Source organism: Roseofilum sp., from assembly GCF_982964205.1.
This window is the reverse complement of the sequence record NZ_CEZBFX010000001.1, coordinates 78,380-135,738: the sequence shown is the minus strand read 5'-3', so window position 1 is coordinate 135,738 and position 57,359 is coordinate 78,380. Positions and strand designations below refer to the sequence as shown.

Sequence of the window (57,359 nt, the reverse complement as noted above, 5' to 3'; positions counted from 1 at the left end):
AACAACTCATGTATTAGATACGGCGCAAGGTTCTCCCGCTGTGGGAATGGCATTGGAGTTATGGGCAGTCGATCGCAAGTCGCCGATTAAAACCCTGCTCAAACAGACGAAAACCAATGAGCAAGGCAGAACCCATATTCCTTTATTAGAAGAGGGTGAGTTGGAAGTTGGCACTTACGAATTAGTTTTTTTTGTCGGTGATTATTTTCAGCGCGCGATCGGAAATTTACCAGAGCCAGTATTCTTGGATCTGGTTCCCATCCAGTTTGGAGTGTCTAATCCCCATAGTCATTATCATGTACCTTTGTTGGTGTCTCCTTGGTCTTATGCAACTTATCGGGGAAGTTAATTAGGGAATAGGGAATAGGGAATAGGGAATAGGGAATAGGGAATAGGGAATAGGGGAAACCGAGTTCCAACCTTTTCTTAGCATAGATCATAAATAGCGTTCTTAGATTAGTGGCATCCTACACTTTTTAGTTGGTAAAATGTACACAGTCTTAATTTTTCATGATGAGCTAATGACCTAGAGCTAATGACCTATAGGATCGCGCAAGTTAATCAAATGAGTCAAGAGTATTTTGTGGAGGCTTTGGGTAGTGTCTTTGAAGATACGCCAACCCTTGCAGCTCAAACTTGGAAAAAGAGGCCATTTCGAGATACGGAACATCTTTATCAAAGCTTCATCTCCCAGATGCTGGAGTTGAGTGATGCAGAAAAAATGGCGTTAATTCAAGCTCATCCTGATTTGGGGAGTCGAGTAAAAATGGCTCCAGATTCGATCGCCGAACAAGCAGGTGCAGGATTGGATCGCTTGAGTCCCCAACAGTACGATCGGTTTATATCTTTGAATCAAGCTTATCAGGATAAGTTTGGGTTTCCCTTTATTATGGCGGTGAAAGGACAAACTCAAGATAAAATTTTAAAGGCTTTTGAAGAACGATTAAATCACAGTTGGCAAGCGGAGCGAGAACAAGCGCTAGATGAGATTACTAAGATTGTACAATTTCGGTTGGGCGATCGAGTAATTAACTAAACATTAAAATTTGGGTTTTGAACCTATGGATCGAAGTAGGCGGTGGAATAACGGTATAATTCTGCTGATTAGCACGTTGATGTTAATAGCTTTAGGTTGGCTTAGTGGTACATTGATCTCTCCTCCTTTTTCTATGTTTCCTGAATATCTACTCACCGATCCGTTTTTACAATTCCCCACTGAAAGTACGGTGCGGGTGGTTTGGTTTACCCCATTTCCGGGAACTGAGCATCGGGTGGTTTATGGGAACAATTTAGAGCGTCAAGTGAAGGCAATAACGACGAAGTTATCGCGCACCCGTGAAGACAAGGTTTCCCATCTTGACGAAACTTTGCTAGGGGAGCAAGGAGAGTTTCCGGTACTTCGAGATATTTGGCGACATGAAGGGGAAATTACGGGCTTAATTCCTGGAGAAAAATTGCCCTATCAAGCGATTAGTGTCCATGATAATCATCAGGAATTGCGCAGCGATCGCTTCACCTTAGCCCCCACTCCCCAACCCGGAACTCCATTGAAAATTTTACTGACATCCGACCATCAGCATAAACCCATGACTGCCGCAAATATCCAGAAGGTGGGGGAAACCATGGGATCGGTTGATGCTATTTTCTTTGCTGGGGATTTGGTTGATATTGCCGATCGAGCTTCCGAGTGGTTTGATGATAAACGAGGAAATGCCTTTTTCCCAGTCCTGCAAGGACGGGCAAATCATGACCTAGAAAAAGAGGGAATAACAACGACCTATACAGGAGCTGCTTTAATCCAAAATGCGCCCCTATTTCCAGCCTTGGGCAATCATGAAATTATGGGACAATGGTCTGAAGAGCGCGGATTAAACGATCAATTTAATGGTTCTTATCCTCACCAAGCAGCACAAGCGGATTATGAACGGCAAGCCGATCGGATTAATCCCAGTGGCGATGCAAATATCAAAGAAGATTGGATTAAAAACCATAGCTTTAATAGCGATACTTACGAACAGATTTTTAGTTTACCCAAAAGTCCAGGTAATGGCCGATATTATGCGGTCAGCTTTGGGGATATTCGGTTGGTGGTTCCCCAAATTACGAATATGTGGCGATCGCCGAATTTATCAGCCAATACTCAAGGACGCTTTCGAGAGCGCGATCGAGACTTAAATCAACCCCAAAATTGGGGCTACGGGCAACATATTTTTGAACCCATAGCTCCGGGCAGTCCCCAATATGAATGGTTAAAAGCAGAATTAAATTCACCGGAATTTCAAAAGGCAAAATATAAAATTGTCATGTTCCATCATCCCCCCCATTCTCTGGGAGAAAATGTTGTGCCGGCTTATACCGATCCGGTGCAAATTATCGATCGAGATGGGGCTGGCAATCCCTTAGTCATTCGCTACGAGTATCCAAAAGAAAAGGATTATATTATCCGAGATGTAATCCCCTTATTAGAAGAAGCGAACGTTGACCTCGTATTATATGGTCATTCCCATCTATGGAACCGGTTTGTTAGCCCGAGAGGCATGAACTTTTTAGAAACGTCTAATGTCGGTAATACTTATGGTGCGTATAGGGGAGGATCTCGCCGTTATGTGCCCCCTGCTTATCAACCCGAATATTCTCCTGTGGGCGATCCGAATGGCTTAGAGCCGATGATTCCTAGCCTAGCGCCACTCCGAGAAAATAACCAACTCTTACCCTATATTGCTAGTAACAATATAACGGTATTTAGTATTTTAGACACGGAAACAGCAACCGTCAGTAGCTATTTCTTTGATACCCGCGAGCTAGATTCTAATGTGGTTAAGTTCGATGAATTCTCGATTCGTCGTCAAGGATAAAATAGACTGCTCTCACAAATCAGAAAATATTATTAATATTAGTAAATAAATGTTAATTTCCCTCTCAATCTTTCATGTGGTTTGAAGTAATCGCTACATAAAACAAAAGATTGTGAAAAAAAGGAGGGTTATTTTCACACTGATTAAGAGTTGATTAAAAGTCCTAATGAAGGGCTGACCATTGTGTTAAATTTGTCTCTAGTAGTTCTCAGGAGAGAGAATCATGAGTTTCTTAGATTCATCTGGTATTAATCTGTTTGGTGAAGAAGATTTAGTGGAAAAAGTCTCTAGAATTTATAGCACAGGTTTCATTAGTTCGGATGAGTATCATCGCTTAGAGTCCTCGGCTACCTCCTCTAGGCTGGCAGCAGAAGAGTTAGATATGATCGCTCGTTTGCGTCATGCGATTAAGCGAGGATGGGTGAAAACAACAACCTAAGCTTGATTGGCTTCCCTAGTTTTATGTGCATTACACTAGGAGTGGTAATTGACCTAGACTGTAATTCATGCGTTTAGTTGATGACGATCCCGATCTGCCGCCTCAAATCAACATCTTGCCGATGATTGATGCGATCTTCTCAATTTTGACGTTTTTCATGATTGGGACGCTGTTTTTAACCCGTAATGAGGGGTTACCGGTTAATTTGCCGGAAGCAGGAACGGGAGAAGTTCAACAGCAAGAGCGCATTACTGTTTCGATTAATGCTCAAGGCAAGATAGGCTTAGATGAAATAATAATTCCTTTAGAGCAACTGGATGCAAGGGTGGTTCAGTTAATGCAGGGGAAATCAACCCAGTTAGTGGCGATCAAAGCTGATGAAGCGATCGCCCATAAACGAGTAATCGAAGTAATGGATCGCCTCAGAACCATTCAAGGGATTCGTTTGGCGATCGCCACTGAAGCAATGAGAAATTAAAAATTACGTCCCATTACCCATTACCGATTACCCATTACCAGGGCAGTGCCCTATATAGTATGATGGGGCTTGGCTCATCGAGTGGTAATGGTGAGGAAATCATGAATCTAGCCCCGATCGCCCAATGGGGTAAAACAATATTAAAAGTATCTACGCTGGTCGCCTGTGGATTGGTATTGTGGTTAAGTGGATGTGCCCGATCGCCGGTTCCGGGAGATTTGGCAGCAGTGAAAGCGTTGGAAGCAGCTCGGTTTATCTCTAAACAAGCGCCAGTAGTCGTGTCATTATCCCAAAAACCAGAGCAGATGTTATCGCAGATAAAAGGATTAGATCGGCCAGACAAACTACTACAAAATACTCTCCTTGATAATACTCGATTGGACTATAAACAGGATATTCAGCCTTGGCTCGATGGGGGTGGAATTTGGGCGATGACGAGTACGGATGTCGATCGCCAGGGGGAGAATGGACAACAACCGGGTTATTTAGTGGTGTTACCAACGAAAAATGCCCAGCTTTCCCAAGAATTATTAGAAGTATATTGGCAACGGGAGGCGATCGCCGGCCAAGATTTAGTATTTGAACCCTACAAAGGCACACAATTAATTTATAGCCGAGAAGAAAACAAGATTTCTACAACCGTTGTCGGATCGCGGTTTGTATTATTTGCCAATCATCCTAAAGTTCTCAAAGAAGCCATCAATAATGTGCAAGTTGCCGAGCTGAGTTTAGGCGCAACCCCAGACTATCAAGAGTTACAAGAACTCAATAGCGAGAAGAGGGAGGCGATCGCCTGGCTAAATATTCCCAGGTTAGCCCAAAAGTTGGGCATGGAAGTCGATCATCCCATGTATCAAGCCTTGGGAATGGCGGTACAGTTGCAACCGGAAGGAGTTTTAGCCCAAACCCATTGGTTACCCACCGATCCAGCGTTGCTTGAAGGAGCAGAAGCGCCCTTAAATTCCTCTTCCTTATTAGCCTATCTCCCTTCCAGCAGTTATTTAGCGATCGATGGGGTGAATTTGCGTCAGTTTTGGCAACAGATGCAAACAGAAACTGCTGGTTATGGCAACATTGCCGAGATTATTCGCCAACCCTTGCTTGACTGGGGGAAGCAATGGCAATTAGATGTGGAAGCCGATATTCTCGATGCGATTGAAGGAGAATACGCGATCGCCTTTTTACCCGATGAAGTAGAAGGGGATTTAGATTGGATTGTGATTCGCGAAAACACGGGAGAAAGTTTAAGCGATCGTTTGGATCAAATTCTTAACCAGCAAGGCTTTAGTATTGGCTCATTTCAGTTAGACGATCAAACCCTCGTCGCTTGGACACAATTAATCGCCGATCCGATAACCGATGGAGAAGAAACCGCTAAAAGTCGGGTATTAAAAGCCAAAGTGCAAGGAGTGCATACCACACTGAACCAGTATGAGATTATTACCTCGTCTATTGCTGCCATGGATCGGGTACTGAAAGCCAAAAGTACAGGCAATTCCCTGGCAACCGATGCCCTCTTTCAAGCCAGTATTGCCCCTTTACCAGAAGTTAACCAGGGCTATTTCTTTATCAATTGGCGATCGGCTCAAAAACCCCTCGAACGTCAAATTCCCCTGTTAAGGCTCGTAGAATTGGCAGCCAAACCTCTCTTTGACCCCTTAGAATCGGTCGCTATAGCCAGTTATGGCGATGCCCAAGAGCGGCAAGCCGATATCTTTTTGAATACTGGCAGTGAACGTCGGTAAGGGATAGCGATCGATGATTATCATTAGCAAATGAAGACACAACATTACCTTGTCCTTACATTTTGTTAACTGAAGCTGATTCTACCAGAGCATTATCAGATTCTAGCCAATACAGCGCTTCGCGCTGCTATGAGGTACATTGTTGATCGTAGATGTGAGTTGTCATTGCGACCGAAGGGAAGCAATCGCCAAGATTGGGGGATTTTGCGATTGCTTCATTCCACTTCGTTCCATTCGCAATGACTGATCTCAATGAGACTGTACTCCGTTACAGCGCTTTGCGCTGTATCGTTTATCTGATGGTTTAGGTTGACTCGATGCTTTGATTGCTCATTGTGCTTTAGGGTAACAAGCAACGCTACAGCGCTTTGCGCTGTTATGAGGGACAGTGTTGAATCCTCAAAGCGATGTACCAAAAGCCTATTCCCTATTCCCTATTCCCTATTCCCTAGCGCAAAGCGCTATATGTACTTTCAATATTAAACACTATCGAGTGATTCCTAACTTGAAAATTGCTCAACCCTATAGTCACTAGAGGTATACCAAAAGAAGATATTGTACTGGCGTTTCATTCTCCAAAAACTGGGAAGTTTTCGGAATTAGCGATCGCCTAAACCCCTTTCTCTATGCATTTGCCCTTAACAAGGGGCTGAGAGCAATTGGTCAGCCCCTTGCCTCTCAAGGCTTTATCCAGAGTGAATTAGGAGCGCACAACGATCGCCGAATTCAATGCTTCTACCAGAGAACGTACCACAGCTACCATAGCTACTTCATTATCTAACCGGTTGATTGCCGAACCCACTCCAATGCCTTGAGCGCCAGAGGCGATCGCCATCGGTGCGGTAACATTAGATAAGCCAGAAGCACATAAGACCGGAACCTCAACCCCACGGGAAATTTCATAAGCAGCCGCCAAAGTAGGAGCTGCTTTTTCAATTAATCCCAATGTGCCGGAATGGGTGGGTTGACTGCTGGTTCCGCCTTCCGTTTGAATTACATCTGCCCCTTCAGTAACCAGCGCTCCAGCTAACTGTACCTGTTCATCCAACGGTAAAATATGGGGAACCGTCACCGAAAGCATAATATCCGGAAGCAGCGATCGCACCTCCTGAGTCAGTGCCAACACCTCATCCGCCTCAAATCGCCGTCCTTGGGCGTAGAACGCATCAAAATTCCCAATCTCAATCAAATCGGCTCCCGCGTCCACTGCCGCCACAAATTTCTGCGGCTCCACGGAAGAAACACACAGGGGTAGACCCGTCAAAGTACGGCAAAGACGCACCAAATCCGGATCGGCTGCAATATCCACAAATGTCGCCCCTCCGCGATCGGCAGCCTTAACCACCATAGCTGTGCGATCGGCATCAAAATTCATTAACCCACTAATCACTTTCAGTGCCCGTCCTTGGGCTAAAGCAGGTTGCAGTTGAGGAAGAATCGTCATAAGACCTCAGTTTGTATAGCAATCATTGTTTATCCTCCATTGTGCCACTATCGATGTCCTTGAGAGAGTCAAGATTAAAATCGGGAGAGATTTTATAGCGCGATCGCAGATCCAACGAACAGTTATGGTTGCTTAAGAGGAGAAGTCAATACCACAGTCCCTTGCCGAACCAACTAAATTCGCAAGGACTTATGGTAGTAGATTCCCCGGACATCAGATCATTTATACTTTCGGTAAAACCACTTGATGGGTTTGATCTTGATACTTACCCAATCGGTCTTCATAAGTGACATTACAGGGTTCTCCTTCAAAAAACAACAATTGGGCAATCCCTTCATTGGCATAAACCCGACAGTCGGCACTAGAAGAATTAGACAATTCTAAGGTCAGATGACCTCGCCAGCAGGCTTCTGCGGGGGTGGTATTCAGGATAATTGAACATCTAGCATAAGTGGATTTACCCACACAAATAACGGTGATATTGGGTGGAATCTCTAGACGCTCTAGGGCAACACCTAAGCCATAGCTATGGGCAGGAATAATGAAAAAGTCGCCCTGTTCATCCTGGTGCAGGGGAACCGATTCAAGGTTGTCGGGATTAAAGTTTTTCGGATCGACAACTGTACCGGGAATGTGCTTAAAGATGAGGAATTCTTTGGGACTTAGTTAAACTAAGCCAGAAGGTCACCCCTCTGACTCGTCTTCAAAACCGGACGTGAGACTTTCACCTCATCCGGCTCCTCGAAAACTTGGCTATTGTCATTAGCACTAAAATCTAGTGATGTTTTAACGTCGTGACAGTGACCATGTATTAATTGGAGGTTTTTATAATCATCCCTTCCTCCTTTGGATTTAGGGATGATATGGTCAACTTCCATTACGTCACCATCTTTGAATGTTAGTCCACAGATATTACATTTTCCTCTTTGCTTTTTAAGGAGTTTAGAGGTTCTTTTTAGCATTTGGGGATGTCTACCTAATCTGGTTGCCCAGTAAGTGTTTTCTCCATTGAAAGGGGATGCATTTCCCCTAACCTTTGTATGCCGTTTTATTTCTGTAGATCTAGGGTCGATTAGTTCACAGACGTTTTCGACTCCGAATATCCATTTATTATCCCCTCTTTGGAACCAATATTTATTATTGACCCATTGTGAGGTTTTATTCGGATGTCTATGGAGTCCCCATCTTTTTAGCTTCCAGAACAGTAAGTATTGTATTAAGGAGAAAGCGTCGTTAGCACAGGTTGTCGAGTAGTAATTGCACCATTCTTTGATTATTGGGTTGATTCTTTTAATTAGAATCTCTTGCTTGACGGTTATACACTTTTCGATTTCATTTGCTAAGGTTCTGTATGCTTTTTTGATGCTTTCCTTAGAGGGTTTTACAATAGTCTTAAATCCCTTTCGTATACCCTGGGTGTTTTTACCACTTGTATGTATGCCATGTTTGTATTGTCTGACGTTAAATCCTAAGAAGTCAAATCCTACTTTCCTTTCGTACTCTTCATAGGTATGAGTAATACTCGTTTTTTCAGGCTTGATTTCTAGTCCAATATCTTTTAACAATTCGCAGATGATTGTCATACATTTCTTGATTATTTCTAGATCCTTATGTATAACGACAAAATTATCTGCGTATCTGATCAATTGGAGTTCCTTTAGATTCAAGGATTTAGTCCCCTTTAAGGTTGTTGCAAATTCCTTAATCCTGTTTTCCATCCCATGTAAGGCAATATTGGCTAGGAGAGGGGAAATTGCCCCACCTTGGGGAGTCCTTTCATTCGTAGGGAACCATTCTTTGTTAGACATGAATCCTGCTTTAAGCCAAGACTTTATCTGCCTTCTTAAAGAAGGAAAGGTATTTATCTTGTCTAGCAGTTTGTTATGGTCTATTTTGTCAAAACATTTTGCTATATCGGCATCCAGCACATATTTAGGTTTGGACCTAATTGAGTTGAATATTGCCTCAATAGCATCATGGCATCCTCTACCTGGTCTGAATCCAAAGCTATTCGGTTCAAAGACGGCTTCCCATTCCGGTTCTAGGGCGAGCTTGACTAGGGTTTGTTTTATCCTATCTTCAATAGTAGGTATACCCAGTTGCCTTTTCTCTGTTTTACCTGGTTTGGGAATTTCTATTCTTCTTACCGGTTTAGCCTTTCCATCTAGCTTAATATTGCTGGCAAGTTCGAGTCTTTGGCGGGAGTCAACCGATTTAATTCCATCAATTCCTGCTGTTCTCTTACCTCTGTTATCTTGGGTAATCTTCCTCGTTGCCAACATTTTTGCTGACCAGGACTTACTTAGTAGTTTCTGGAGCCTGCGAACTAATCTGACATTTCCACTACTTTTAGCTTGATAAATTCTCTTTTGCAGCTTGAACACATTCCTCTCGATTTTACTCCAGGGCATGTCGTTCCATTTATACCTCAGTTTGACTGGGTTCATAACATATACACTGTTACTTGACACTTTATCTTCCAAGTTTTCGTGAGTCTGTCAGCCTATCCATCTCCATTACAGAGAGGCATTCGCTTTTGACTCAATCCTGTCACTTATGTCCTTGCGCTGGTTACTACTCATCAATTGACCTTTGGATGAGAGAAGCATAAGTGATTACCTCGTTCCTAATATCCATTTTTCGTTAGCTTTAGAGTCTTCCTTTCCACCGAGAGTTGTTGTTGGGTACAAAATGAAAAGATCCAATACCTTTCCATCTTTATTGGCACCATACGACACGATGCCACCTTAACTCTGTTGACTTTTGTCTTGCAGCCTATCAACCCGTTTGGCTACTTCATACGTGACGATGGGTTAAACAGAAGTTCGTTTCCTACTCATGGCTAACCTACTAGCTGGGGTTCCTCATCGGGTTTGAGGTTACCAACATTCCTTCCCGCTTCAACTAAGTTGATGACCAGTCGCCTTAGCTGGGGAAGTGTTTTCAACCCTGTACCTTGGCGAGAGGAGTTGTCTTTGTATAGATTCACCTCTATGGATATTAAGTTGTCACTGTGTGATTGAGATGCAAAGATTGGTTAAACCGTTAACATTTATTCACACAGTGCCCTGATTCCTTGAGCATTGTTGCTCATTTGGCAGGAACGAGTCGCACATCGGATATCATAGCCATAGGAAGAGGCTCCATAACTTAATACTTTTCTGATCAATCCCGGATCGCCTTCAATGGTCCGAATTAATGAAGGCTCAAACGGGTCAATCATTCCCTTCTGGGCTTGTTCTGCTATCCACTTATCATTCTTGAGCATATCTACATTCTAGTTCATCAAGACTTTAGATCATACCTGAAATTCCCATTGCTGTTGGTGTCGGGACTTACTCTGAGGCGATCGCCAAAATGCCCACTCCAATCTCCACTGTGTGAAGAAATATTACAGTTTTCGGGATTTTGCATAAAAACCGCTTCCAAAAACTGAGAACCCTATAGGAGAGAGTAAAGAACTCAATCCTGCCGCTATCCTCTCGAAGGAGAACTCAGTTCTCCTTCTTTTATCTATCCATCGCGTCTACCCAAGAATATGTGTCATTCACAATCTTTCAGGGAGCAAAATACCACCAAATCCATAACACGAGTTTGATTGACTTTTACAAAAGCTACGGAAGAAGCGCGATCGCTCCGACAATTTGCCGAAGTGAAAATGCAGGAATTGAGTCAGTCACTCTCTCGTTTGCTTAACTGGTTACCCCATATCTATTCCCTGTTCCTTATTGCTCAAAAGCCCAACGACATAATATCGTAGTGTTAAGACAAGTTAAGATAAAACTTTTGCAGCAGAATTCAGAGGTCAAGGAGAGTTACGGCACTTGGACAAAGAAAAAATTCTGGTTGTTGATGACGAAGCCAGTATCCGACGCATCTTAGAAACCCGACTATCGATGATCGGGTACGATGTCGTCACGGCTGGTGATGGCGAAGAAGCCTTAGAAACCTTCCGCCATATCCTACCGGATTTGGTGGTTTTAGATGTGATGATGCCCAAACTCGATGGTTATGGAGTCTGCCAAGAACTCCGTAAAGAATCGGATGTGCCGATCATCATGTTAACCGCCCTCGGAGATGTGGCCGATCGCATTACGGGGCTAGAATTGGGAGCCGATGATTATGTGGTTAAACCCTTTTCCCCCAAAGAACTCGAAGCTCGCATTCGTTCAGTTCTCCGTCGGGTAGATAAAACCAGCACCTCTGGCATTCCTAGCTCCGGCGTGATTCAGGTGAGCAATATCCGCATCGATACCAATAAACGACAAGTTTATAAAGGAGATGAACGCATTCGCCTCACCGGAATGGAATTTAGCCTTCTAGAACTCTTGGTGAGTCGTTCGGGAGAACCCTTCTCCCGCTCCGAGATTCTACAGGAAGTATGGGGATATACCCCAGAACGCCATGTGGACACTCGCGTAGTCGATGTTCATATCTCGCGACTGCGAGCCAAGTTAGAAGAAGACCCCAGTAACCCCGAATTAATCCTCACGGCTAGGGGGACAGGGTATTTATTCCAACGTATTCTGGAGGCAGGAGCAGAGGAATAGCCCCAGAAAATTAAGCGATCGCTTTCAGAAGGCGATCTCTGGGGTGAAACGATTTGGTAGAATTTGTAAGGCTTTTATCACTGGCGAGCAATGGGATCAACTCCGGCAAGAATCGCAATAGACGCAATGGGTGGGGATTACGCCCCCGATGAAATTGTCACAGGAGCGCTAAGGGCAAAAGAGGAACTCGATGTCCATATCCTGTTGGTGGGCGATCCCGATCGGATTGAAGAATCAATCGGCAAGCACACCCAATCACACCAACTGGAAATTGTACCTTCCGAAGGCGTGATTTCCATGAATGAGGAACCGTTGGTTGCTCTCAGACGCAAGAAAAATGCCTCCATCAGCGTGGCGATGAATTTAGTAAAAGAAAATAGAGCGGATGCCGTGGTATCGGCTGGTCATTCTGGAGCAGCCATGGCAGCAGCCCTGCTGCGGTTAGGTCGCTTACCCGGAATTGATCGTCCGGCGATCGGGGCAATGTTTCCAACCCTGATGGCTGATAAATCCGTTCTGATTTTAGATGTTGGGGCAAATGTCGATTGTCGCCCCCAATTTTTAGAACAATTTGCCCTCATGGGTACGGTTTATAGTCAGTACGTTCTGGGAATTGACCAGCCCAAAGTAGGACTATTAAACATTGGTGAAGAATCCTGCAAAGGAAATGACTTGGCCATTCGTACTCACCAGTTATTAGATGAAAATCCTCTGATTCCGTTCATTGGCAATGCAGAAGGTCGCGATGTCCTATCGGGTCAGTATGATGTGATTGTTTGTGATGGCTTTGCTGGTAATGTGTTGCTCAAATTTGCGGAAGCAGTCGGGAGCGTCATGTTACAGATTGTGCGAGAAGAGTTGCCCCAAGGTCTTCACGGCCAAATCGGTACAGCGATCCTCAAACCCAATCTCAGACGGATCAAGCAACGCTTAGATCATGCCGAACATGGAGGGGCATTACTGTTGGGAGTCGCAGGAGTTTGTATCATTAGCCATGGCTCTGCCCAAGCCCCAACCATTTTTAATGCAGTGCGTTTAGGTAAAGAAGCGGTAGATAATCGTGTCTTAGACCAACTCCGAGGACAATACCAAAAAACGGTAGCCAACTTAGGCACAGTTTCAGCAAACCAGGAGAGTGAGGGATAACTTCGATATATAGCGCCTTACCCTCGAGCAATAGGCAATAAACCTACTTTGGGTGACCGTAAGTCGGTTCTAACTGCTTGGGTGGTTGCTATACAAGCCAGGATTGTTTCCTTGAGAAAATAAACAACAGATATGAAACCTATGGGCATTGCAATAACCGGTAGTGGTTCGGCTACCCCTGGAGCGAAACTGACGAATCAGGGCCTATCACAGAGAGTCGAAACTTCAGATGAGTGGATTACTACTCGGACGGGAATTAAAAATCGTCGTGTGGCTGGAGAGGGGGAGTCGTTAACGGTGATCGCCACCCAAGCAGGACTTCAAGCCTTAGAGCAAGCAGGAGTTTCCCCTGCCGATCTCGATTTGATTGTTCTAGCTACTTCAACCCCCGATGATTTATTTGGCAATGCCAGTCAAATCCAAGCCGCATTAGGGGCCCATCAAGCAGTCGCTTTTGACTTAACCGCTGCTTGCTCTGGGTTCCTCTTTGCATTGGTGACAGCGGGGCAATATATCCGCACGGGAGCTTACCAGAAAGTGTTGGTCATTGGGGCAGATCTGCTCTCTCGATGGGTCAATTGGAGCGATCGCACCACTTGCGTTTTATTTGGCGATGGTGCAGGAGCTGTTGTCATGGAAGCCAATCCAGAAGATCGGCTTCTCGGATTTGAACTCAAAAGTGATGGCAGCCAAAATAACTGTCTGCAACTGGCCTACCAACCCAAATATGAGGAAATCCTGCCTAATCTCACCGTCGGTCAAGGAACCTATCAATTTATCAGCATGAACGGCAAAGAAGTCTATCGCTTTGCCGTTCAACGAGTCCCTGAAGTCATTGAAAAAGCACTCTTTCATGCCCAAATCAGCAGTGATGAAGTCGATTGGTTGATCCTCCATCAAGCCAATCAACGTATTCTTGACGCTGTGGCTAAACGGCTCAATATTTCCGATCGCAAAGTCCTGAGTAATTTAGCCAACTACGGCAATACCTCCGCTGCCTCCATTCCCCTGGTACTTGATGAAGCCGTTCGCGCTGGGAGAATTAAACCCGGTGATTTGATTGCCGCTTCTGGATTTGGTGCAGGACTAACCTGGGGATCGGCAATCTTTCGCTGGGGACATTAATCAATAGGGAATAAGGCAATGGAGACCCGTGAACGCAGAGTGTCAAGGAGATGACTCATGACCTATTCCCTATTACTCTTTATCCATTACTAACTACTAATCTATGACAAAAACAGCTTGGTTATTTCCCGGACAAGGATCGCAAAAAACAGGTATGGGGACCGACCTTAAAGATACCAAAATTGCACAAGATCGTTTTGTTCAAGCAGAACAAATTTTAGGATGGTCAGTTTTAGACCTCTGTCAAAGTCAAGCAGAAACCTTATCTCGCACCCTTTATACTCAACCTTGTCTGTATGTAATTGAGTCCATTCTGATTGACCTCCTACAAGAAAAAGGACACTCCCCCCATCTGGTTGCTGGCCATAGTTTGGGTGAATATGTTGCCCTTTATGCCGCTGGAGTCTTTGATTTCGTCACGGGACTGCAATTGGTTAAGCACCGAGCGGAACTGATGGAGAATGCTTCAGGGGGTAAAATGGCTGCCTTGATTGGATTCGACTTCAATCAACTCCAGGAGGTGCTAGAAAAAACGCCAGATGTGGTCTTAGCCAATGACAATAGTGCTAAACAAGTGGTGATTTCTGGGAAACCGGAAGCAGTCGATCGGGTTATTGCTCAAATTAAGCTCAGAAAAGCCATTCCCTTACCCGTTTCTGGTGCATTCCATTCCCCCTTTATGGATGCGGCTGCGCCAAAATTCAGAGCATTTCTGGAAACCATATCCTTTGCGACAGCGAAAGTTCCCGTTCTGTCCAATGTCGATCCTTCCCCCACTACTGATGCCAATACTCTCAAAACTCGTTTACTTGAGCAAATGACCGGTTCAGTGCGGTGGCGAGAAACGTGCTTAAAGCTCGTGGAAGAAGGGATTGAAAAAGTGATTGAACTTGGCCCGGGTAATGTGTTGACTGGCCTAGTCAAACGGACTTGTCCAGGGTTAGCTTTAGAGAATATTGGCACATTAGCTCAAGTCCCTGGCTAACTGAGATTATGGCTCAAAATCGCGACCCATCTCCATTTCTGTTCATTCTCCTGTTTTTGATCTTGGGAGCTGGAGGAGGCTATTGGTTTTTCTTGCGCCAACCCCCTTCCTCTCCTGGGGAAAATTTGGAAACAGGGAATCGAGCATCAACTCCTGCTCAACCCACTGTCGAGAGTAACCGAGTCCCTCAGTTTGTCAAACCGACATCTGTTCCAGGGGGTACGGTGATTCGTATTGATGGGAGTACCAGTATGGTGACGCTGAATCAAACCCTAAAAAAGGGCTTTGAAGGGCAATTTTCCGATACCACGGTAGTCACTCAGGCGAATGGTTCAGATAAGGGGATTCAAGGGGTATTGATAGGACAGTTGGATGTGGCGGCTGTGTCTCGTCCTCTGTCGTCCCAAGAGATGGAGGAGGGGTTAATGGCGTTTGCAGTGGCGAGGGATCAAATTGCGATCGCCGTTAGCAATAGTAATCCTTTATCTGCTGGCTTAACGGCTCAACAGGTGAAGGACATCTTCCAAGGAAAAATTACCAATTGGTCAGAGGTTGGGGGGGCAAATCGTCAAATTCGAGTGATTAACCGACCTACAGTTAGTGGAACCCGTCAGACGTTTCAAGAGTTAGCACTACAAGGGGAGAATTTCGGTACAACTCCGAATATTACGACCTTAGACCGAGATGCTACCACCCCTATGTTGCAGGCTTTAGGTGAGGATGGCATCGGTTACGCTACAGCCGATCAAATTGTTAGTCAAAGTACGGTGAGAGCGTTGGCTATTGATGGGGTGTTACCTGGATTTTCCAGTTATCCCTATACACGCGACTTATACTATGTCTATAAAAGTCCACCGAATGAGTCAGTGAAGGCGTTTTTGGGCTATGTAGAGAGTATGAATTGATGGGGGAAACCATTGGAAAATAATCTGAATGTCGGTCTGATTGGCACGGGATTTGCGGCTTGTTTGAGGGCAGAAACTTTACATGCTGACTCCCGTAGTCGTCTGGTGGCGGTGGTGGGGTATAATCCTCAGAAAACGGCTGAGTTTGCCCAAAAATATGGAGCAAGGGTGCTAGAGTCTTGGCAAGAATTAGTCGATCTTGATGAATTGGATCTAGTGATTATTAGTACAATTAATCGAGACCATGGGGCGATCGCCAAAGCCGCCTTAACCGCTCAAAAGCATGTCGTCGTTGAATATCCCCTAGCACTTAACTTTGAAGAAGCCCAAAGCCTCTGGATACTCTCAAAAACCCAACACAAACTTCTCCATATTGAGCATATCGAAATCTTAGGCGGACTCCATCAAGCCTTTAAACAAACCCTACCCCAACTTGGAGAAATTAGCTATCTCCGCTATAGCAAAATTGCTCCCAAACATCCCGCACCCCAGCGCTGGAATTATCAAAAAGATCTCTTTGGCTTTCCTCTAGTTGCTTCTCTCTCTTGTATCCATCGTTTCACCGATGCATTAGGAACCGTCGCCACCGTTTACGCTCAAAACCGCTATTGGCCAGAAGATTCAGAATACTATCACGGCTGTTTCTGTACTGCACAACTGCAATTTACAAGCGGTACAATTGCGGATATTATTTATGGCAAAGGCGATATTTTTTGGCAGCCGGAACGCAAATTAGAAGCCCACGGACACCAAGGAACCCTGATATTTGAAGGGGATAAAGGTTCCTTAATTCAACTGGACAAAACCACAGAAATTCCCGTAGGCACTCGCAGAGGACTCTTTGCCCAAGATACTCGCCAAGTCTTAGATTATTTAACAGAAGGGACAGAACTCTATGTCAATCCCCAGTCTAGTTTATACGCACTAAAAGTGGCTTGCGCTGCCGAGAGATCTGCCGCAACTGGACAAAAAGTTACGGTAAATGTCTCATAAAAGTAGGGATGAAAAATTGAGGAAATAGCCTATTCCCTAAACTCATGAAAGAACATTTCTTAAAAGCGACTTGCGAGACAGTACATTTGGGGGGATTTTCGGATAAAATTCCGCCAGTGCTTACGGTGGAGGGGGGCGATCGCATTCACATCGAGACCTATACTGGATTTTATCTGAGTAAGGAACGAGATCGCGCTCCCCAAGCCTTCTTCCCTCCAGAACTGCTCAACATCTGTCACCATCTCCCTCCTGAGCGCAAAATTGGCCCCGGCCCCCACCTGCTCACCGGCCCCATCTACATCCAAAACGCTCAACCTGGCAACATCCTAGAAATCCGTCTAGAACGCATTACCCCCAGTCTACCCGTCGGTTTTAATGCCATTCGTGCCGGTTGGGGTGCCTTACCCCAACAGTTCCCCGATCCAGCGCTGCGCTTTATTCCCCTAGACCTCGACCAACAAACCGCCCACTTTCCCGGTCATCCAGACCTAAAAATTCCTCTTCAGCCCTTTTTTGGTATTTTAGCCGTTGCTCCCCCCTCAGAACCCCATTCTTCCATTCCTCCAGGCACATTTGGTGGTAATATGGACAATCGAGAATTGCAAGCTGGAGCGAGGCTATTTCTGCCCGTCCAAGTCCCTGGGGCCTTACTCTCGGTTGGCGATGGTCACGCAGCTCAAGGGGATGGCGAAGTTAACGTCACCGCCATTGAAACCTCCATGAATGGAACCCTTCAAGTGATTCTCCATCAAAACTTTCCCCTTCCCGTCCCCCTTGCGCAAACCCCAACTGACCTGATTACCATGGGATTTGCCCCCACCCTAGACGAAGCCTTAGAACAGGCCTTGGAACAGATGATTCAGGTGCTGGTATACTGCACAAGTCTCACCCCAGAAGAAGTCTATGTTCTCTGTAGTTTAGCCGTTTCTTTTCGGATTACCCAAGTCGTGAACCGACCGCAAAAAGGGGTTCATGGCCTATTTCCCCTGAAGATGCTTCCTCAAGGTTTTCCAGTATGACATCCATTCAAATTATTTTCTTAGCCAGTGGAGGACTCTTTGCCGGAATTCTAGCCGGTTTTTTAGGCATTGGTGGGGGAACAGTTTTAGTGCCCCTATTAACGACATTAGGGTATTCCCCCGTAGAATCTGTTGCCACCAGTAGCCTCTCCATTTTAATTACTGCCAGTTCGGGAACCGTGCAAAACTGGCGCATGGGTTATTTAAACTTATCTCAAGTCTTACTCTTAGGATTACCCGCAATTATTACCGCTCAATTTGGGAGTATTTTCGCCGATCGCATTCCTTCCCATCTCCTCCTATTTTCGTTCGGCCTTCTCCTACTGCTCAACCTCTACTTAGTGCAAGTCCGCAAGAACATTACCCAAAACCCACTCACCATTGAGAAACCCAAGTTTAATCCCACCTTCGCGAGAATGATTACCGGATCGATCGCCGGAGTTATGGCGGGATTTTTAGGCGTAGGGGGAGGAGTGATTATGGTTCCCTTACAAATTTTATGGCTCGGCGAAACCATTAAAGATGCTGTCCGCATCAGTTTAGGGGTGATTGTCATCACCTCCCTATCCGCTTGTGTCGGTCATGCACTGCAAAATAATGTGGTCCCCTTAGCTGGAATTTTATTAGGAAGCGGTGGATTAGTGGGGGCACAAATCAGTACCCGATTTTTGCCAAAATTGGACGATCGGGTGATTACATTTTGTTTTCGTCTACTGTTAGCACTATTAGCGATTTATGTCTTTTGGCAAGCATGGCTTCAGTGGACTATTCAGGGACAGTAAATCCTATCTCTGTTCCTTTATTAGCGTGAACTAGAGCTAACTGATAATACTTCTGGGCATGTTTAATTAAATCATCAGCTTGCTCTTTCGAGAGTTCTCGCGATCGCTTTGCAGGCATTCCCACCACCAGAGAAAAGGGCGCGACATCTTTAGTTACCACTGCTCCTGCACCGACAATAGAGCCTTCACCCACGGTTACGCCATCGAGAATAATAGCCCCAATACCAATTAAAGATCCTCGGCCGATGTTAGCACTATGAATGACAGCTCGATGGCCCACGGTAACATACTCTTCTAGAATTGTGGGTTTACCCGGAGATCCGTGTAAAATTGCTCCATCTTGGATATTGGTATAGTCTCCAATCTCAATCCGTTCCACATCGCCCCGAACCACTGCGCCATACCAAACACTAGAGCCTAAGCCGAATTGAACGTTACCGACTAGGGTGGCATTCGAGGCAATAAAGGCTGCTGGGGAGGTATCGGGGAGTTCCCAGTAGGTGGGAAACGAGGTTTCAGAAGGATTCATATGGGATGTTTACTCAACTGACAACGACAGAACAAGTATTGATTATATATAGATACGCTGAGTTGACCCATTCCCTATTGCCTGTTCCCTGTTCCCAGCGCAAAGCGCTATAACCTCCCATGTGTTACAATCCTTGACACAAGTGCGATTTCTTCTGGCAAAAAACGCTCCATGATCAACCCTGTGTTTCAATATCCCGTTTTCGGGCCAGAGATACAGTGTCCTCACTGTCGTCAAATGATTCCAGCGTTGACATTGACGGATACCTATCTTTGTCCTCGTCATGGTGCGTTTGAATCCGATCCGAAAACTAAAGAGCTACTCCATCTCCAGTCTGGCCGTCATTGGCGACTCTGGAAAGACCAATGGTATCGACAACACACCCATCCAGATGGCATTCGCTTTGAGATCCATGAGGGTTTAGACCGGCTTTATACTCAAGGATATCGGGCGACTAAGATTATTATTGCTCGCCGCTATCAGGATTTAATTTATTCTTATTTAGAACGCAATTCAACTTGGCGCAATAGTAAGGATACCCAACCCCCTAAATTATATGGATTGCCGGTTGAATTTAGTCCCGACCCGTCGGAGGAACCGTGCTGGGAAGTGATTAATTTTGATTTGGAGAAGGAACCGGGCGCACCAGTACGTTATCCTTATTTCCGTTTGTTTGAGTAAGCAGAAGTCTCATGCACCATGTTTCGATTCGCACGGGTAATATTCATGAGGCGATCGCCTTTTATGAGATCCTGGGATTTGAGGTGACGGAGCGCTTTACTACAGGTATGACGTTAGCCTGTTGGCTGGAAGGATTAGGGGGACGGATCGAGTTAATCCAGATTCCTCAACCCCGCCCAGCCGCCGATGCCTTTGGGGATGAACACTATACGGGATATTATCATCTGTCGTTTGATTTAACAGATTCAGTTTCGGATTTACCGAGTTGGTTACAGGATTTACAAGCAAAAGTAACGGCTTCCCCCCATCTATCTCCCCTCAAGGTTTTATTAGCACCGATGCAACAAATGATTGGCGATCGCGTTTATGAAGTAGCATTTATTGCAGATAGAGATGGGTTACCCCTGGAATTTTTACGCCGATTATAGGGCTTTGAGTCTGTTATTCATCTCCTCATTCCCTCATGGAGAGAACTTGGCACTGTATGGATAACGCGAGATCTGAAAAAGTGGCCGGAGTATCGTACAATAGAAAATTAAGAAATCCTTAAGTTAAATCGTCTTTGAGATGAAATCTATGAAAGCTTTGGCTCGAACTCTTGTTTGTGTAGCGATCTCCATCCTTCTGAGCGTTGGCATCAACCTCGCACCAGCCGCAGCACAGACCATTGAAGTAAAAATGGGTGCTGATAACGGTATGCTGGTCTTTGTTCCCAGTAATATTGAAGCCTCTCCTGGCGATACCATTACTTGGATCAATAACAAGCTTGGCCCTCACAATGCTGTAGTTGAAGGACAACCTAAACTCTCTCAGAAGCAACTTCTGTTTAAAACGGGTGACAGCTACACTACTGAAATCCCTAGCGATCAGGCATCGGGAAGCTACACCTTCTATTGCGAACCCCATCGCGGTGCAGGAATGCAAGGTAAACTGATCATTAAATAGGATCTCCCTTGAATCGAGTCTAATGATCTTACCCCCTTGAATAATTCCCCTCTCTATTTTGAGAGGGGTTTTTATTGGCGAATTCTATACAGCGCTTCGCGCTGGGGAATAGGGAATAGGAAATAGAAAATGCCCTATTAATTATTCTTAAACCGTTCCTTTGCTCCTTGAAACGCTTCACGCATTACCAACTGAATCTTACTGGGATCGGGTTTTTTTCCACCCATTAAATCGCCAAAATACACACAAGCCGTTTCCCCTAATGCAAATGTATAAGCGGCTGCCCAAGATGCGGCGATCGCACTGCCAAAGCCTGGAATAAACTTCACCAACTCTCGGCCAATAGCTTGCGCCACAAATCCACCCGCGATCGCACTCACCAGTCCTCCCGCCTGAGACACATTCAAGGTTTGGCCATAAAGTTTACCCAATGCTCCCACCATCGATGCTTGCAGTGCTGTTAACACCGGCATCGTTGCAAAGGGCAAGGGAACCGCCGCAGCCGTTGCCGCCATAACTGAAAATGCGGCAATATATCGCCGTCCTACGTCCCGATAGAGGTTTCCCAACTGCTTGCCCACCCCCTGATCCAAAAGCTGATAAATAGCGCGAGACTCAGCTTCTGGTAGTAAATCCCCCAGAGTATCCCGCAATTGTTCCAAACCATAAAATACCGGCGTATACCCATCTTCTTCTAGGGTAAAATCAATTAAAATCACCCGATCCGGTTCCAGGGAGCGATCGCCCTTAAATCCCTCCTCAATGGCAGACGCTGCCCGTTGTAAAGACTCAAACTCTGGAGGATAGGGCGGGTGATTCTCCACATCCAGAGGATACAGCTCATGCAAACAAGTAATCGCCAATAAACAAGGAACTTGAGGATACTTTTGACGCAGTTGTTGTACCACTTGACGCAGACTATCCGTGGCAAAATCATTAATCTTAACCGTTAAAATCAAGACCTTTGCGCCAACAGCCTCCCCTTCCAACTCCTGCGCCAACTCTTCAATAATCTGCTCCGTATCCTGCTCGACATCCCCCAACCCCACTGTATCCGTAAAAATCAGTAGGGGTAAATCTTCCGAAGGATAAGCATAGCGCTCGGTATGTTGGGTATGGGGACGAAACCCTTGACCGACTATTTCCGCAGAAATCCCGGTTAGTCCCCGTACGATCGAACTTTTCCCCGTTTGCGGTTTCCCAATTAGTAGTGCTTCTGTCGTTGGTAACTCTGAGCGCACCCGATCTAGAATTTGGGCAATTTGCTCCTCACTCACCCTAAACCACTTGAGCATTGACGTTTCCCAAAACTTTCTCAAAACTTACTGTGCGAGTTCTTCCTTGGGAGGAATAACCAAAACTGGACAGGGAGCTTTAGGCAAAATTTCTTGACTTACACTCCCGAAGAGAAATTTTTGCAGACCACTGCGCCCATGGGAACCGACAATAATTAAATCAGCACCTAATTTTTCCGCCTCTTTTAACAAGGCTGGCACAGTCTGGCCTTGAAGTAATAACCCCACTGTCTCAAATCCTCGATCCCGTAGCGATTTAGCTTCTTCTTGAATGTGATGATGTTCATTTTTGTAGATTTCGGCTAGACGGTCTCTTTGGTCTTGAGGCCCGGTGGACATACCGATAAATTCTGGTTCTGGATCGGCAATATGAATGAGCCATAGCTTGCTCTGGAATATTTGGGCAAAAGTCTGAGCATGGGCGAGAATTTCAGAGGTTTGGTCAGAAAAATCTAGGGCAACAACTATCTTTTTCATAGAGAAACCGAATCATAAGGAATAGGGTTATGGCTTAAGGATTGACCTGTTTGCGCAGGTTTTCCAGAGTTTTAGCGATTTGGTCTCCAGAGAGGAGATCTTTAGCCATGGATAAACCCGTCTCTACGCTATCACAATACCCACAGCGCCAGAGATAAAATCCACCATTCCAGATTGCAGAGTTTAAGAGAGGGGTGGGTTGATGGTCTAAAATGGCCTTTAGGGAAGCGATCGCCATCTCTTCTGATTCTAAGGACAGATCGGATGGAGTCAATCCATAATCTCGACAGTTAATACAGAAGCGTTCGAGAACGATTTCTGGCTTCTCAGTCCCTGAAATCTCAACAGAGCGATCGCCACTAAGTCCAGTAATAGCAGTCCGAGACAGGGGGAGATCGCAACTTCCTTCTAAGCCTTTGATGGTCGTCAGTTGCTCAATTCCACGTAGAACCAAAGTTCGTTTAAATAGGGTTTCTGTCGGAGGATGCACGTACCCAGTCATTAGATGAACGGGCCCAGAATAGGGACACCACATCAGTTCAATGGTTGCGAAAGGCGGCCGTTTACCAATTTCTTCCCGGAATGAAACTAAACCATCAGCTCTCGGAAAATGCTGAGGTAGATAAACAAATCCTAAACCCGTTTGGTTAAAAATCTCCTGAGTTTGATCTAGAGAAAGTGATTCCCAATTTACGCCTAATCCTTTCCACAGGTCAATCAGGGGAATGCCATATTTACTGGGCATCCGAGTTCCTCCATGGAGAATCACGGGGATACCCACCCTGTTGAGCATGAGGACGGTAATGATATTGACTGGAACTAAGCGCGATCGCCCATCGTAGGGAATTCCCAGAACCACTACCTTTTCTCCGTCCTGACGTGGACTTAATTTTTGACCCAACTCGTCATAAGTATCCAAAATTCCAGCTAACTCTTCTGGTGTCGGTCGTCTCATTCGGTGAGCAATCATAAATGCACCAATTTGAGCCGGTGTGGCTTCTTGAAGTAGCATCTGTCGTGCGGCTTGGGCCGACTCTGTGCGAGTGAGTAGTTTTCCAGTATGGGGGCCACTCCCTACTTTTTTTAACAGTTCTCGGAAAGAATGACTCATAATTTATTCCCTATTACCGATTACCTAATTTATCTTCCACTTGCAATTATTGCTTGTCGAGCAAATTGAGGCGGAATACATTCTAGGGCTAAGGTACGAAACTTTTCAATAGGGGGAATTTGCAGCCGATCTTTAGTGGTGACTAACACCACATTACGCGTTAGAGGTTTTCCCCCATCATGAACACTCGGTTGTAGGGGACAGGAAATCACGCCGGGATCTTCACAGGCTAATCTTATGGCTGATTCAGGTAAAATAGCCAGGAATTCTCCTTGGCGAATCACCCCTCGAAAAGCGTCTAAGGTATTGAGTTCTAAAACGGCTCGATAGTGAAGATTGTGTTTGCTAAACTGCTCATGAACCAGTCGTTGCATCCCATATCCATCCTTAAATAGTACTTGCGGATAGTGGGAAATTGCTTCCCAAGATAACCCTTGTTCTTGACGTAAAGGATGATCCGCTGCCATTAGCACAGCAATAGTTTCTTCAAAGAGGGGATCGACCACTAACTCAGCACTAGTGGTTAAAAAACGATTTTGCATAACGAGCGCTAAGTCTACTAAACCATCTTTAAGCACTTTCAAGGCGCGATCGCTCCCTAAAGCTGTTACGCGTAACTGAACATCTGGATGAGACCAACAAAATCGCTGTAAAACGAGAGGTAAACCATACGAACAAAGGGAAGGAATGGCGGCGACACACAGTTCCTGTTGCTTTCCCGCTAACAGTTCCGAGATTTCCTGTTGAGCCGTTTGCCATTCTTGGCAAATGCGTCGAGCATGGGGAAGTAGAACGGCTCCACCCACTGTCAATTTGGCGATCGAAGAACGATGAAATAAGGCCGTTCCCAAATCTGCCTCTAATCCTTGAATTTGTCGGCTAATCGTTGATTGAGTGACCCCACACTCATGAGCTGCCTGTTGAAAGTTTCCAGTTCTAGCAACGGATAAAAATGCTTGTAATTGCTCTAAACGCATAGGCTGCCTAGCCTATCCCTAAGTCTAAGTTATCTTAGAACCTTAGCGAACATTACACCTATATTTGGTATTTAGGACTACAATTGATCGATTAAAAATTAAAAAGTAAAAATTCAAAATGGGTATGACTTGGAGAAAATTTATTCTACTGACGCTAACATAGGATCGACAGGGCAACCCTCACCCCATTCCCCATTCCCGATGAATCTCCTCGATCGCCTTCCAGGACGCATTTATTTAATCTTAGCAACCCTGATTTTTGCTGCCTCCAGTTCAGTCACTCGTCAAATCATCAACTTAGGAGAACAACACCTGATTAACGGTCGAAATCCTATCTCTTTTTGTAATGTCTTATTGGTCGGCAATATTTGGGCATTGATTATTTTAACTCTGCTCTATCGTCAAGAAATCCAGACCCATCCCTGGAAAAAACTGAAGAGCAAAGATTGGGTATTCTTAAGCCTGATTGCCCTATTATCAGGAGCATTAGGGCCAGCCCTTATATTTTGGGCTTTAGATCAAACCAGCGTCAGTAATGTAATCCTGATTGGCAGAATTGAACCGCCACTGACGTTAGCCTTATCCGTTCTATTTCTTAAAGAACGAGTCAATCTTTGGGTAATTGCTGGGGCTATCCTGGGCTTTATCGGAGTTGGGTTAACCGTACTCATTGCACCTGCTTCAGATTCGATGGTGGACATGGCAACATTCGAGATCGGAGTTGGGGAATTGCTGGTCATTGCTGGAGCAGTAGCCACGGCGATCGCCACTATAATCAGTAAAATTACCCTACAACACATTTCTCTCGGTTTTTTTAGCCTCTATCGCACCACCCTAGGAACCCTAATTTTCTTCACGATCGTAGTCAAACTCTTTGGTTGGTCTCATTTTACCGATGTTTTTGCCCCTGTAATTTGGCAATGGATGTTAATCTACAGTGCCATCATCGTGGTTGGCGGGCAATTTTTTTGGCTCAAAGGACTCAAACTCAGCAATGCGTCCGAAGTCTCCCTTGTTAATGCCTTCAGTCCCTTAGCTGCCATAGTCTTTGCCTATCTCATTGTCAGAGAAGTTCCCACCCTCGGCCAGTATATCGGCGGCTCAGTCATTGCGATCGCCATCATTATCAACCAAATCGGCCTTAATCGTCTCTCTCCTCCCCCTTCTCCCAAACCCCTATCCGCTTCTGGACTAGACCGCTCCGTTGGCTTTAAAGGCATGTAATATCCCTATGCCCTAGCGCGGATAAGGAAGATAGGAATGCCGGGATACGGTGATTACCCATCACCCATTACCCATTACCCATCTTAGAGGTGATACCATGAGGAGAAGTTTTTAATTACCCTCAAAGTGTCTGGTAGAGTACATCGATTATGCTGAAAAACCTGTTTGGTGACCCCAACACCCGCAAACTCAAAAAATATCAGCCCTTCGTTTCTGACATCAGCCTCTACGAAGAAGACATTCAAGGTCTATCAGACGACGAATTGAGGGGCAAAACCGCAGAATTTAAGCAAAGTTTGGAAAAAGCAGGTTCTGAGCAAGCACAAAAAGACTTACTCGATGACATCCTCCCCGAAGCATTCGCCGTCGTGCGCGAAGCAGGCAAGCGCGTCTTGGGAATGCGCCACTACGATGTACAAATGATTGGGGGGATGGTTCTCCACGATGGCCAGATTGCAGAAATGAAAACCGGGGAAGGAAAAACCCTGGTGGCTACGCTTCCAGCTTATCTAAACGCCCTCACCGGCAAAGGAGTTCATGTGATTACCGTCAATGACTACCTGGCCCGTCGGGACGCAGAATGGATGGGGCAAGTCCATCGGTTCCTGGGATTAAGCGTGGGTTTGATTCAACAGAATATGCCCCCCTCAGAACGCCGCAAAAACTATAACTGTGATATTACTTACGCGACCAACTCCGAAGTCGGATTTGATTATCTACGCGATAATATGGCTTCTTCCATGGCTGAAGTGGTGCAGCGGCCGTTTAATTTCTGCATCATTGACGAAGTCGATTCCGTCTTAGTTGATGAAGCGCGAACCCCTCTGATTATTTCAGGCCAAGTAGACCGGCCCAGTGAAAAGTATATTAGAGCGGCTCAACTGGCCCAAGGTTTGGTTGCCTTAGATGAGGAAAGTGGTAATGGCCATTATGAAGTCGATGAAAAGGCCCGTAATGTGCTGTTAACCGATGACGGATATATTGCCTCTGAAGAATTTTTACAAGTTGCCGACTTATTTAATCCAGATGACCCTTGGGCCCATTTTGTCTTTAACGCGATTAAGGCCAAGGAATTATTTATTAAGGATGTTAACTATATTGTCCGGGACGATGAAATTGTCATTGTGGATGAGTTTACCGGTCGCGTAATGCCGGGTCGTCGCTGGAGTGATGGACTGCATCAGGCCATTGAGGCTAAAGAGCATGTAGAGATTCAGCCAGAAACCCAAACCTTGGCTAGCATTACCTATCAGAATTTCTTTTTGCTCTATCCCAAGTTATCAGGAATGACGGGAACGGCAAAAACAGAGGAAGCGGAATTTGAGAAGATCTATAACTTAGAGGTGACCATTGTTCCCACCAACCGACCTACAGGGCGCAAAGACATGGCCGATGTGGTGTATAAAACAGAGGAAGCGAAGTGGAAAGCGGTGGCAAAAGAATGTGCTGAACTTTACCAAGAAGGTCGGCCGATTCTGGTGGGAACCACGAGTGTGGAGAAGTCGGAGGTCTTGTCAGAGCTGTTGAGCGGATTGAGTGTGCCCCATCAGTTGCTGAATGCGAAGCCGGAGAATGTGGAGCGGGAATCGGAAATTGTGGCGCAAGCTGGGCGCAAAGGGGGGGTAACGATCGCCACGAACATGGCAGGACGAGGGACAGATATTATACTCGGTGGTAACTCGGATTATATGGCCCGGTTGAAGTTGCGGGAGTATTTTATGCCCCGAATTGTGAAGCCGGAAGATGAGGATGGCTTGGGCGTGCAGAAAGTGGCGGGTACGGGTAAACGGAAGGCTGCCCAAGGGTTTAGTTTGGATAAGAAGGTGAAAACTTGGAAGGTGTCCCCGAAGATTTTCCCCACCGAGTTGTCGGCGAGTACCCAAGCTAAATTGAAAGAAGTTGTTGATTTTGCCGTAGCAGAGTATGGTGAGCGCTCTTTACCGGAATTGACGGCTGAGGATAAGGTAGCGGTAGCCGCAGAAAAAGCGCCGACGAATGACCCAGTGATTCAAAAACTGCGGGAAGTGTTTAATCTAATTCGCTCGGAATATGAGGAATTGACAGACCAAGAACATGACGAGGTGATTAACCTCGGTGGTTTGTTTGTTATTGGTACAGAGCGCCATGATTCTCGACGTATTGATAATCAGCTCCGAGGTCGTGCAGGTCGTCAAGGTGACCCTGGAACGACGAAGTTTTTCCTCAGCTTACAGGATAACTTACTGCGAATTTTTGGGGGCGATCGCGTGGCCGGTCTGATGAATGCCTTCCGCGTGGAAGAAGATATGCCCATCGAGTCAGGAATGCTCACCCGTTCTCTGGAAGGAGCGCAGAAGAAAGTCGAAACCTACTACTACGACATCCGTAAGCAGGTGTTTGAATATGACGAGGTGATGAATAACCAGCGCCGAGCCATTTATTCCGAGCGTCGCCGCGTCTTGGAAGGACAAGACTTGAAAGAACAAGTGATAGCCTATGCCGAACGAACCATGGACGATATAGTTGAAGCCTATGTTAACCCAGAACTGCCCGCCGAAGAATGGGATTTGGGGCAACTGGTGAGTAAAGTCCAAGAGTTTGTCTATCTACTCAGAGACTTACAACCCCAACAACTCCAAGACCTGAGTTTTGCGGAGATGAAAACCTTCTTGCACGAACAAGTCCGCATTGCTTACGACTTGAAAGAAGCAGAAGTAGACCAAATTCAAGCGGGGTTAATGCGTCAAGCAGAACGGTTCTTTATTCTCCAGCAAATTGATACCCTCTGGCGAGAGCATCTCCAACAAATGGATGCCTTGCGAGAGTCTGTGGGACTGCGTGGTTATGGGCAAAAAGACCCATTGATTGAGTATAAGAGTGAAGGCTATGAACTGTTCTTAGAGATGATGATTTCCATTCGCCGCAATGTAGTTTATTCTCTCTTCCAGTTCCAACCCCAAGGACAACCCAAAGCAGCCGCTCAACAGGAAACCGTTTAGATAATAGCCGTGAGAAGAAACTGGGTTTCTACCCAATACACCAGAAACTCAGTTTCTAGGTTATCGTGGGCAGATAGCGATTCTCTTTTCTATAATCCCAATTTGCGCTTGTTTCTCGTCATAGCATTATTTATGGATCAAAGTTGTATAAATTCCTAAGAATGGACTATACATCTGGCCAATTTTGCATTGCAACTCACATTGTTTAGAGAAATCATGATCTAAGTCATGGCGATTTTTGTAATAAAACATCATCACTCTTAAACCACCACGTATAAAATATGCAGGTCGAAGCAACTGCAACCAGGGACGTTGCCAAGGATAATATCGTGCTAAACGAGTTAAATGATTGGATAAACCATAACCTCTAGCTAACTTCAGAAGATAGTCTTCTTGTAGGCGGTGAGCATAGATATGATGCCAAATCTCCATTTTGGGATTATGCCAAACTTCCCAGGAACTATTTTGGATATAAAGCATCATTTCTGCATCTTCACCCGCAGCCATTGTCCTTGGATCTCGTCCTGAAATTAACAATTTTTCTGGAGCAGGCATCGCCTCTTGCCAAGCTTCTTTACGAATCACCACACCAGGTGCAGGGGGAATTCTGCGAATCTTATTGCTGCGTTTATATTGGAAAGGCTTAGAACCGCGATTACATATGGTTAGATAGTTTTTCATCTGGCGAAAATAACTGGGTGGATCGATATCCAGTTGGGCATGAATGATTCCACCATACGCACCAATATTAGGATTTTTTATGCCAAAATCAACACTTTCTGCAACCCAATTTGCTTTCGGTAAATTATCATCATCTAGAAACCCGATTAAACTTTTACTCTTGGCTTCTGCTACCGCACGATATCGGGCATAAGTTGCCCCTTGACGACTCTCAAATGTATAACGAAGTTGACTATCTGTACGCCAAGTTTTCCCATATTGCAAAACGACTTCGCGAGTGTTATCTTCGCTATTGTTGTCAACCACTAAAACTTCCCAGTTGATAGAGTTTATCTCTTGCTTCAATAAACACTCTAAAACTTCTGGAATCCTTGTGGCTCCATTATAAGTAATAATTGCAATGGTAAAATCTACTGTCATAAGTAATGAATCTCTCAAACTTTAGACCTATCAATTGTCTTATTAAAATACCCTTGCATCCACAAATAAAATGGACTCCTCAAACTATTGAGGAGAATTTCTAATTGACAGGTTGCAACGATATCAGATTGGACGCGATCGCGGTAGCGCAACAGCAACATGACAAGCTTTCTGGTATCATTGATCATATAGAGGGGATAAATTAAAACCCTCTGCCAATCCTTAGCCTTCAAGGTACGAGTGACATATCGACTCAGACCAATTCCCCGAAACATCTGAATTAAATAATCTCGTTCTAAACGCCAAGGGGGAATTTTATGATCCAATTCCATCGCTGGATTGTACCAAATATCCCAGCCTTTGTTTTGAATGTAGGATAATAGCTCTAAATCTTCACCACTAATAAACTTACCGTTGATTCTGCCACTTAAGGTTAATTTTTCCGGCACACTTTCTAGCCACGCTTGTTTGCGAATGACAACACCAGCACCTGGAGGAAGGAGGTTATTTTGAGGAGGGTAGAGTCGGGGTTTAGAACCTCGTTCAACCAGAGCTAAATAAGGTAGGAGAGGTTTAAGCTCTTCTGAAGGAGGAGATTCAAATAAACCGTGAACCTGACTACCCAAGGCTCCCGCTTTAGGATGTGCTTGCCCAAACTGATAAGCTGAAATCAGCCAATTGGGATAGGGCAAATTATCGTCATCAAGGAAGCCTACCCACTCTCCTCGTGCTTCTTTGAAGGCACATTGTCGAGCAAAGGCAAGTCCTTGTTGTGGCTCAAAGATATAGCGCAAGGGAATATCTAAATCCCAATTTTCTTGGTACTCTTGGAAAATTTGTTTAGTTTTGTCCGTACTATTATTATCCACTAAGATAATTTCCCATGAGAGCGAATCAACTCCAGTTTGTTGGCGCAATTTATCCAAAACTTCTGGAAACCGGTTTGCGCCATTATAGGTGGGGATAGAAACGGTAAATTGTACAGACATTTTTCCTCTCTTTACTCGGAGATCGAGGCAACGGGTTCGGGTTTTGGAGATACAATTACATCACTAAGTTTACTGAAGGCGAGCGCACCCTCTTGGCAATCAATTTTAATGATATCGCCTTCGATGAAGCTATTGTCTAAAATTCGGGTGGCGATCGCATTTTCTACCTGTTTTTGAATCGCCCGTTTTAGGGGACGGGCCCCATAGACCGGATCGTAGCCTGCTTCTACCAGATGGTCAACCGCAGTCGGGGTAATTTCCAGCGTAATCTTTTGTTCGGCTAACAACTGCTGAGTGCGTTTGAGTTGAATATGGACAATATTGCCCAATTCCCCTTTACCCAAGGCATGGAAGAGAATAAGATCGTCAACGCGGTTGAGAAATTCCGGTCGAAACTGTTTGCGGAGTGCCTTTTGTACCCGTTTGCGCATCTCTTCATATTGGCTATCATCGCCGGAAACATCCAAGATATGCTCCGATCCAATATTACTGGTGATCACAATCACCGTATTGCGGAAATCAATCGTCCGTCCTTGGGAGTCCGTGATTCGACCATCATCGAGGACTTGTAGCAAAATATTAAACACATCCGGGTGCGCTTTTTCTACTTCATCTAATAGCACCACAGAATAGGGACGACGACGGACTTGTTCGCTTAACTGTCCCCCTTCCTCGTATCCCACATATCCCGGAGGCGCGCCTACTAAACGGGAAATGGCGTGTTTTTCCATATACTCGGACATATCAATTCTGACCATGGCTTCTTCCGAGTCGAATAAACTGGCGGCCAAGGATCTGGCTAATTCCGTTTTTCCCACCCCTGTCGGCCCCATGAACAGGAACGAACCGATGGGACGACCGGGATCTTTCATTCCTGCTCTGGCACGGCGTATGGCTTCAGAAACCGCCTGTACAGCCTCATGTTGACCGACCACTCGCTGGTGTAAATAGCTCTCCAGGTGTAGCAGTTTTTGCCGTTCCGACTCCAGTAAACTATTGACTGGAATACCCGTCCACTTAGCGACAATTTCGGCAATATCGGCTTCGGTGACTTGTTCGCGCAATAGAGCCGAACCTTGTTCCTGTAGCTGTTGTAGTTGCCCTTCTTTCGTTTCCCGCTCCCGTTCCGTTTTCTCTAATTTTCCATATTTGAGTTGCGCTGCCCGATTTAAATCATAAGCTCGTTCTGCTTGTTCAATTTGCACGCGCAACTGGTCTTCTAATTCTTTGAGGATATTAATATCATCGATCAATTGTTTTTCCCCTTGCCATTGATCGTTTAATTTTTTCTGTTCTTGCTTGAGTTCGGTAATTTCTTGCTCAATGCGTCTGACTCTTTCTTGGGGTTCTTTGGTTTGTTCCCCATCCAAAGAGAGTTTTTCCATCTCTAATTGCATGATCCGGCGATCTCTAGTTTCCAGTTCCACCGGTTTGGAGGTAATATCCATTTTCAGTTTAGCAGCCGCTTCATCGACTAAATCGATCGCCTTGTCGGGCAAGAAGCGATCCGTAATATACCGGTTCGATAACTTCGCGGCTGCTACCAGCGCCGAGTCCGTAATTTTAACTCCATGGTGGACTTCGTAGCGCTCTTTTAACCCTCGCAGGATGGAAATGGTATCTTCGACACCGGGTTGATCGACATAAACTTGTTGGAAACGACGCTCTAGAGCCGCATCTTTTTCAATATAATTGCGGTATTCATCCAAAGTGGTTGCTCCAATACAGCGCAACTCGCCCCGCGCTAACATGGGTTTGAGTAAATTCGAGGCATCCATGGCACTCGACTGTCCGGAACCGGTTCCCACTACGGTATGTAGCTCGTCGATAAAGAGAACAATTTGCCCTTCAGAATGGGTAACTTCCCGTAAAACTGCCCGCAGTCTGGCTTCAAATTCGCCCCGATATTTGGCTCCAGCGATTAAACTGCCCATATCCAGGGTAATCAGTTGCCGGTTTTTCAGAGACTCTGGCACTTCATTATTAACGATACGCTGCGCTAGGGCTTCGGCGATCGCCGTTTTTCCTACTCCTGGTTCCCCAATTAACACCGGATTATTTTTCCGTCTGCGGGAGAGGACTTGTATCACCCGCCGAATCTCCTCATCCCGCCCGATAACGGGGTCTAAATTGCCCGATCGCGCCAATTCTGTCAAATCTCGCCCATATTTCTCCAAAGCGTTGTAGCTATTTTCTGGGGCTTGATCCGAGACGGTTTGACTGCCGCGAATGTCTTTGATCGTTTGTTCGAGTTGGGTGCGGGTGCGGTTAAACCGGCGCACCAATTCCCTGCCAATCCGTTGATCTTCGGCAAGAGCCAGTAAAATATGCTCGACGGAGATATATTCATCATTCCAAGCTTGGCGGGCACTTTCGGCTTCATCGAGGAGCTTATCTAAACTGCGACCAAGATACAGTTGGTCAACATTGTAGGTGGTTTTCTGCCGACTATCAAACTGGTTGAGTTGCTGTAATAACCGTCCTGGATCAATTCCCGCCTTTTCTAGAATAGTTTTAGCCAGTCCTCCTTGCTCCAAAAGGGCGATCGCCACATGCTCGACTTCCAACTGCTGATGTTTCCCGCGACGAGCGACATCCTGAGAGTTGACAATGGCTTCCCAAGCTTTATTGGTAAATTTCGATGAATCAGTTGGCTGCATGGTTAGGGTAATGGGCGATCTTCGCGCTTAAGCTTACTATTATTATGATCAATTCTTTGATTTAAGATACCAGGCTCGCCGCAAACTCGCCCCATGCCCACCCCATCCGGCTAAAGTTTTGTCTTTTGACGGTATTTGTAAAGCATTATTACAAAACTTGCCTTTCTGGTGTATAAAATTAATAATTTCCCTCTGTACAAGTATGGTATAGCTCTGTATCCTGATTACTACTTATCTGTAACCAATATTCAATCAATTGGGTGAATCAACTACAATGAACATCAAACATCAATCTAAAATCTGGGCAATTTCTAGTACATTGTCATTGACCTTGATGGCATTAGCACTAGCCTTGACTGGAGAATTTAATCTCCTGAAGCCCTTAGCGAATGGGTTCTCAAAGCCTGCTTACGCACAGGAAGAGAAACAATGCGATCGCGAACCCACAGATATGACAGTTTATTACGACGATCGTATTGTTTGTACAACAGAAGGACGAGGAGACACTGATATTTTTCGTTTGCAAGCAACAGCTAGGGATCGAATTATTTTTAGCGTTTCTGGTAGATCACAGAGAAATTTTGAAGTGATCGATCCTAGCGGAAATAGCTTAGGCAAAGACTCAGACTATGGTATAGTATTTGAAGCTACATTAAAGCAAACAGGAATTTATACATTTATAATTTCACCACATAGTGGTCAAGGCTCTATGGGACGTTTTCCTTATAGTGTTATTTATCAAATTCAAGAGGAAGACAGAATCTTAATTGTGGCGGTGATGCACTGGCAATGCAAACCCCATTACTGGGAAAATCGACTTTAGGCTGTCGGCAGAGAAGGACAACCAAAAGATTGCTGTCGAAGTTAAAAGCTTTATTGGCAAATCCCGGATTAATGACTTAGAAAAGGCGTTAGGACAGTAAATTCTCTATTATGATATCATGCAAGAAACAGATCCAGATAGAAGTCTGTATCTCGCCATATCAGAAGATGCATTTGAAGAGATTTTTACAGAATCTGTTGGAGAAGTTCTATTAAGGAAAAAACGCCTGAATCTAATCGTTTTCGATGAACAGCAGGAGATAATTGTGCAATGGATTCCCTAGATCGTTATTATGAAGTGATTAAAAATATTCTGGTAGAATACGCAAAACTGCCCTATGCCCATGGGAGGCTAGAGCGCAAACTGGTTATTGGAGAAGATCGCCAGAATTATGTATTGTTAACCGTCGGAGAGTTGCAGGGAAAGCGCGTCCATAGTTGTATTGTGCATATAGAAGTAGTTGGGGATAAAATTTGGATTCATGAGGATGGTTTAGAAGATGGCATCGCCGATGATTTACTCAGAGCCGGAATTCCCAAAAATAAAATTGTCCTGGGATTTTATCTTCCCCATATCCGACGTTATACCGAATTTCCGGTCAATTAGAGTAGGGGCGAAAATTTTTTCGCCCCTACAGATTATCGATAATTCCGGTTTATTTTTCACTCTTATAGCGCCAAAATTCTGCCAGGAATGCCACTAATCCGGACATCACAATCAGGATTACGCTTAAGGCGTTAATATCGGGTTTTACGCCGGTTCTGATGCGACTAAAGATTTCCATGGGCAGGGTGTTAAAACCACTGCCTGCGGTGAAACTGGCAATGAGGAAATCATCCATACTGAGGACGAAAGCGAGGAGGCAACCGGAGACGATACCCGGTAATAATTGGGGCAAGAGGACTTGCATAAAGGCGTTAAAGGGGGTTGCGCCTAAGTCTAGGGCTGCTTCTTCCAGATGCGGATCTAAATCAGCGAGTCGGGTGGAGACGACGAGGGCAATGTAGGCGAGACAAAAGACGATGTGGGCGGCTACAATTGTCCACAGATTGAGGGGAATGGCAAAGACAGCCAGGAAGACAAGGGTGGCAACAGCGATCGCAATATCGGGAATAATCAAAGGTAAATAAGATACTCCCAAATACAGGGATTTCCCTCGGAATTTATATTTGGCTAATCCCACTGCCATCAGGGTTCCCAAAATTGCTGAAGCACCGACGGCACAAAACGCAACAATTAAGCTATTTTGCAGAGAGGATAGGATTCTGGCATCCGAGAACAGCTTCATGTACCAATCAAAAGTAAACCCTTTCCAATTGGCACTATAAGCAGATTGGTTAAAACTATAAAAGGCTAAAACGGCAATGGGCAAGTACATAAACCCAAACATGACTACGGTAAACCCAATTTGCCAGGAAAAGGAAAATTTAGATTTAGACCCCAAGGAGTCAGGGATTATAGTTTCTTCAGGGGGTTGAATTGATTGTGTCATGGTTAGGGAATGGGGAATGGGGAATGAGGAATGGGGAATGGGGAATGGGGAGTAATTGTTACGTTTTTGTGTCCTCCTATCTCCCTATCTCCCTACCCTAGCTCTTTGTGGGTAAAGGGTTTGGCATTCACTCCAGTGTAGGTAGTGGAAATATGACCGTTACCGGTAACTTGATATTTATAGGTAATTAATCCTTCTAATCCTACAGGGCCGCGTGGGGGCATTTGTTGGGTGCTGATGCCAACTTCTGCACCAAAACCATAGCGGAACCCGTCGGCAAAGCGAGTAGAACAGTTATGATAAACGCCAGCAGCATCAACTTGATTTAGGAAGAGTTGCGCGGCTTGGGGGTTTTCGGTAACGATCGCATCTGTATGCTTCGATCCATAGGTATTAATATGATCTACTGCCTCCTCTAGAGAGTCCACCTGTTTAATCGCTAAAATCAGATCGCTGTACTCTGTAGACCAATCCGCTTCTGTGGCTGTGGGAATCCCTAATCTTTCAGACGTTGCATCATCTCCAAGTAATTTCACCCCTTTATCTTGTAGCGCTTGGGCAACTGGGTGAAGAATCTGCGGAGCGCAGGAGCGATGCACTAAGAGGGTTTCGATGGCATTACAGGCAGCCGGATATTGGGTTTTGGCATCGACCGTGATGGCGATCGCCTTTTCCAGATCCGCAGATTCATCCAGATAGAGGTGACAAATACCATCGGCATGACCCAACACGGGAATATTCGTATTCTCCTGGACAAACCGGACAAAAGAATTAGAACCCCTAGGAATAATCAAATCCACATATGGGTCTAACTTCAACAGCGCCACCGTTTCTTCGCGGGTGGTCAAAAGTTGTACCACATCCGGGCTAACCGCCGTTTTCGATAACCCTTGTCGAATCGCCTTGACAATCGCCTCACACGACTGAATCGCTTCCTTTCCACCCTTGAGAATCACCCCATTTCCCGACTTAATCGCCAACGTAGAAATCTGGATTGCTGCTTCAGGACGCGCTTCAAAAATCACCCCCAAAACCCCCAACGGACAACTGATCCGTTTCAGAACCAAACCCTCATCCAACTCTCGATGAATCTCAACCGTCCCCACCGGATCGGGTAACTTTTGTACATCCCGCACCCCAGCGATATTCCCTTTCAACTTCGTTTCATCCAATTTCAGACGATGATAGAGGGGTTTAGCAATGCCTGCGGCGATCGCCGCTTCACAATCGGCTTGGTTCGCTGCTAGAATTTCCGGTAGAGCCTGTTCTAAGGATTTGGCGATCGCCTCGATAGCCTGATTTTTCTCTTCTGTCGTCAATCCAGCTAACTGACGCGCCCCTTGTCGTGTTTTCTGGGCCAATTCGACTAACGTGGAAGAACTCATGAGCAATTAAAATTAACAATCTAACAATTAATAATTTTCAGGTCGGCGACAGCCGAAACAATTTAGTTACCTCTACTTCAACAAAGAGGCTAGTGTTCCCAAAAGTCTACCACATCCCCGCATCTACCCATCCCCTCGTCCTTCTTCAACGCTCCCGCGCCAACCGAGCATGAGCCTGCACAAACTCTCCCGCAGACAATGCCCCAATAATCGACAACTCTCCCGCCAACGCCAACCCCGCGCACATCTCGGCAAACGCCCTTGCCTTACCCGCACCCGCCAACCCCAAAATCTGCAAACAAGCCTGCTGACTGGGTAGCCCCGTACCTCCTCCCACCGTACCCACAATTAGATTGGGCAACGTCACCGCCGCATATAAATCCCCCTCTAGGGTTAACTCAAACCGCGTTACCCCCACCGCAGACTCCGCCACACAAGCAGCATCCTGACCACAAGCAATATACAACGCCGCCAACCCATTGGCATAATGCCCTTGAATCCCTATCGTCCCGCTCATTGTGCCCCCCAAAGCTGACATCCGCCAATAGTTCACCATTTGTTCTGGAGTCGTGTGCAACCGTTGGGCAACTAACTGAGCTGGTATCTTTACTTCCGCTGTTACTTTTTTACCTCGCACTCCAGAAAATGATTGGGCGCTGGCCTTTTTATCCCCCGATAAATTAGCCTCAATAAACCAATATTGCGGAGCCACAGGACTCTGGCTGAGGATATACTGACAAATGACATCCGTCGCCAAAGTCACCATGTTTTGGCCAGCCGCGTCCCCTGTCGTAAACTGAAAATCCAGATAAACATGATTGCCTTCTACGGTAATTCGAGTATCGATTAGTTTTCCGTAGCGCGTGGTTTGTTCTGCTTCTTGCTTAAAGCTTTCTTGTTCCCCTACCACCCAAGCCAAAAATAAGCCCACCTCTTGCAAGGTACTAAACGCAAATCCAGGAGTGCGGTTGACCGCTTCATTGAGTAATAAGGCTTGACAGCCTCCTACCTCGGAAATCAGTTGGCATCCCCGCGAATAGGAGGCGACTAGGGCTGCTTCAGTAGTGGCTAAAGGCACATGATAATCCCCTTGAGCAAACAGTCCATTGACTCGCAGGGGACCGGCAATACCCACCGGAAGTTTCACTGTACCGATAAAGTTTTCAATATTATACTGATAAGTTTCCAGTTGAGAGAGCGTTTGCCCATCTAATAAATTGGCTTGGGTTTCTGGGAGAGTCTCCAGTTGCTTCCAATGCTGTTCTACCCGTTGACGACTGAGGCGAAATGCTCCGCGAAATTTGCGGGGTAAGGGTTTAGGGTTGGGTAGCAGTTTGTCTGAGAGTTCCGTTAGGCGGTTCTGTTCTAGAAGTTCTCGGACATATTGGTTGGCTTGACGGTGGGGGGTAGACATAATGGCTTGGGGGAGAAGGTTTAATGGTTATTGTTTCAGGCATAAGTTGCAGAACTTAAGGGGTAAAAATGAGTCTAGAGTATAGACGTTATAAGGAATACAGCGCTTGGGGATGGGGGGATAGGGAGATAGGGGGAGCAGACAACAGACTCGGTGGCGCTTTTAGCTGTTCTAGCTATTGTTAAAAACAGTCATTAATGTACCTCATAAAAGAAAGAAACGCTATTTATGGGGTGAGGATCGGCGATCGCGATCGCCGATCCTCTAAGAGTTCTAGAATTCAGTCAAGACCAGAGTTGTCCCTGAGTGACAAAAGAGGGATATCACTTTACTTTCTCGATCCGAGATCCAGAGGTTGGAGGTAAGCCGGGTTTTAATTCTTCCGGTAGGCTCGATACAACTCCCCATTGGCGAACGAGTTTGTTAAGGAAAGCTTCTTGCTCTTCTCGAAAGTCTTCGTAGTAGCTACCCCCATTAAACATAGCAAACCAAACGACCCCTTTTTGAGCGGTGGGCAAGGCTCCACCCAAGGTACTGACGACGTAGAGGCTGCCTGATTTGACAACAGCAAATTTGGGTAAAGGGCGTGATGTTAAGATGCCTTCGTCTTCTCCGACAATAGCAACTACATCACCAATGGTCATTTGATGGGGTTGTAAAAGTTTTTGAATCCCTAAGAATAGGCCGATCGCCGCTCGTGGGGACATTTGGTTTTCTTCCCCTAATCCCGATCCATTAATGAGTTTAATCTCGGCTGGGGGGACACCGGCAAGAGTGGCCGCTTTTTGGGCGACGGTTCCTGCACTTCCCACCATGCCAGCGAACATTTCTGCCATGGGATTATTGCTGTATTGGTTCATTTTTTTCAGCAATTCGGCGACGGGAAGGGAGGAATAACGCACAAGGGGTTTAACGTTAGCGGGTGTTGTAGTTGTTGTCTTGATCAAGCCACCCGTACTCAGTTCCGGTTGCGGGGTATTGTCAGGTAGGGTTTCATATTGCAGATAGGCTCGATCCGGCCACAGTTGCACGTTTAAGCCTTGACGCAATAGAGCGCCAGAGGTTTTAGGGTTCTCTTCGTAGTTCATGTAAAAGGAACCAACAATGACTAAATCCCCAGTCACTTGTTTGATCCCCATGTCTATTAAGGCATTGCCGAGGGCGATCGCATCTTCCCAGACAAAGAAGGGATCGCGATCGCCAATAATCACTAAATCCCCGTTAATCACTCCATTCTCTAGGGTTCCGGTATAGCCAATTTGAGTAACAAATTGATGTTTTGGGCCAAACGTGTCTAATACGGCTAATGTGGTGGCGATTTTGGTTAAAGAGGCGGCGGGTAATAAAGTTGTCCCTTGATAATTCGCTAATAGGGTATCTCCAGACTGCATCCATACCCCTTGATTGGCTTTGGGATATCCCTTATTCGCCATGGTATCTAGAGTTTCCTGCACTTGAGCATTCACCTGGGGATCGGGATTTTCTGGGGCAGCTAGTTGGGTAGTGGGTTTCGCCGCAGGGGTAGGACTGGGGGAGGGAGTTGGTGTGGGAGTCGCCACTTCTGGAGTGGTGGGAACCTCCGGTTGAGAAATATCGGGAGGCGGTGCAGGTGGCAGAAAAGAATCTTCTTCTTCACACCCGATCAGTCCGAAAGCGGCGATCGCCGGTAAAATCACTCCAACACCCAAACGAGAAATGACACGCAACATCATAATTACCGCCTGTTCCTAATCTGCCTTTAAAACGTTACCACAGTGCGAATTGAACTGCCTTTATGCATCAACTCAAATCCCTCATTAATCTGCTCAATTGGCAACACATGGGTAATTAAATCATCAATATTAATCTTCCCTTCCATATACCAATCCACAATTTTTGGGACATCCGTTCGTCCCCTTGCCCCTCCAAACGCCGTTCCTTTCCAAACCCGTCCCGTCACCAACTGAAACGGGCGAGTCTTAATTTCTTGTCCAGCTCCCGCTACACCAACAATCGTCGAAACGCCCCATCCCTTATGACAAGATTCCAACGCTTGGCGCATCACCTCCACATTGCCAATACATTCAAACGTATAATCTGCACCGCCTTTCGTTAAATCCACCAAATAAGGGACTAAATCTCCTTCCACCTCCTGGGGATTGACAAAATCCGTCATGCCAAATTTTTCCGCCAAAGCTCGTTTTTGGGGATTCAGATCAACGCCTATAATGCGATCGGCTCCCACCATTTTTGCCCCTTGAATTACATTTAAGCCAATTCCCCCTAAGCCAAACACAATGACCTTAGAACCCGGTTCTACTTTTGCCGTATTAATCACGGCTCCAATTCCCGTTGTTACCCCGCAACCGATATAGCAAACCTTATCAAACGGGGCATCTTCGCGAATTTTGGCTACGGAAATTTCTGGGACAACGGTATAATTAGAAAAGGTTGAAGTGCCCATATAGTGATGGAGCATCTCGCCATTAAACGCAAACCGACTGCTTCCATCGGGCATCACGCCCCGTCCTTGGGTAGTACGGATCGCTTGGCACAAGTTTGTTTTTAGACTGAGGCAATATTCACACTGGCGACATTCGGGAACATACAGAGGAATCACATGATCGCCAGGTTTGAGACTGGTGACCCCTGGGCCAACTTCTACGACGACACCTGCACCTTCATGACCTAGGATGGCGGGAAAAAGTCCTTCTGGATCGGCCCCAGAAAGGGTATAGGCATCCGTGTGGCAAATACCTGTCGCTTTGATTTCAATTAATACTTCTCCAGCTTCCGGAGGTTGCAGACTGACGGTTTCAATGCTCAGGGGTTGATTAGGGGCAAAGGCAATAGCAGCTTTGGTTTCCATGGTTGAGGATGGCGATCGACTTAGAGGGAGATCATACCTTATCACGCTATGTATAGCAGGGCAAAGAATAGTTAGAACATTTTCTATTGCCGATTGCTATTCGTGCCTATTGCCTATTATTAATGGTTGGCGGCAACTGGATGTCGAGGAATAATGGCTTCCGGTTCTATAAAAGTGATACTTTCTTCTAGAGGCAAGACACGGACTGCTTGATGATAGATGTTGACTTGATAAACTTGTTGGTTTGTCCAGTCTAGGGCGGTTAACCATCCACTGCGGCGATGGTAGGCTCCCGTGTCGATATCTAACCAGCCTTGTCCTTGGACAATTTGACCGGGTAACACACCAGGGAAGGTAAAGGTAATGGTGTGGCCGGTGATAATGGTTTTATCGGGGAAGTAGGGAGTGGGAATGCAGTGAAATCGATCGCGAATCCAACAGAGTTCATATTCGGTTTGCTCGTCGATGGGTAAATCGGGATGAACTCCAGCATGGACAAGCCAAACATCGCCGAGATCGAGGTATAGGGGAAGATTGCTAATCCATTGCAGATGCTCAAGAAGGAGTTGGGCATCTTGATAACTACTCAGAGTAGCTTGTCCGCCACTATAGAGCCATGCTTGGAGGGCGGGATAATGGATTTTGCCGTCTGGAAAACTGTCGATCAGTAGTTGTTCGTGGTTGCCTCGAATGCAGGGATAACCACTATCACGAACGAAGTTAACGGTTTCTGCGCTTTTTGGCCCGCGATCGATCAGATCTCCTAAGAAGTATAAGTCATCGCTCTCTACAGGAGCGATCGCCTCCAGAAGATGCATTAAGCCATCATAATTCCCATGGACATCACCAATAAAAACTCGTCGTCCTGTTGCTCCTATCATTGCTTTGTATTCCCTGTGTGCTAATCAAGTCGGTTCCGTACTGATACCCTTTCTCTTTAACCTTGCCCTTAATCGATCCTTGGGAGGCAAGTTGCTCTAGGCCAATTTTTAAGGTGCATCATCATAGAGAATAGGGTATGAGGAATCCAGGGTAAGTTGCCACAAGCTTCCTCAACACCCAGTTAGCTTTGCCGATCTACTTTAAGATCTGAGCTATTTTGGTGTCCCTACAGTGTACTGACAAAGTTTAGTCCTGGACAACTGTTCTGGGTTTATTGAGTCAAAGCTTTAATAAAGCGTTCGAGTTCACCGAAAATCCCCCCTCGCCGTTTCTGAGTCGGGGTGGCTTCTTCCGTATTTTCTCCAGTCGTTGCTCGGATTAAAATCCGATCTAGGGCTTCGCCTACAGGTTTTTGCGGTTGTTCGGCAATTTGAGTATAACTACCGTCTGCGGTTTCGAGCCAAACTTGCCAGGGATGGGGATGGCAGCGATAGAGGGCTGCGCCTTCTAGGGGACGGATGTAATAACAGGAGTAGATTTGGCTTAAGAGTCTCTCGCGCAGTTGACGAGCCGTATAACCAATACCGACAACAGCGACATCTTCGAGTTTCGGGATTAAAAGAATGATGGGACGATCGCCGGCTAAGTTCACCAGACGCTCGACTTGCCCGACTTCTACGGATGAGGGGTTAACAACTAGAAAGCTCTCGTCTTCGGGGTCTATTTTATTATCGATGGGCGATCGGCTACTGCCTAAATCCGTGACTTTAAAGGGAGTTTCACCCCAGTCTCGACGGGCTAGAGCTGCCGCTCCGGTATCTGGAAAGAAGATTTTTGGTTGTCCCCCAAACTCTTGCAAAATGGGGATAAAGTCTTGGGCGAGCTTCTGCGCTTCTAGGGCAATTTCGGGAAAGACTAACTCTACTTGAATTAAGCGTCTTCCATCTTCGAGGGCTTGCAACGTTGCTGCTTTCGCTTGGGAGATCGCCTCATCTAGAGTTTGGGGTAATGCAGTCATGGGTGGTTTGTATTTCTGGGGTTTCCAGTTATTCATTATTCATGATCCGTGGCGAGATCGCCTAACAAGCGCTCCAGATAAGCCTGTCGCCACTGTTCCCGTTGCTGTTGCGTTTGCTCATCGGGTTGATAGGCTTCAATGTCTTCCAGGGAAAGGATACCTTTTTCCTGGGCTAATCGTTCGAGGGTATCGAGGCGATCGTGCAAGACAGAAACCTCACTGGCTAATGTCATAATCATCGTTAATAACCGATCTACTTTGGCGTTATCTAAATAAACGGGGCGTTTTCCCTTGGCTTTCTTCACTCTGGTTATCCTCAAATTTTCACATCATTTTATCGGGAATTGGTAATGGGAAAAATTGGAATTATTCTAGCAACGTATAACCCCAATATGGAGTATTTGCGCAAACAAATTGAGTCTTTGCAGGGGCAAACTTGGCAAGATTGGATGTGTCATGTGGTTGACGATCGCTCATCTGAAGCGTGTCAAAGCCAGATTCAAGCAACGATCGCCGGCGATCGCCGTTTTCACTTCCATTCCTACTCGGAAAATGTGGGATCTTATCATAACTTTGAGCGGGGATTAGAATTATGTGTAGGAGATCAACGGTTGGAGGCGATCGCCTGTTGCGATCAAGATGATATTTGGTTACCGGATAAACTGGAGCGTCAATGGCACGCTTTAGAGTCCCAATCCGCTCTTTTAGTCCATTCTGACCTAGAGCTAATCGATGCGCAAGACGACACTTGTTATCCTTCTGCGTGGGAATTTGAACAGCGATCTCCCCAAAATCTCACCCCCCAACTGCTGCTCCTGCGCAACACCTTAACCGGATGTACGATGATGTTTCGCCCCCAACTGCTCTCTCTCGTGCTGCCGTTTCCATTCCGAAAGGGCGGCAATTGGTATCATGATTGGTGGATAGCGCTCATTGCTTCCCATCAGGGGAAAATTGCCCATATTCCTACCCCCTTGGTGCGATATCGCATTCATGACACGAACACCGTGGGAGTAGTAGAAAATGCCGGAACTCTTTCCCAAGAAGTGATGACTGGATTGCAGAAAGCTGAAAAACTCAGGGGAAGGAGCTATATCACCCATTGCAACTTGAACCATGCAGTGTGCGATCGCCTAAATCTCAATCCCCAAGAGGTAGAAAACAATCCTTTTGGCGATCGCCTCCTCAATTTTGGTTTACCAATCCTACAGCTAGGTTGGCGCAGTTGGCAAGCAGGCTATGGTTCCCAGGGAATAGCCCTCCGGGTTTTTGTTCATAAATGCCGCAAAGATGTTAAAAGATTATTAGACCTCTTGCATAAGTAGGTAGAAAATAAATAGCAATGGAGTAATCCTATATTTTTATCCCTATTCCCTATTCCCTATCCCCTATTCCCTGACTTCTGCAAGAAGTCTATTAAGTAAGCGTTGGCTAGCCTGCCTAAGGACTCTCAATAACCGGTTTATGGTCGATTACCTCATTATAGGAGCGCAAAAAAGCGGGACAACTTCCCTCTATCATCATCTCATTGAACATCCAGGGATCAGTCCAGCGACGGAAAAAGAACTCCATTTCTTTAGCTTACACTTCGATCGCGGCGTTTCCTGGTATAAGGAACAGTTTCCTCAACCGGGAATCAAAGGGGAAGCGAGTCCCTATTATCTCTATCATCCCTGTGTTCCCCAACGGGTTCACCAATGTTATCCAGATGTGAAGTTGATTGTGCTATTGCGCGATCCGGTCAAGCGGGCAATTTCCCATTATTATCATGAGGTAAGGTGGGGATTTGAATCGTTGGGATTAGAAGCAGCGATCGCCAGCGAACCCCAGCGACTGCAAACAGAAGTGGAAAAAATCCAAGCCAACCCCTTTTACCATAGCTTTAACCATCGCCATTACAGTTATTTAGAGCGAGGTATATACATCGATCAACTGCTCCGTTGGCAGCACTACTTTCCTCCAGAACAATTCCTGATTTTACTCGCAGAAGACTTTTATGCTCATCCCCAGGCGATCGCCAATCGAGTCTATGAATTTCTCCAATTACCGCCCCATACCTTAACCGACACTCCCGTTTATGATGCTGGAGATTACCCCAACGTTTCTCCCCAACTGTATCAACAGCTTACCGACTATTTTACCCCTCACAACCAACGTTTATCTGTTTATCTTCATCAACCCTTACCTTGGACTATGACTAAACCATCCAGCCCCATTGATTATGAAGGCGCTTGGGATAACTACGCCCAAAATTGGACATCTACCGATCCCCAATATCAGCATGTTGGCGATGAGTGGATCGGAAAACAAGCAGGAGCCGCATCTTCCCTATCTGAATACGAGCAGTTAATCGAAACCCATTTAATCGCACCTTATATCGAATCTGGCGATCGCGTCCTAGAAATTGGTATTGGTGGAGGTAAAACCGCTGCCCTATTATTGAACTATTGTCAAGAGTTAGTTTGTGCTGATATTTCCGCCCAAATGCTCAAAGCCACTCAAGAAAGATTAGGAACTGAACGTACATCCTACGTCAAACTCAATGGACTCACCCTAGAAAGCATTAAACCGGCAAGTATCGATGTGTGTTTCTGTTACGATACCATGGTTCATATCGAACCGCGAGATATTTATAATTATCTAGTCCAAATCCCCCCACTTTTGCGCGGTAGACGACTCTGTTTATTCCACCATAGTAACATCCTCTCCCCTCTCGGATGGGAAAAATTCCTCAATGACTATCCCCATAATCTCCTTGGAAAACGAGATGGAACTGCCTTTTCCATTATGACCAATGAAATCATGGAAAAATTCCTCACCACCTTGGGCTATGAAATCTTAGAACAAAATACGGAATTAGTGCCCAGAGATTGTATTTGGATCTGTCGCGCTCCTGAACAAAATTAAATTTTCATCTGTCCAATGGTTCATTAAAATCCATGAAAATCCTATTTTTACACCCCAATTTTCCTGCCCAATTCCGCCATTTAGCCAACGTCTTTGGCAGCAACCCCAACAATCAAGTCGTTTTCATTACCAAAAATGAACGCCCAGAATGGGTGATTCCTGGAGTGCAAAAAGTTCTGTTTAATCCCAGTCGGGAACCAAGAGCGGAAACCCATCACTATGTCCGCCCTTTTGAAAGTGCCGTTTTGTATGGTCAAAGTGTGTATCGAGTCGCGGAGAAACTGAGAGCAGAAGGGTTTATTCCCGATATTATGTATGGCCATTCTGGATGGGGACCAACCTTATTTTTGAAAGAAGTTTTCCCCGAATCTCCCCTTCTGTGCTATTACGAATGGTTTTATCACGCCAGGGGAACCGATGCTGATTTTGATCCTTCAGAACCCCTTTCGGCTGATGATTTATGTCGAATTCGGGTTAAAAACGCTGGGATTTTACAAGACTTATATAACTGTGATTGGGGAGTCTGTCCGACCCAGTGGCAAAAGTCCCAATTTCCACCAGAATTTCAAAGCAAGTTATCTGTAATTTTCGATGGCATCGATACAGATTATTTTAAGCCCAATCCAGGCGCAAAAATGAAATTCACCGGTGAAGGATACAGTAAAAATATCGAGCCACTCGATTTATCTGGAGTCGATGAAATTGTCACCTATGCCACTAGGGGAATGGAACCCTATCGCGGCTTTCCTCAGTTCATGGAATCCATTGTTTATCTTCAGGAAAAGCGCCCCAATTGTCATGTGGTGATTGTGGGAGAAGACCGGGTGTGTTACGGTAAATCTTTACCCGATGGCAAAACCTATAAACAGGCGATGTTAGAGCGCTTAAACTTGGATATGTCACGGGTACATTTTACCGGGCCTCTTCCCTATGGACTCTATTTACAAGTCCTACAAGCCTCAACTGTGCGAGTCTATTTAACTCGACCGTTTGTATTATCTTGGTCGATGATGGAATCCTTAGCCACAGGATGTTTAATTGTGGGTTCCGATACTGCTCCGGTACGAGAAATGATCCGGGATGGAGAGAATGGTTTATTAGTGGATTTCTTCTCACCGAAAGAGATTGCTCAACGGGTAGGTGAGGCTTTAGATAACCGCGATCGAATGGCTCCTTTGCGTGAAAAGGCGAGGGAATTAATTGTGGAGCAATATGCGCTGAAGGATTTGTTACCTAAGCATGTTCAAATTGTGGAAAATATCGCTAAGGGAAATCTGCCGAATGCGGATGGAGATGGGTTTACTGCACAGATGAAGGCGTATATGCAAAATGGCAGTGCGAAGGAGTCGAAGGGTAAGAAGAAGAAGAAATCTAAGGGGTTTGCTCTGCCTTAATCAATTAAAAATTGAGGGTCACATCGTAGGGGGGCAGGAAAAGAGAGGTAGAACTTGAATAAGATCGCTTATCTTCCTGTCCACCCTGGACAAACTTTCGATTAATGCTGCAAAGGGTGGACTGATGGAAGGACTCAAGCAAACACCGGTAGGGGCAATTGTGGCAGGAATTATTGAGGGTTCGATAAAGGACACATGAATTCAGAAATGGGAGGGAAAGATACACATGGGCACATAGCCATCTTCTGAAGTAAACCCACCCTTTTCGTTATAAAATTAAGGTTCTGCTTACTGTAGTTTGTTATGAATTATCCCTCTCCTGCTGAATTTTCCACTGGCGATCGCCTGGGTGCTTTGTCTGCTGAAGAAACCGATGCTTTTTTGCAAAGCGTGCAAGCGCAAATGGTTGCTGAAGAGTTTGATGATGGCGATCGCCAAGTTTTGCAACAGATGGTAGAATGCTTGGGCGATTCTAGGGGGATGGTGCGCCTCAGTTTTGCGGAAACCATCGGAAAAATTGGGACACCTGCCACCCCGGTGTTATTGGAAGCTCTACAACATCATACCAATCCTGTCGTGCGACGAGCAGCAGCGAAAACCTTAACCTTAATTGCCGATCCGACAGCGGTTCCCACGCTGGTTCAAGCCCTGCTCAATGATGATGATATGGTGGTTAAAGGCTCTTCTGTGGGAGCTTTAGCCAGAACCGGAGAAGTCGCAGTTCCGGCTCTACTCGATATTCTCTCCAATCCCAATCATCCAGAAAATTATAAGGGATTAGTGGGTTGGGCATTGGCCTTTATTGGTTCGGAAGCCAAGGATTTGGTGTATGAACAAATGTATTCTGAGTCCCCAGAAGTGCGAGCAGCAGTGATAGAAGTGATTGTGCAAGTGGCTCAAGAAAATCCCGGAAACTGCGATCGCGAACTTGAGTTATTATTACAATCTTTAAATGATGCTGCCTCTATCGTGCGCTGTGAAGCCGCAACCGCGTTAGGCAATTTGAAATATACCCAAGGTATTCCTCCGCTTTTAGAGCTACTCCAGCATTCAGAGGCAGAAAGTCGCAAAAGCGCGGCTCTATCCTTAATGAAAATCGGCGATCGAACGGTGATATCATCCCTACAAACTGCTTTAACTCAGGAGAATGAATCCTCTGTAGGGCAAGTGATTAAACTGGCGATTACGAAACTCGAAAATAGCACCCCAGAAGATGATGATTGGGACGAGGAGTAAGGAGGAATGGGCTAAGAGTAACTTACCTTACCCCTCAACACGAGATTATCGTAGGTTGCATCGGCGATCGCCTCTTGCCTCTGAATCCCTGTTGTTGACACTGCCTGCTCTAAAGACGCGTGGATTCTTGGTGCAACGAATCCACAGGGTTTTCAGCATGTTTCTTATAACAATAGGTTGAGAAATCCATTCCAGCCGAAGAATATAGCCATACCTAGACCAATAGTAAACAAGAGGTTCTGAGTCGTTGTGGCAATCAGAACAGCGGCGATCGCCCCCACTAAGCGAGCATTCATCCAACTCATATCTAGCCCACCATCACTCATTAACACTTCTGGCACCACAATCGCAGTCAACACCACAGGCGGGACATAGCGCAAGGCATTCAATAATGAGGGGGACAGAGTGATATGGCGACTCGTCCCAAAGATGACATAGCGAATTGAGAATGTGGCGATCGCCATTCCCGCAATCATAAGTTCTTCATGGATCATAGCTGCTTACTCCCACAGAGTACAGTTCGATTGAATTTCATAGATTCGGTCTGGGTTTGAGAATCCGTTCGCTGAGGACACCAGCAGTAATTCCAGCGATCGCCGCTACGATCAGCCCCAGTTTGTGAGGTAAAGGATAGGCAAGCAGAGCAACCATCCCGGAAACGAGGGTGGAGATCGCCATGGGCTTCGTTTTGACATAGGGCACAATCATGCCGATGAAGGTAACGGACATGGCAAAATCGAGTCCCCAATTCGCGGCATTGGGTAGAGTCTGATCGATCGTAATGCCAAGCAGCGTGGACAATTGCCAACTGACATACATCGTCACTGATGCTCCCAAAAAGTACCAGTGCTTCATCGAAGCACCATCAACCTGTTCGTAACGTCGAATGGCAATGGCAAATGACTCATCTGTGAGAAAAAAGCCCAGAGTCGCCTGCCAGCGTTGGGGCAGGGATTGGAGGTAGGGAAGGAGGCTAACACCGTACAGCAAATGCCGAAGATTGACAATAAAGGTAGTCAATACAATCAGCAGCCAGCCCGTCCCCGCCGCCATCAGACCTACGGCAATGAACTGGGACGATCCCGCATATACAAAGGCTGACATTGCCAACGTGCCGCCAATGGATAGGCCATTGCTGGTGGCCAACGTACCAAAGATAATGCCAAAGGGAATCGCCCCAATAATTAGCGGCAAGATATCCCGCGCCCCAGTCCAGAATTCAGCCTGGGGAGACAGAATTCGCCTCTTTGAGTGAGAACCTTCTTGAAGTTGGATCATTGAGGATAGCCAGTAGACTTGATGATGGCTAGCCTATCAGGATTAATTCCGGTTAATCTTGTACGTTTTTGCAGCCCCGGACATACTGTCCTGGAGTGAGTCCCACTATTTTCTTGAAGTGGCGGTGAAGATGGCTCTGATCGGTAAAGCCGGTTTCCAACGCGGTATTGATAATTGACCAGCCTGCTGCGAGTAACCGTTTAGCTTGGTAAACTCGCACTTGGTTGAGATAGGTGTGGGGTGGCAATCCGACCTGTTTGCGGAAGGTGCGCAAGAGTCGCAATGGAGTTAGATCCACCAGATTAGCCAGTTCTTCGAGGGAAATATTTGCATGGTAGTTGGTATTTAAATACTCGCGCACCCGTTCAACGGTTGAATGTTCTTGACCGATTGGTTTGACCCAGGAGCGATCGCTCGCATGGGCATTAATCAGTTGCGCCATGCCCCACAGAAAGCGGGATTCCCGTTCCAAGGGGGATGGCATGGCTTCGAGACTGCGATGAAGTTGGAGAAGTAAGCGATTGAGGTGTTTGTCGTGAATGAGGGGTGAGGCAAAATAGGGAATTCCCTTGGGGCGCTCGGCCAATTCAGTTGCGGCTTGCTGGAGCCAATCGGCAGCGGGCAAGAGGGTGCGATAAGTCCATCCTGTTTCCAAGACTGCCCCCCCTGTATGAATCGCCCCCGGTTGGGTCACCACCACGCTCCCGGGTGGAGCAATGTAGGTCTCGCCTTCATATTCAAACTCCATTGCCCCAGATTCGACAATGGCAATGCCAAAGCCTTCGTGAGCATGGCGCGAGAAGGAATAGGTAATGTAGGTGGCGTGCAGCATTTCCAGATCGTTGAGGACTGGATCGCGCCAAAATTTGACCTGTTCGGTTGTGGATATCTGATGCGCCATATCGGATAAGCCTCTGGTTCATAACCCTGACGGGGAATATTTCCCAGTCTAATGGATGAGTTGCGATCGCTGTCTTGGACGTTTTTGCAGGCAGTAGGGGTTTGTTATGCTGCTTGGTCTTGGGGCGATCGCCCCATCTCTTGACTCCCTGTCAAGAAGTCGTTAGTCCAGCAAGAATGAATTCAACCGCCGTTTCAGTTTGCTGTTTAACCATTTCAGCACTGAGGAGTGCTTTCTCGGTATTGAGATACTTCAAGTTTTCATAGGCATCAAAGTAGAAAGAACAAACCCCTAAGATATTAATGGCGGTTAGAAATGGATCGACCGGTCGAAATTGCCCTTCCGCAATTCCTCGCTCCAAGATCTGAACAATGGATTGAAACCCGGCTTCCCAACCCGTCTGTTCGCCGTAGCGTCCTTGATTCTGAATGGCTTCTTGAAACCAGAGCATTCCATGCCAACGATGACTCACTTCAAACTCGATATAGTTTCGCACAACCGTTTCTAATGCCTGTTCAGGGGATAATCTCTCTAAATCAATCGATTGAAAAGCCTGGTTAATTTCATCAACCAGCTCCTGCAAGACGGATTGATACAAGGTTTCTTTGTTTTTAAAGTAGTAGCAGAGCATCGCCTTGGTTACTCCACTGCGAGTTGCGATCGCTTCCGTCCTTGCGCCAGATAAACCATACTGTGCAAATTCTTCAATCGCGGCGGCCAGAATATTAGCTTTTGTAACTTCTGGATTACGCCTTTGTTTCTCTTTCTTGGCAGTCGGGTCAAATGGCTTGGACACGATCTAGAGCATTTTCGTAAACAGACTACTCTATCGAGCCTAAACCTTATTTTCCCTCAGCAGCACTTGACAGGCTAACTAAATGAGTGTTTAACTAACTGGACATCAAAGATGTTAGCAGGTTACCCTCATCAACCCATCTAACTCCTTCCACTACCTCTAGTTTTGGGAACAACCGCCTTAGATCATCCGTATCTTCCCAATGAGTTGTCACCTTGTTGGATTTGAGTACACCAGCTTGCGCAAGTAAAAACGCACCTGTACACACTGATGCAACGATTGATGCTTTATTTGCCTGTAGCGATATCCATTCTATAACGTGAGTCTTCCTCATCTCACGAATGTGTACACCCCCAACCACGATCAGAACATCAATCGAAGGGTGATTTGAGAAGCCAAAGTTGGGCAGCACCATATAACCACCCCTAGCTTTGATTGGCTCATTCGACTCTGCTACTAAAAACACATTGAAAAGATCGACTTCCTCACTAAGCCTAGCAGCCGTAGAAAATACCTCGAACGGATCAGAGAAATCTAATACTTCTGCTTCTTCATAGATATATATCCCGATATTCATTTGATACTCTCTTTACTCATAACGGCAGCGTTGTGCGGCGGCAGGCAGCCTTAAATACTCACCGACAACCTATGTTCTATCCTGCACCAACGCAGTGTTAGGCTGCTAGTATACACTAAAATTTTAGGTAAATTTAAGCTGTTTTTCAACTGAATCTTATCCGCATGACTTGTCTCAATCGAGTAAAAAATTTAGCCTCTCTCGATCGCTGGGCGAACAGAGTGGGCGATCTGCTAGGGTTGTAGAGTTGCAGGTTGATCTTGGGCGCGATCGCTTTCTCGGTCAATAATCATCCGCTCAATGTTTTCCCTCAGAAGCACTTGACAGCACAACTAAACAGACGTTTAACTAACTAAACACCTGTTTAACTTACGTTCCTTCATTATGCAACCAATTCTTCCTGGTGCGCCTTGGCTAATCGCGCACAAGTCCATGCTGGGTATCAATCGCCCATATAAAGTCACCTTGAATGCCCAAGATTATGTCCTTTGGCAGAATCCCTCTGGAGAAGTATTCGCTCTCAATAACATTTGTCCGCATATGCAAGCCCCTTTATCCAATGGCTGGATTTGTGAGCAGCACAATACGATAGCCTGTCCATTTCATGCTATAGAATTCGACGGATCGGGTCACTTGTGGCGAGAAGGTCAGTTGAGTCAAGCGCCATTGGCTGACCCCTTAGAGTTAATTGTTGATGGCGATTTGATCTGGACTTACGGTGGATTTGAGCCTCGGTTCCCTGTTCCTGAGTTGCACCGACAGGTCGCCTCTGAGTACGAATTTCTAGGCGTAACAGCCCAGAGAAGCATTCAAAGTGATTTTTTGAGTAGTCTGATGATTAACTACGATCACGATCATCAAAATGGCACCCATCGAGAATTTTTTAAAGTTAAATCCTGTCAGTCGAAATTCGTAACTAAAGAGGGCATCTATGCCAAGGTTTCGCAAACTGTGGAGAAAGCTGATTATACACCAGAGGAAATTGCCGCCAATCCTGCCCTAGGAGCTATTCCAGAAATTATGCATAATTTTCTAGAATATGTGTTTCCATCAACACAGTTCTTTTGCTTAGTTTCCCCTGATGTTCAAACTTATCAAGGTCATATTCTTTATCCGGAAACAGAGACGACAACCAAAACATTTATTTTGCTCTATGCAAAATTCAGCGATCCCGCACTGAAATCGGTCATGCAAGAGTCCTTACTCAATATGGCTTCAATTGTGGTTGTGGTGCAACAAGACGTTAAATGTCTTGAAAGTTTATATCCACGGCAAAAAGCTAAAATTCATCTGCCTAATGAAGAAATTATGTTCTACGCAGAAGACCTTTATCAACACTGGGACTCGATGCTTACACTCTGATGTTTTAAGTATTGTAAAGTTGGCCTAGCTCCTTCTATTGCTGCATTAATCCAATCACTATGAGTTTCTGAATTCACTTCTGCTGCTCTTCTATTGATTGTTTTTTCTATTATTGAATCAATCACAGTATTTTCACCATCAAAATATTCAACTTCCACAAATACCTGAGCAAAAAATATAGCATTACCTCGTTCGCTTATTATTTTCGCCAACTTGTATTCACCAATCATAGTACTTACCTCTGTCTAAAACATTTCAATTCCTAGAAATATCCTATTCTAACGTTACACCACTGGCGAAAAAAGTTTACGCCTTACTCATGCCCAGTTGCTCGCTGTCCCCTGGTAATGGGATAATCAACTGCATAAACTCTTTATCCCTGCTCTTAAGTTAATGATGGATTGTATTCACGTCTCCAATATTCGCTGTTATGGATATATTGGCTACTTACCGGAAGAAAAAATACTGGGACAATGGTTTACAGTTGAGCTGTCCCTGTGGTTAGATTTATCGGTATCTGGAGCGAGTGATGATCTCGATGATACGTTCAATTATTGTGAAGCGATTGAGATCGTTAAAGGAATTGTGAGTAGCAATAAATTTGACTTAATCGAGAAATTGGCGACGGCGATCGCCGATGAACTTCTAAACCGGGAAAACCAACCCCACCAACGCCCTCCCGTACAAAAAGTTGGTGTACGCGTGATTAAATCTCCTCCCATACCCGACTTTAGCGGCCAAGTCACGGTTGACATTACTCGCACGAATCCCCAATTTGCCTAATTCCAGTCAACAGAGCAGATTGATTATCTTCAATTCGCTTGAGGCCCCCCGCCTTTTGCAAGAAACTGTTACATTAGTTTATAGGCAAATGAGATTGACAATACACTACAGTAGTAGACTCTTGTTCAATCTGATTTGCAAAAGCGGCTCCAACCTAAAAGGCTAGAAGTTGTCGCGGTGAACTGTACGGAGGTCTAACGTGAATAACCCGTCGAATCAAAATCCTGAATTATTTCAGGGCGACACTGACAATAACTTATTATGGGACTATGTTCAATCCTTGAGTCCGGAAACCGTGGCTCAACTCTCTAAACCTACCTCTTCGGAAGTTTTCCAAGTCATGGAAAACAACATCATGGGACTTCTGGGCCATCTCCCATCAGAACAGTTTGGGGTTACCGTAACAACCAACCGAGAAAACCTAGGTCGCCTCTTAGCCTCTGCCATGATCAGTGGCTATTTTTTGCGTAATGCCGAACAGCGTATGATGTTTGAAAATACTTGGTCAGCCTCTGAATCCCACGCAAGTGAGATGGAGTAAAGTTTACTGAAGTCAAGTTTCCAGTAAGTTCAGGTGTCTTCATTATCTAAATCACTACAAACTCCTTGGAAGTCGCCTGAACCGGCTGTTCTTGAGGATCTCCGGACTTCTTTGCTGCGCTGGTATGGTGATGCGGGTCGGGTCTTGCCTTGGCGAAAAGAACGAGACCCTTACCCCATCTGGATTTCTGAGATCATGCTCCAGCAAACCCAAGTGAAGACGGTTTTACCCTATTACGATCGCTGGTTGCACGCTTTTCCCACCCTAGAAACCTTAGCTCAAGCTAATCTGCAACAGGTGCTGAAACTCTGGGAGGGACTCGGTTATTATAGCCGGGCGCGAAATTTATATCGAGCAGCCCAGCAAGTCATGGAAGAGCATCAGGGCATTTTTCCCCAACAGCTAGAAGCGGTTTTAAGTCTACCAGGTATTGGCCGGACAACGGCTGGCGGCATTCTCAGCGCTGCCTTTAATCAGCCCATTTCCATTTTAGATGGTAATGTTAAACGCATTTTGGCTAGACTAATAACGCTACCGAAGCCCCCAGGGAAATCCCAGAAACAGCTTTGGGCATTATCTGATGCTATTGTAGATCGGGATCGTCCGAGAGACTTTAATCAAGCTCTGATGGACTTAGGGGCAACCCTTTGTACTCCGAAAGTGCCAAAGTGCGATCGCTGTCCTTGGAATTCCCATTGTCTCGCCCATCAAACCGGAACCCCTACCCATTGGCCCATGCGTGAAACTCCCCCTGTTCGGCCCCACAAAAACATCGGTGTTGCCGTCATCTGGAACGATCGAGGACAACTGCTCATTGACCGTCGTTTAGACAAAGGATTACTTGGGGGTTTGTGGGAATTCCCAGGTGGCAAGCTCGAACCGGGCGAAACGCTTCCAGAATGTATTAAACGGGAAATTCAAGAAGAATTAGCGATCGAGATAGAAGTGGGCGATCGTCTAATTACCATTGACCATGCCTATACCCATTTTCGGGTCACCTTAAATGTTTATAATTGTCGCTACGGTTCGGGTACGCCTCAAGCGATAGAATGCCAAGAAATTCGTTGGGTTACCTTAGAAGAATTAGACCAATTTCCCTTTCCCAAAGCTAATCTGAAAATTATTGAAGCCCTACGCGAGCAGGGAATAGGGTATAGGCAATAGCTTGTATAGCTAACTTTCTGCCCCAGTCTCAAAAATCGTGACACAATACGGTATAGTTTCAACCTTTGTCTACTCTTCCCTGCTCTCTATGGCTGATTCAACCCGTCGTAAATCTAAACCTATTGTCCTCACATCCCATCCTCGCAGCAGTGGGGCAAAACCGATCGCCATTGATTGGGGCAATTCCGATCCGATTGCCAGAGGACCAGTAATTGCTACATTAACCAATCCTGCTCACCGAAATGTGATAGGAACCCATTCCGGTTCCTATGCCATTTATCGTGCCCTAGCGGTTGCTCGTCAAGCGCTGAATCCAGAACATCGAGCGGATCTAACCAATACGGCACCCGTGGCAGACATTGGTCCCCATCCCAGTTGGACCGATCCGGATAAAATTGTTTCTCTAGACCCCTTTGGCGCTCGTGTGGGTGACATTTATACGCAATTCTACGAACAAGGAATCGATATTCGGCCAACAATCGCCATTACCCAAGCCCATATCAATATGCCCGAACTTCAAGAAGCCGTCAGTAAGGGACGGTTGAACGTTGATGGCCAGATCTTAAAGGAAGGTGGGGATTTAGTCGTGGTCAAAGCAGCGATCGAACCAGTGTGGTATTTACCGGGAATCGCCAAACGCATTGGGGTAGAAGAAATGGATTTGCGTCATGCCCTGTTTGAACAGACGGGGGGCATGTTTCCGGAGTTGGTGACGCGGCCAGATTTGGTGTTATACTTGCCCCCCATCGGTGGTTCAACGGTGTATTTGATTGGCGATTTAAGGGCAATTGCGGATCGAGATCGCCCCATCGCTGTTCGCGTCCATGATGAGTGCAATGGTTCTGATGTCTTTGGCTCCGATATTTGCACCTGTCGTCCCTATCTTGCCCATGGGATTGAGGTCTGTATTCGGACTGCCCAAGAAGGGGGCTTAGGGGTAATTGTCTATTTCCGGAAGGAAGGTCGTGCCCTGGGTGAAGTCACTAAGTTTCTCGTCTATAATGCTCGCAAACGTCAGGAAGGAGGCGATCGAGCAACAGCCTATTTTGAGCGCACCGAATGTGTAGCGGGAGTTCAAGATATGCGCTTTCAGGAATTTATGCCCGATGTCTTGCATTGGTTAGG

The 57,359-nt window shown here is 45.9% G+C and carries 56 protein-coding genes and 3 pseudogenes (1 of these 59 cut by a window edge); 33 read left to right on the top strand and 26 right to left on the bottom strand.

Annotation, left to right across the window (positions count from 1 at the left end; all coding sequences use genetic code 11):
* From uraH to AC3A14_RS00630, 7 genes are all read left to right on the top strand, one after another.
* A protein-coding gene (gene uraH, locus AC3A14_RS00660; protein WP_318735421.1) for a hydroxyisourate hydrolase crosses the window boundary here: on the top strand, positions 1-349 show its 3' portion. Its footprint begins 14 nt before the window's first position; the window shows 349 of its 363 coding nt (coding positions 15-363); the start codon falls outside the window, past its left edge; the stop codon is at positions 347-349.
* Positions 350-535: 186 nt separating this feature from the next.
* Positions 536-1,036 (top strand): 2-oxo-4-hydroxy-4-carboxy-5-ureidoimidazoline decarboxylase, encoded by a 501-nt coding sequence (gene uraD / locus AC3A14_RS00655; RefSeq protein ID WP_318735417.1) that lies wholly within the window; start codon positions 536-538, stop codon positions 1,034-1,036.
* Between the two features lie 25 nt (positions 1,037-1,061).
* Complete coding sequence (locus tag AC3A14_RS00650) at positions 1,062-2,855, top strand: metallophosphoesterase family protein (protein ID WP_318735414.1); 1,794 nt, start codon at positions 1,062-1,064, stop codon at positions 2,853-2,855.
* Between the two features lie 223 nt (positions 2,856-3,078).
* The gene (locus AC3A14_RS00645; RefSeq protein ID WP_318735410.1) at positions 3,079-3,294 is read left to right on the top strand and encodes a hypothetical protein; all 216 of its coding nucleotides are present in this window, start codon (positions 3,079-3,081) and stop codon (positions 3,292-3,294) included.
* 67 nt (positions 3,295-3,361) lie between these two features.
* A complete protein-coding gene (locus AC3A14_RS00640; protein WP_318735407.1) occupies positions 3,362-3,772 on the top strand; it encodes an ExbD/TolR family protein in 411 nt (136 codons plus the stop codon).
* Positions 3,773-3,873: 101 nt separating this feature from the next.
* Positions 3,874-5,517 carry a DUF3352 domain-containing protein gene (locus tag AC3A14_RS00635; RefSeq protein ID WP_318735405.1) on the top strand — a complete coding sequence of 548 codons (1,644 nt, stop codon included), beginning with the start codon at positions 3,874-3,876 and terminating at the stop codon, positions 5,515-5,517.
* 512 nt (positions 5,518-6,029) lie between these two features.
* Positions 6,030-6,131 carry an element excision factor XisI family protein gene (locus tag AC3A14_RS00630; RefSeq protein ID WP_413039057.1) on the top strand — a complete coding sequence of 34 codons (102 nt, stop codon included), beginning with the start codon at positions 6,030-6,032 and terminating at the stop codon, positions 6,129-6,131.
* A gap of 86 nt (positions 6,132-6,217) precedes the next feature.
* Here AC3A14_RS00630 and AC3A14_RS00625 read toward each other — a convergent pair whose 3' ends face one another.
* The 4 genes and pseudogenes from AC3A14_RS00625 to AC3A14_RS00610 all read right to left on the bottom strand — a co-directional run bounded on the left by AC3A14_RS00625 (position 6,218) and on the right by AC3A14_RS00610 (position 10,229).
* Positions 6,218-6,961, bottom strand: a complete 744-nt coding sequence (locus AC3A14_RS00625) for a DUF561 domain-containing protein (RefSeq protein ID WP_318732004.1) — start codon at positions 6,959-6,961, stop codon at positions 6,218-6,220.
* Between the two features lie 222 nt (positions 6,962-7,183).
* Positions 7,184-7,627: pseudogene (dcd, locus tag AC3A14_RS00620) on the bottom strand (dCTP deaminase); the annotation flags it as partial.
* A 5-nt stretch (positions 7,628-7,632) separates the two neighbouring features.
* On the bottom strand, positions 7,633-9,408 hold the full coding sequence (gene ltrA, locus AC3A14_RS00615; protein ID WP_318732003.1) for a group II intron reverse transcriptase/maturase: 1,776 nt from the start codon (positions 9,406-9,408) through the stop codon (positions 7,633-7,635).
* A 605-nt stretch (positions 9,409-10,013) separates the two neighbouring features.
* Positions 10,014-10,229: a hypothetical protein gene (locus tag AC3A14_RS00610; protein WP_318732002.1), complete on the bottom strand. Its 216-nt coding sequence runs from the start codon at positions 10,227-10,229 to the stop codon at positions 10,014-10,016.
* A gap of 330 nt (positions 10,230-10,559) precedes the next feature.
* Between AC3A14_RS00610 and AC3A14_RS00605 the strand changes: the two genes are divergently transcribed.
* The 9 genes from AC3A14_RS00605 to AC3A14_RS00565 all read left to right on the top strand — a co-directional run bounded on the left by AC3A14_RS00605 (position 10,560) and on the right by AC3A14_RS00565 (position 18,466).
* The gene (locus AC3A14_RS00605; protein WP_318732001.1) at positions 10,560-10,721 is read left to right on the top strand and encodes a hypothetical protein; all 162 of its coding nucleotides are present in this window, start codon (positions 10,560-10,562) and stop codon (positions 10,719-10,721) included.
* 64 nt (positions 10,722-10,785) lie between these two features.
* Positions 10,786-11,511 carry a response regulator transcription factor RpaB gene (gene rpaB, locus AC3A14_RS00600; RefSeq protein WP_271937641.1) on the top strand — a complete coding sequence of 242 codons (726 nt, stop codon included), beginning with the start codon at positions 10,786-10,788 and terminating at the stop codon, positions 11,509-11,511.
* A gap of 90 nt (positions 11,512-11,601) precedes the next feature.
* Complete coding sequence (gene plsX / locus AC3A14_RS00595) at positions 11,602-12,657, top strand: phosphate acyltransferase PlsX (RefSeq protein ID WP_318732000.1); 1,056 nt, start codon at positions 11,602-11,604, stop codon at positions 12,655-12,657.
* Between the two features lie 132 nt (positions 12,658-12,789).
* Positions 12,790-13,782 carry a beta-ketoacyl-ACP synthase III gene (locus tag AC3A14_RS00590; RefSeq protein ID WP_413039211.1) on the top strand — a complete coding sequence of 331 codons (993 nt, stop codon included), beginning with the start codon at positions 12,790-12,792 and terminating at the stop codon, positions 13,780-13,782.
* Between the two features lie 103 nt (positions 13,783-13,885).
* Positions 13,886-14,767 carry an ACP S-malonyltransferase gene (gene fabD, locus AC3A14_RS00585; RefSeq protein WP_318700213.1) on the top strand — a complete coding sequence of 294 codons (882 nt, stop codon included), beginning with the start codon at positions 13,886-13,888 and terminating at the stop codon, positions 14,765-14,767.
* 8 nt (positions 14,768-14,775) lie between these two features.
* A complete protein-coding gene (locus AC3A14_RS00580) occupies positions 14,776-15,672 on the top strand; it encodes a phosphate ABC transporter substrate-binding protein (protein ID WP_318700214.1) in 897 nt (298 codons plus the stop codon).
* Positions 15,673-15,684: 12 nt separating this feature from the next.
* Complete coding sequence (locus AC3A14_RS00575) at positions 15,685-16,665, top strand: Gfo/Idh/MocA family protein (protein ID WP_318731998.1); 981 nt, start codon at positions 15,685-15,687, stop codon at positions 16,663-16,665.
* A gap of 44 nt (positions 16,666-16,709) precedes the next feature.
* On the top strand, positions 16,710-17,684 hold the full coding sequence (locus tag AC3A14_RS00570; RefSeq protein ID WP_318731997.1) for an acetamidase/formamidase family protein: 975 nt from the start codon (positions 16,710-16,712) through the stop codon (positions 17,682-17,684).
* Positions 17,681-18,466: a sulfite exporter TauE/SafE family protein gene (locus AC3A14_RS00565; RefSeq protein ID WP_318731996.1), complete on the top strand. Its 786-nt coding sequence runs from the start codon at positions 17,681-17,683 to the stop codon at positions 18,464-18,466. Before AC3A14_RS00570 ends, AC3A14_RS00565 begins: the two co-directional genes overlap by 4 nt.
* Here the strand turns inward: AC3A14_RS00565 and AC3A14_RS00560 are convergent.
* Entirely contained in the window at positions 18,450-18,995 is a 546-nt protein-coding gene (locus tag AC3A14_RS00560; RefSeq protein ID WP_318731995.1) for a gamma carbonic anhydrase family protein, read from the bottom strand. The genes AC3A14_RS00565 and AC3A14_RS00560 overlap by 17 nt on opposite strands.
* A 171-nt stretch (positions 18,996-19,166) precedes the next feature.
* Here AC3A14_RS00560 and AC3A14_RS00555 point away from each other — a divergent pair, with 171 nt between their 5' ends.
* From AC3A14_RS00555 to petE, 3 genes are all read left to right on the top strand, one after another.
* Complete coding sequence (locus tag AC3A14_RS00555) at positions 19,167-19,676, top strand: TIGR02652 family protein (RefSeq protein WP_318701417.1); 510 nt, start codon at positions 19,167-19,169, stop codon at positions 19,674-19,676.
* An 11-nt stretch (positions 19,677-19,687) separates the two neighbouring features.
* A complete protein-coding gene (locus AC3A14_RS00550) occupies positions 19,688-20,104 on the top strand; it encodes a VOC family protein (protein WP_318731994.1) in 417 nt (138 codons plus the stop codon).
* Between the two features lie 139 nt (positions 20,105-20,243).
* Positions 20,244-20,621, top strand: coding sequence for a plastocyanin (gene petE / locus AC3A14_RS00545; protein ID WP_413039055.1), 378 nt, complete (start codon positions 20,244-20,246; stop codon positions 20,619-20,621).
* A 137-nt stretch (positions 20,622-20,758) separates the two neighbouring features.
* Here the strand turns inward: petE and AC3A14_RS00540 are convergent, their stop codons facing one another.
* The 4 genes from AC3A14_RS00540 to AC3A14_RS00525 are packed head-to-tail and all read right to left on the bottom strand — an operon-like array spanning position 20,759 to position 24,481.
* Positions 20,759-21,916, bottom strand: a complete 1,158-nt coding sequence (locus AC3A14_RS00540) for a GTPase family protein (protein WP_318731992.1) — start codon at positions 21,914-21,916, stop codon at positions 20,759-20,761.
* Between the two features lie 27 nt (positions 21,917-21,943).
* The gene (locus AC3A14_RS00535; protein WP_318731991.1) at positions 21,944-22,393 is read right to left on the bottom strand and encodes a universal stress protein; all 450 of its coding nucleotides are present in this window, start codon (positions 22,391-22,393) and stop codon (positions 21,944-21,946) included.
* 34 nt (positions 22,394-22,427) lie between these two features.
* Positions 22,428-23,504: an anthranilate phosphoribosyltransferase family protein gene (locus AC3A14_RS00530; RefSeq protein WP_318731990.1), complete on the bottom strand. Its 1,077-nt coding sequence runs from the start codon at positions 23,502-23,504 to the stop codon at positions 22,428-22,430.
* Positions 23,505-23,533: 29 nt separating this feature from the next.
* Positions 23,534-24,481, bottom strand: a complete 948-nt coding sequence (locus AC3A14_RS00525) for a LysR family transcriptional regulator (protein ID WP_318731989.1) — start codon at positions 24,479-24,481, stop codon at positions 23,534-23,536.
* 201 nt (positions 24,482-24,682) lie between these two features.
* On the opposite strand from AC3A14_RS00525, the gene AC3A14_RS00520 reads away from it, so the two are divergent.
* Entirely contained in the window at positions 24,683-25,705 is a 1,023-nt protein-coding gene (locus AC3A14_RS00520) for a DMT family transporter (protein WP_318731988.1), read from the top strand.
* Between the two features lie 149 nt (positions 25,706-25,854).
* A complete protein-coding gene (gene secA, locus AC3A14_RS00515) occupies positions 25,855-28,683 on the top strand; it encodes a preprotein translocase subunit SecA (protein WP_318731987.1) in 2,829 nt (942 codons plus the stop codon).
* Between the two features lie 126 nt (positions 28,684-28,809).
* Here the strand turns inward: secA and hpsE (AC3A14_RS00510) are convergent, their stop codons facing one another.
* The 3 genes from hpsE (AC3A14_RS00510) to clpB are packed head-to-tail and all read right to left on the bottom strand — an operon-like array spanning position 28,810 to position 33,433.
* Positions 28,810-29,784: a hormogonium polysaccharide biosynthesis glycosyltransferase HpsE gene (gene hpsE / locus AC3A14_RS00510; RefSeq protein ID WP_318731986.1), complete on the bottom strand. Its 975-nt coding sequence runs from the start codon at positions 29,782-29,784 to the stop codon at positions 28,810-28,812.
* Between the two features lie 14 nt (positions 29,785-29,798).
* On the bottom strand, positions 29,799-30,773 hold the full coding sequence (gene hpsE, locus AC3A14_RS00505) for a hormogonium polysaccharide biosynthesis glycosyltransferase HpsE (RefSeq protein WP_318731985.1): 975 nt from the start codon (positions 30,771-30,773) through the stop codon (positions 29,799-29,801).
* A gap of 11 nt (positions 30,774-30,784) precedes the next feature.
* Complete coding sequence (clpB, locus tag AC3A14_RS00500; protein ID WP_318731984.1) at positions 30,785-33,433, bottom strand: ATP-dependent chaperone ClpB; 2,649 nt, start codon at positions 33,431-33,433, stop codon at positions 30,785-30,787.
* Between the two features lie 274 nt (positions 33,434-33,707).
* Here clpB and AC3A14_RS00495 point away from each other — a divergent pair, with 274 nt between their 5' ends.
* The 3 genes and pseudogenes from AC3A14_RS00495 (at position 33,708) to AC3A14_RS00485 (ending at position 34,862) form a co-directional block, all read left to right on the top strand.
* The gene (locus AC3A14_RS00495) at positions 33,708-34,256 is read left to right on the top strand and encodes a hypothetical protein (RefSeq protein WP_318731983.1); all 549 of its coding nucleotides are present in this window, start codon (positions 33,708-33,710) and stop codon (positions 34,254-34,256) included.
* Positions 34,234-34,539, top strand: a pseudogene (locus AC3A14_RS00490) (element excision factor XisH family protein). The gene AC3A14_RS00495 and the pseudogene AC3A14_RS00490 overlap by 23 nt, the downstream one beginning before the upstream one ends.
* Positions 34,527-34,862 (top strand): XisI protein, encoded by a 336-nt coding sequence (locus AC3A14_RS00485; protein ID WP_318731982.1) that lies wholly within the window; start codon positions 34,527-34,529, stop codon positions 34,860-34,862. The pseudogene AC3A14_RS00490 and the gene AC3A14_RS00485 overlap by 13 nt, the downstream one beginning before the upstream one ends.
* 49 nt (positions 34,863-34,911) lie before the next feature.
* Here AC3A14_RS00485 and AC3A14_RS00480 read toward each other — a convergent pair whose 3' ends face one another.
* From AC3A14_RS00480 to AC3A14_RS00445, 8 genes are all read right to left on the bottom strand, one after another.
* Complete coding sequence (locus AC3A14_RS00480; RefSeq protein WP_318698508.1) at positions 34,912-35,748, bottom strand: ABC transporter permease; 837 nt, start codon at positions 35,746-35,748, stop codon at positions 34,912-34,914.
* Positions 35,749-35,840: 92 nt separating this feature from the next.
* Positions 35,841-37,133, bottom strand: a complete 1,293-nt coding sequence (locus AC3A14_RS00475; protein ID WP_318731981.1) for a glutamate-5-semialdehyde dehydrogenase — start codon at positions 37,131-37,133, stop codon at positions 35,841-35,843.
* 145 nt (positions 37,134-37,278) lie between these two features.
* Positions 37,279-38,547, bottom strand: coding sequence for a hydroxymethylglutaryl-CoA reductase (locus tag AC3A14_RS00470; protein ID WP_318731980.1), 1,269 nt, complete (start codon positions 38,545-38,547; stop codon positions 37,279-37,281).
* 323 nt (positions 38,548-38,870) lie between these two features.
* The gene (locus AC3A14_RS00465; protein WP_318731979.1) at positions 38,871-40,259 is read right to left on the bottom strand and encodes a D-alanyl-D-alanine carboxypeptidase; all 1,389 of its coding nucleotides are present in this window, start codon (positions 40,257-40,259) and stop codon (positions 38,871-38,873) included.
* Positions 40,260-40,285: 26 nt separating this feature from the next.
* Positions 40,286-41,395, bottom strand: a complete 1,110-nt coding sequence (locus AC3A14_RS00460) for an S-(hydroxymethyl)glutathione dehydrogenase/class III alcohol dehydrogenase (RefSeq protein ID WP_318731978.1) — start codon at positions 41,393-41,395, stop codon at positions 40,286-40,288.
* Positions 41,396-41,514: 119 nt separating this feature from the next.
* Positions 41,515-42,276, bottom strand: a complete 762-nt coding sequence (locus AC3A14_RS00455) for a metallophosphoesterase family protein (protein WP_318731977.1) — start codon at positions 42,274-42,276, stop codon at positions 41,515-41,517.
* A 272-nt stretch (positions 42,277-42,548) separates the two neighbouring features.
* Positions 42,549-43,295: a DUF1995 family protein gene (locus AC3A14_RS00450; RefSeq protein WP_318719489.1), complete on the bottom strand. Its 747-nt coding sequence runs from the start codon at positions 43,293-43,295 to the stop codon at positions 42,549-42,551.
* A gap of 35 nt (positions 43,296-43,330) precedes the next feature.
* Positions 43,331-43,600: a hypothetical protein gene (locus AC3A14_RS00445; RefSeq protein ID WP_318719490.1), complete on the bottom strand. Its 270-nt coding sequence runs from the start codon at positions 43,598-43,600 to the stop codon at positions 43,331-43,333.
* A 45-nt stretch (positions 43,601-43,645) separates the two neighbouring features.
* Here AC3A14_RS00445 and AC3A14_RS00440 point away from each other — a divergent pair, with 45 nt between their 5' ends.
* From AC3A14_RS00440 to AC3A14_RS00425, 4 genes are all read left to right on the top strand, one after another.
* On the top strand, positions 43,646-44,620 hold the full coding sequence (locus AC3A14_RS00440) for a glycosyltransferase family 2 protein (protein WP_318731975.1): 975 nt from the start codon (positions 43,646-43,648) through the stop codon (positions 44,618-44,620).
* Between the two features lie 139 nt (positions 44,621-44,759).
* The gene (locus AC3A14_RS00435; protein WP_318731974.1) at positions 44,760-46,202 is read left to right on the top strand and encodes a sulfotransferase; all 1,443 of its coding nucleotides are present in this window, start codon (positions 44,760-44,762) and stop codon (positions 46,200-46,202) included.
* Between the two features lie 32 nt (positions 46,203-46,234).
* Complete coding sequence (locus tag AC3A14_RS00430; protein ID WP_318731973.1) at positions 46,235-47,596, top strand: glycosyltransferase family 4 protein; 1,362 nt, start codon at positions 46,235-46,237, stop codon at positions 47,594-47,596.
* A 303-nt stretch (positions 47,597-47,899) separates the two neighbouring features.
* Positions 47,900-48,832: a HEAT repeat domain-containing protein gene (locus tag AC3A14_RS00425; RefSeq protein WP_318731972.1), complete on the top strand. Its 933-nt coding sequence runs from the start codon at positions 47,900-47,902 to the stop codon at positions 48,830-48,832.
* Positions 48,833-48,996: 164 nt separating this feature from the next.
* Here AC3A14_RS00425 and AC3A14_RS00420 read toward each other — a convergent pair whose 3' ends face one another.
* The 5 genes and pseudogenes from AC3A14_RS00420 to AC3A14_RS00400 all read right to left on the bottom strand — a co-directional run.
* Positions 48,997-49,326, bottom strand: a complete 330-nt coding sequence (locus AC3A14_RS00420) for an AzlD domain-containing protein (RefSeq protein WP_318698560.1) — start codon at positions 49,324-49,326, stop codon at positions 48,997-48,999.
* A 37-nt stretch (positions 49,327-49,363) separates the two neighbouring features.
* Positions 49,364-50,068 (bottom strand): AzlC family ABC transporter permease, encoded by a 705-nt coding sequence (locus tag AC3A14_RS00415; protein ID WP_413039058.1) that lies wholly within the window; start codon positions 50,066-50,068, stop codon positions 49,364-49,366.
* A 94-nt stretch (positions 50,069-50,162) separates the two neighbouring features.
* Complete coding sequence (locus tag AC3A14_RS00410; protein WP_318698562.1) at positions 50,163-51,011, bottom strand: AraC family transcriptional regulator; 849 nt, start codon at positions 51,009-51,011, stop codon at positions 50,163-50,165.
* A gap of 151 nt (positions 51,012-51,162) precedes the next feature.
* Positions 51,163-51,810 carry a TetR/AcrR family transcriptional regulator gene (locus AC3A14_RS00405; RefSeq protein WP_413038690.1) on the bottom strand — a complete coding sequence of 216 codons (648 nt, stop codon included), beginning with the start codon at positions 51,808-51,810 and terminating at the stop codon, positions 51,163-51,165.
* Between the two features lie 106 nt (positions 51,811-51,916).
* Positions 51,917-52,384 (bottom strand): annotated as a pseudogene (locus AC3A14_RS00400) (DJ-1/PfpI family protein); the annotation flags it as partial.
* 384 nt (positions 52,385-52,768) lie between these two features.
* Here AC3A14_RS00400 and AC3A14_RS00395 point away from each other — a divergent pair.
* The gene (locus tag AC3A14_RS00395) at positions 52,769-53,746 is read left to right on the top strand and encodes a Rieske 2Fe-2S domain-containing protein (protein WP_318731970.1); all 978 of its coding nucleotides are present in this window, start codon (positions 52,769-52,771) and stop codon (positions 53,744-53,746) included.
* On the opposite strand, the gene AC3A14_RS00390 is transcribed toward AC3A14_RS00395, so the two are convergent.
* Positions 53,716-53,976 carry a hypothetical protein gene (locus tag AC3A14_RS00390; RefSeq protein WP_318698566.1) on the bottom strand — a complete coding sequence of 87 codons (261 nt, stop codon included), beginning with the start codon at positions 53,974-53,976 and terminating at the stop codon, positions 53,716-53,718. The two genes, AC3A14_RS00395 and AC3A14_RS00390, sit on opposite strands and share 31 nt — an antisense overlap.
* 166 nt (positions 53,977-54,142) lie before the next feature.
* On the opposite strand from AC3A14_RS00390, the gene folB reads away from it, so the two are divergent.
* From folB to AC3A14_RS00370, 4 genes are all read left to right on the top strand, one after another.
* Positions 54,143-54,529, top strand: coding sequence for a dihydroneopterin aldolase (gene folB, locus AC3A14_RS00385; RefSeq protein ID WP_413038691.1), 387 nt, complete (start codon positions 54,143-54,145; stop codon positions 54,527-54,529).
* Positions 54,530-54,728: 199 nt separating this feature from the next.
* A complete protein-coding gene (locus AC3A14_RS00380; protein ID WP_318698568.1) occupies positions 54,729-55,070 on the top strand; it encodes a DUF760 domain-containing protein in 342 nt (113 codons plus the stop codon).
* A 33-nt stretch (positions 55,071-55,103) separates the two neighbouring features.
* Entirely contained in the window at positions 55,104-56,234 is a 1,131-nt protein-coding gene (mutY, locus tag AC3A14_RS00375; protein WP_318698569.1) for an A/G-specific adenine glycosylase, read from the top strand.
* An 88-nt stretch (positions 56,235-56,322) separates the two neighbouring features.
* The coding region (locus AC3A14_RS00370; protein WP_487778890.1) for a GTP cyclohydrolase II at positions 56,323-57,359 on the top strand (1,037 nt) is incomplete at its 3' end.

Coding starts and splice junctions, on each gene's coding strand:
- plsX (WP_318732000.1), top strand. CDS start 11,602: ATGGGATCAACTCCGGCAAGAATCGCAATAGACGCAATGGGTGGGGAT.
- AC3A14_RS00420 (WP_318698560.1), bottom strand. CDS start 49,326: ATGATCCATGAAGAACTTATGATTGCGGGAATGGCGATCGCCACATTC.
- AC3A14_RS00590 (WP_413039211.1), top strand. CDS start 12,790: ATGAAACCTATGGGCATTGCAATAACCGGTAGTGGTTCGGCTACCCCT.
- AC3A14_RS00440 (WP_318731975.1), top strand. CDS start 43,646: ATGGGAAAAATTGGAATTATTCTAGCAACGTATAACCCCAATATGGAG.
- AC3A14_RS00560 (WP_318731995.1), bottom strand. CDS start 18,995: ATGAATCCTTCTGAAACCTCGTTTCCCACCTACTGGGAACTCCCCGAT.
- AC3A14_RS00565 (WP_318731996.1), top strand. CDS start 17,681: ATGACATCCATTCAAATTATTTTCTTAGCCAGTGGAGGACTCTTTGCC.
- AC3A14_RS00435 (WP_318731974.1), top strand. CDS start 44,760: ATGGTCGATTACCTCATTATAGGAGCGCAAAAAAGCGGGACAACTTCC.
- AC3A14_RS00485 (WP_318731982.1), top strand. CDS start 34,527: ATGGATTCCCTAGATCGTTATTATGAAGTGATTAAAAATATTCTGGTA.
- AC3A14_RS00525 (WP_318731989.1), bottom strand. CDS start 24,481: ATGCGTTTAGAGCAATTACAAGCATTTTTATCCGTTGCTAGAACTGGA.
- AC3A14_RS00460 (WP_318731978.1), bottom strand. CDS start 41,395: ATGGAAACCAAAGCTGCTATTGCCTTTGCCCCTAATCAACCCCTGAGC.
- AC3A14_RS00395 (WP_318731970.1), top strand. CDS start 52,769: ATGCAACCAATTCTTCCTGGTGCGCCTTGGCTAATCGCGCACAAGTCC.
- AC3A14_RS00425 (WP_318731972.1), top strand. CDS start 47,900: ATGAATTATCCCTCTCCTGCTGAATTTTCCACTGGCGATCGCCTGGGT.
- petE (WP_413039055.1), top strand. CDS start 20,244: ATGAAATCTATGAAAGCTTTGGCTCGAACTCTTGTTTGTGTAGCGATC.
- AC3A14_RS00645 (WP_318735410.1), top strand. CDS start 3,079: ATGAGTTTCTTAGATTCATCTGGTATTAATCTGTTTGGTGAAGAAGAT.
- folB (WP_413038691.1), top strand. CDS start 54,143: ATGGATTGTATTCACGTCTCCAATATTCGCTGTTATGGATATATTGGC.
- AC3A14_RS00495 (WP_318731983.1), top strand. CDS start 33,708: ATGAACATCAAACATCAATCTAAAATCTGGGCAATTTCTAGTACATTG.
- AC3A14_RS00580 (WP_318700214.1), top strand. CDS start 14,776: ATGGCTCAAAATCGCGACCCATCTCCATTTCTGTTCATTCTCCTGTTT.
- AC3A14_RS00475 (WP_318731981.1), bottom strand. CDS start 37,133: ATGAGTTCTTCCACGTTAGTCGAATTGGCCCAGAAAACACGACAAGGG.
- AC3A14_RS00625 (WP_318732004.1), bottom strand. CDS start 6,961: ATGACGATTCTTCCTCAACTGCAACCTGCTTTAGCCCAAGGACGGGCA.
- hpsE (WP_318731985.1), bottom strand. CDS start 30,773: ATGTCTGTACAATTTACCGTTTCTATCCCCACCTATAATGGCGCAAAC.
- AC3A14_RS00650 (WP_318735414.1), top strand. CDS start 1,062: ATGGATCGAAGTAGGCGGTGGAATAACGGTATAATTCTGCTGATTAGC.
- AC3A14_RS00570 (WP_318731997.1), top strand. CDS start 16,710: ATGAAAGAACATTTCTTAAAAGCGACTTGCGAGACAGTACATTTGGGG.
- AC3A14_RS00430 (WP_318731973.1), top strand. CDS start 46,235: ATGAAAATCCTATTTTTACACCCCAATTTTCCTGCCCAATTCCGCCAT.
- hpsE (WP_318731986.1), bottom strand. CDS start 29,784: ATGACAGTAGATTTTACCATTGCAATTATTACTTATAATGGAGCCACA.
- clpB (WP_318731984.1), bottom strand. CDS start 33,433: ATGCAGCCAACTGATTCATCGAAATTTACCAATAAAGCTTGGGAAGCC.
- AC3A14_RS00390 (WP_318698566.1), bottom strand. CDS start 53,976: ATGATTGGTGAATACAAGTTGGCGAAAATAATAAGCGAACGAGGTAAT.
- AC3A14_RS00555 (WP_318701417.1), top strand. CDS start 19,167: ATGATCAACCCTGTGTTTCAATATCCCGTTTTCGGGCCAGAGATACAG.
- AC3A14_RS00635 (WP_318735405.1), top strand. CDS start 3,874: ATGAATCTAGCCCCGATCGCCCAATGGGGTAAAACAATATTAAAAGTA.
- secA (WP_318731987.1), top strand. CDS start 25,855: ATGCTGAAAAACCTGTTTGGTGACCCCAACACCCGCAAACTCAAAAAA.
- AC3A14_RS00550 (WP_318731994.1), top strand. CDS start 19,688: ATGCACCATGTTTCGATTCGCACGGGTAATATTCATGAGGCGATCGCC.
- AC3A14_RS00520 (WP_318731988.1), top strand. CDS start 24,683: ATGAATCTCCTCGATCGCCTTCCAGGACGCATTTATTTAATCTTAGCA.
- AC3A14_RS00455 (WP_318731977.1), bottom strand. CDS start 42,276: ATGATAGGAGCAACAGGACGACGAGTTTTTATTGGTGATGTCCATGGG.
- AC3A14_RS00540 (WP_318731992.1), bottom strand. CDS start 21,916: ATGCTCAAGTGGTTTAGGGTGAGTGAGGAGCAAATTGCCCAAATTCTA.
- AC3A14_RS00480 (WP_318698508.1), bottom strand. CDS start 35,748: ATGACACAATCAATTCAACCCCCTGAAGAAACTATAATCCCTGACTCC.
- fabD (WP_318700213.1), top strand. CDS start 13,886: ATGACAAAAACAGCTTGGTTATTTCCCGGACAAGGATCGCAAAAAACA.
- uraD (WP_318735417.1), top strand. CDS start 536: ATGACCTATAGGATCGCGCAAGTTAATCAAATGAGTCAAGAGTATTTT.
- AC3A14_RS00610 (WP_318732002.1), bottom strand. CDS start 10,229: ATGCTCAAGAATGATAAGTGGATAGCAGAACAAGCCCAGAAGGGAATG.
- AC3A14_RS00470 (WP_318731980.1), bottom strand. CDS start 38,547: ATGTCTACCCCCCACCGTCAAGCCAACCAATATGTCCGAGAACTTCTA.
- AC3A14_RS00410 (WP_318698562.1), bottom strand. CDS start 51,011: ATGGCGCATCAGATATCCACAACCGAACAGGTCAAATTTTGGCGCGAT.
- AC3A14_RS00535 (WP_318731991.1), bottom strand. CDS start 22,393: ATGAAAAAGATAGTTGTTGCCCTAGATTTTTCTGACCAAACCTCTGAA.
- AC3A14_RS00640 (WP_318735407.1), top strand. CDS start 3,362: ATGCGTTTAGTTGATGACGATCCCGATCTGCCGCCTCAAATCAACATC.
- AC3A14_RS00530 (WP_318731990.1), bottom strand. CDS start 23,504: ATGAGTCATTCTTTCCGAGAACTGTTAAAAAAAGTAGGGAGTGGCCCC.
- AC3A14_RS00465 (WP_318731979.1), bottom strand. CDS start 40,259: ATGATGTTGCGTGTCATTTCTCGTTTGGGTGTTGGAGTGATTTTACCG.
- ltrA (WP_318732003.1), bottom strand. CDS start 9,408: ATGAACCCAGTCAAACTGAGGTATAAATGGAACGACATGCCCTGGAGT.
- AC3A14_RS00450 (WP_318719489.1), bottom strand. CDS start 43,295: ATGACTGCATTACCCCAAACTCTAGATGAGGCGATCTCCCAAGCGAAA.